Source organism: Cellulomonas sp. NPDC089187 (assembly GCF_040685135.1).
In the GTDB taxonomy this organism is placed as follows: domain Bacteria; phylum Actinomycetota; class Actinomycetes; order Actinomycetales; family Cellulomonadaceae; genus Cellulomonas.
The window spans coordinates 228,552-284,376 of sequence record NZ_JBFBHI010000004.1 but is presented as its reverse complement, the minus strand read 5'-3'; the positions used below and the strand labels follow the sequence as shown (position 1 = coordinate 284,376).

General features: G+C 70.2%; 53 protein-coding genes, 3 tRNA genes and 1 pseudogene (2 of these 57 only partly in view). 38 read left to right on the top strand and 19 right to left on the bottom strand.

Translation table 11 applies throughout. The features are described 5' to 3' along the window. Together AB0N78_RS12565 and AB0N78_RS12560 are read left to right on the top strand one after the other, a co-directional pair. Positions 1-1,081, top strand: the 3' portion of a protein-coding gene (locus tag AB0N78_RS12565; protein ID WP_363390596.1) for an alpha-hydroxy acid oxidase. 128 nt of this gene lie to the left of the window's left edge; only the last 1,081 of its 1,209 coding nucleotides appear in the window; the start codon falls outside the window, past its left edge; the stop codon is at positions 1,079-1,081. Beyond that, entirely contained in the window at positions 1,081-2,535 is a 1,455-nt protein-coding gene (locus tag AB0N78_RS12560; protein ID WP_363390593.1) for an FAD-linked oxidase C-terminal domain-containing protein, read from the top strand. Before AB0N78_RS12565 ends, AB0N78_RS12560 begins: the two co-directional genes overlap by 1 nt. A gap of 40 nt (positions 2,536-2,575) precedes the next feature. Here the strand turns inward: AB0N78_RS12560 and AB0N78_RS12555 are convergent, their stop codons facing one another. From AB0N78_RS12555 to AB0N78_RS12545, 3 genes are all read right to left on the bottom strand, one after another. After that, a complete protein-coding gene (locus AB0N78_RS12555) occupies positions 2,576-3,229 on the bottom strand; it encodes a methionine ABC transporter permease (protein ID WP_363390590.1) in 654 nt (217 codons plus the stop codon). Then, entirely contained in the window at positions 3,226-4,260 is a 1,035-nt protein-coding gene (locus AB0N78_RS12550; RefSeq protein ID WP_363391459.1) for an ATP-binding cassette domain-containing protein, read from the bottom strand. Before AB0N78_RS12550 ends, AB0N78_RS12555 begins: the two co-directional genes overlap by 4 nt. A 150-nt stretch (positions 4,261-4,410) precedes the next feature. Further along, positions 4,411-5,310, bottom strand: coding sequence for a MetQ/NlpA family ABC transporter substrate-binding protein (locus AB0N78_RS12545; RefSeq protein ID WP_363390587.1), 900 nt, complete (start codon positions 5,308-5,310; stop codon positions 4,411-4,413). A gap of 477 nt (positions 5,311-5,787) precedes the next feature. Here AB0N78_RS12545 and AB0N78_RS12540 point away from each other — a divergent pair, with 477 nt between their 5' ends. From AB0N78_RS12540 to AB0N78_RS12520, 5 genes are all read left to right on the top strand, one after another. After that, a complete protein-coding gene (locus AB0N78_RS12540) occupies positions 5,788-9,051 on the top strand; it encodes a DNA polymerase III subunit gamma and tau (RefSeq protein WP_363390584.1) in 3,264 nt (1,087 codons plus the stop codon). 239 nt (positions 9,052-9,290) lie between these two features. Then, complete coding sequence (locus AB0N78_RS12535; protein ID WP_363390581.1) at positions 9,291-9,563, top strand: hypothetical protein; 273 nt, start codon at positions 9,291-9,293, stop codon at positions 9,561-9,563. Then, on the top strand, positions 9,560-9,892 hold the full coding sequence (locus tag AB0N78_RS12530) for a ribbon-helix-helix domain-containing protein (protein WP_363390578.1): 333 nt from the start codon (positions 9,560-9,562) through the stop codon (positions 9,890-9,892). Before AB0N78_RS12535 ends, AB0N78_RS12530 begins: the two co-directional genes overlap by 4 nt. A 191-nt stretch (positions 9,893-10,083) precedes the next feature. Beyond that, positions 10,084-10,683, top strand: a complete 600-nt coding sequence (gene recR, locus AB0N78_RS12525) for a recombination mediator RecR (protein WP_363390575.1) — start codon at positions 10,084-10,086, stop codon at positions 10,681-10,683. Positions 10,684-10,792: 109 nt separating this feature from the next. Further along, positions 10,793-11,407 carry a DUF5063 domain-containing protein gene (locus AB0N78_RS12520; protein WP_363390572.1) on the top strand — a complete coding sequence of 205 codons (615 nt, stop codon included), beginning with the start codon at positions 10,793-10,795 and terminating at the stop codon, positions 11,405-11,407. Positions 11,408-11,410: 3 nt separating this feature from the next. Here AB0N78_RS12520 and AB0N78_RS12515 read toward each other — a convergent pair whose 3' ends face one another. Beyond that, positions 11,411-12,721 carry an SWIM zinc finger family protein gene (locus tag AB0N78_RS12515; protein ID WP_363390569.1) on the bottom strand — a complete coding sequence of 437 codons (1,311 nt, stop codon included), beginning with the start codon at positions 12,719-12,721 and terminating at the stop codon, positions 11,411-11,413. Between the two features lie 80 nt (positions 12,722-12,801). Further along, a complete protein-coding gene (locus AB0N78_RS12510) occupies positions 12,802-13,227 on the bottom strand; it encodes an organic hydroperoxide resistance protein (RefSeq protein ID WP_363390566.1) in 426 nt (141 codons plus the stop codon). 100 nt (positions 13,228-13,327) lie between these two features. On the opposite strand from AB0N78_RS12510, the gene AB0N78_RS12505 reads away from it, so the two are divergent. After that, positions 13,328-13,963, top strand: coding sequence for a TetR/AcrR family transcriptional regulator (locus tag AB0N78_RS12505; protein WP_363390563.1), 636 nt, complete (start codon positions 13,328-13,330; stop codon positions 13,961-13,963). 31 nt (positions 13,964-13,994) lie between these two features. Here AB0N78_RS12505 and AB0N78_RS12500 read toward each other — a convergent pair whose 3' ends face one another. After that, positions 13,995-17,276 carry a hypothetical protein gene (locus AB0N78_RS12500; RefSeq protein ID WP_363390560.1) on the bottom strand — a complete coding sequence of 1,094 codons (3,282 nt, stop codon included), beginning with the start codon at positions 17,274-17,276 and terminating at the stop codon, positions 13,995-13,997. 81 nt (positions 17,277-17,357) lie between these two features. Here AB0N78_RS12500 and AB0N78_RS12495 point away from each other — a divergent pair, with 81 nt between their 5' ends. The 4 genes from AB0N78_RS12495 (at position 17,358) to AB0N78_RS12480 (ending at position 21,737) form a co-directional block, all read left to right on the top strand. Next, on the top strand, positions 17,358-18,137 hold the full coding sequence (locus tag AB0N78_RS12495; protein WP_363390557.1) for a TSUP family transporter: 780 nt from the start codon (positions 17,358-17,360) through the stop codon (positions 18,135-18,137). Between the two features lie 95 nt (positions 18,138-18,232). Next, positions 18,233-19,501, top strand: coding sequence for an aspartate kinase (locus AB0N78_RS12490; protein WP_363390554.1), 1,269 nt, complete (start codon positions 18,233-18,235; stop codon positions 19,499-19,501). After that, the gene (locus tag AB0N78_RS12485; RefSeq protein WP_363390551.1) at positions 19,498-20,559 is read left to right on the top strand and encodes an aspartate-semialdehyde dehydrogenase; all 1,062 of its coding nucleotides are present in this window, start codon (positions 19,498-19,500) and stop codon (positions 20,557-20,559) included. Before AB0N78_RS12490 ends, AB0N78_RS12485 begins: the two co-directional genes overlap by 4 nt. A gap of 89 nt (positions 20,560-20,648) precedes the next feature. Then, positions 20,649-21,737, top strand: a complete 1,089-nt coding sequence (locus AB0N78_RS12480) for a GGDEF domain-containing protein (RefSeq protein ID WP_363390548.1) — start codon at positions 20,649-20,651, stop codon at positions 21,735-21,737. Between the two features lie 129 nt (positions 21,738-21,866). Here AB0N78_RS12480 and AB0N78_RS12475 read toward each other — a convergent pair. The 3 genes from AB0N78_RS12475 to AB0N78_RS12465 form a co-directional block, all read right to left on the bottom strand. After that, positions 21,867-21,940 (bottom strand) — tRNA-Pro (locus AB0N78_RS12475). Between the two features lie 94 nt (positions 21,941-22,034). After that, positions 22,035-23,012, bottom strand: coding sequence for a metallophosphoesterase (locus AB0N78_RS12470; protein WP_363390546.1), 978 nt, complete (start codon positions 23,010-23,012; stop codon positions 22,035-22,037). After that, on the bottom strand, positions 23,012-25,423 hold the full coding sequence (locus AB0N78_RS12465) for a penicillin-binding protein (protein WP_363390543.1): 2,412 nt from the start codon (positions 25,421-25,423) through the stop codon (positions 23,012-23,014). The genes AB0N78_RS12470 and AB0N78_RS12465 overlap by 1 nt, the downstream gene beginning before the upstream one ends. A 233-nt stretch (positions 25,424-25,656) precedes the next feature. Between AB0N78_RS12465 and AB0N78_RS12460 the strand changes: the two genes are divergently transcribed. Genes AB0N78_RS12460 through AB0N78_RS12450 form a run of 3 tightly spaced genes read left to right on the top strand, consistent with a single transcriptional unit; the run spans position 25,657 to position 26,616 of the window. Further along, positions 25,657-25,956 carry a WhiB family transcriptional regulator gene (locus AB0N78_RS12460; RefSeq protein ID WP_363390540.1) on the top strand — a complete coding sequence of 100 codons (300 nt, stop codon included), beginning with the start codon at positions 25,657-25,659 and terminating at the stop codon, positions 25,954-25,956. A 31-nt stretch (positions 25,957-25,987) separates the two neighbouring features. Beyond that, positions 25,988-26,149, top strand: coding sequence for a hypothetical protein (locus tag AB0N78_RS12455; RefSeq protein WP_168630258.1), 162 nt, complete (start codon positions 25,988-25,990; stop codon positions 26,147-26,149). Then, positions 26,146-26,616: a RidA family protein gene (locus tag AB0N78_RS12450; RefSeq protein ID WP_363390537.1), complete on the top strand. Its 471-nt coding sequence runs from the start codon at positions 26,146-26,148 to the stop codon at positions 26,614-26,616. Before AB0N78_RS12455 ends, AB0N78_RS12450 begins: the two co-directional genes overlap by 4 nt. Before the next feature lie 71 nt (positions 26,617-26,687). Here the strand turns inward: AB0N78_RS12450 and AB0N78_RS12445 are convergent, their stop codons facing one another. Further along, positions 26,688-27,365 (bottom strand): Crp/Fnr family transcriptional regulator, encoded by a 678-nt coding sequence (locus tag AB0N78_RS12445; RefSeq protein WP_363390534.1) that lies wholly within the window; start codon positions 27,363-27,365, stop codon positions 26,688-26,690. Positions 27,366-27,513: 148 nt separating this feature from the next. Between AB0N78_RS12445 and nth the strand changes: the two genes are divergently transcribed. Further along, a complete protein-coding gene (gene nth, locus AB0N78_RS12440) occupies positions 27,514-28,164 on the top strand; it encodes an endonuclease III (protein WP_363390531.1) in 651 nt (216 codons plus the stop codon). A 4-nt stretch (positions 28,165-28,168) separates the two neighbouring features. Here the strand turns inward: nth and AB0N78_RS12435 are convergent, their stop codons facing one another. From AB0N78_RS12435 to AB0N78_RS12425, 3 genes are all read right to left on the bottom strand, one after another. Beyond that, on the bottom strand, positions 28,169-29,092 hold the full coding sequence (locus AB0N78_RS12435; protein WP_363390528.1) for an alpha/beta hydrolase: 924 nt from the start codon (positions 29,090-29,092) through the stop codon (positions 28,169-28,171). A gap of 27 nt (positions 29,093-29,119) precedes the next feature. After that, complete coding sequence (gene nhaA / locus AB0N78_RS12430; RefSeq protein ID WP_363390525.1) at positions 29,120-30,349, bottom strand: Na+/H+ antiporter NhaA; 1,230 nt, start codon at positions 30,347-30,349, stop codon at positions 29,120-29,122. 67 nt (positions 30,350-30,416) lie between these two features. Continuing rightward, positions 30,417-31,136, bottom strand: a complete 720-nt coding sequence (locus tag AB0N78_RS12425; protein ID WP_363390523.1) for a response regulator transcription factor — start codon at positions 31,134-31,136, stop codon at positions 30,417-30,419. Positions 31,137-31,273: 137 nt separating this feature from the next. Between AB0N78_RS12425 and AB0N78_RS12420 the strand changes: the two genes are divergently transcribed. From AB0N78_RS12420 to dtd, 7 genes are all read left to right on the top strand, one after another. After that, entirely contained in the window at positions 31,274-32,050 is a 777-nt protein-coding gene (locus AB0N78_RS12420) for a hypothetical protein (protein WP_363390520.1), read from the top strand. A gap of 136 nt (positions 32,051-32,186) precedes the next feature. After that, positions 32,187-32,735 carry an FABP family protein gene (locus AB0N78_RS12415; protein WP_363390517.1) on the top strand — a complete coding sequence of 183 codons (549 nt, stop codon included), beginning with the start codon at positions 32,187-32,189 and terminating at the stop codon, positions 32,733-32,735. Beyond that, positions 32,735-33,868, top strand: a complete 1,134-nt coding sequence (locus AB0N78_RS12410) for a folate-binding protein (RefSeq protein WP_363390515.1) — start codon at positions 32,735-32,737, stop codon at positions 33,866-33,868. The genes AB0N78_RS12415 and AB0N78_RS12410 overlap by 1 nt, the downstream gene beginning before the upstream one ends. Continuing rightward, positions 33,865-34,974 carry an FUSC family protein gene (locus AB0N78_RS12405; protein ID WP_363390512.1) on the top strand — a complete coding sequence of 370 codons (1,110 nt, stop codon included), beginning with the start codon at positions 33,865-33,867 and terminating at the stop codon, positions 34,972-34,974. The genes AB0N78_RS12410 and AB0N78_RS12405 overlap by 4 nt, the downstream gene beginning before the upstream one ends. Positions 34,975-34,990: 16 nt before the next feature. Further along, complete coding sequence (locus tag AB0N78_RS12400; RefSeq protein ID WP_363390509.1) at positions 34,991-35,317, top strand: DUF2516 family protein; 327 nt, start codon at positions 34,991-34,993, stop codon at positions 35,315-35,317. Positions 35,318-35,319: 2 nt separating this feature from the next. Further along, a complete protein-coding gene (locus AB0N78_RS12395) occupies positions 35,320-36,417 on the top strand; it encodes an asparaginase (RefSeq protein WP_363390506.1) in 1,098 nt (365 codons plus the stop codon). Between the two features lie 30 nt (positions 36,418-36,447). Then, a complete protein-coding gene (gene dtd, locus AB0N78_RS12390) occupies positions 36,448-36,882 on the top strand; it encodes a D-aminoacyl-tRNA deacylase (RefSeq protein ID WP_363390503.1) in 435 nt (144 codons plus the stop codon). Here dtd and AB0N78_RS12385 read toward each other — a convergent pair. After that, positions 36,879-37,262: a YchJ family protein gene (locus tag AB0N78_RS12385; RefSeq protein ID WP_363390500.1), complete on the bottom strand. Its 384-nt coding sequence runs from the start codon at positions 37,260-37,262 to the stop codon at positions 36,879-36,881. The genes dtd and AB0N78_RS12385 overlap by 4 nt on opposite strands. 45 nt (positions 37,263-37,307) lie before the next feature. Here AB0N78_RS12385 and AB0N78_RS12380 point away from each other — a divergent pair, with 45 nt between their 5' ends. The 8 genes from AB0N78_RS12380 (at position 37,308) to AB0N78_RS12345 (ending at position 44,340) form a co-directional block, all read left to right on the top strand. Next, positions 37,308-38,141 carry a hypothetical protein gene (locus AB0N78_RS12380; RefSeq protein WP_363390497.1) on the top strand — a complete coding sequence of 278 codons (834 nt, stop codon included), beginning with the start codon at positions 37,308-37,310 and terminating at the stop codon, positions 38,139-38,141. Between the two features lie 109 nt (positions 38,142-38,250). Beyond that, positions 38,251-39,513, top strand: a complete 1,263-nt coding sequence (locus tag AB0N78_RS12375; RefSeq protein ID WP_363390494.1) for a threonine/serine exporter family protein — start codon at positions 38,251-38,253, stop codon at positions 39,511-39,513. A gap of 73 nt (positions 39,514-39,586) precedes the next feature. Further along, positions 39,587-39,675: transfer RNA gene (locus AB0N78_RS12370), tRNA-Ser, on the top strand. Positions 39,676-40,053: 378 nt separating this feature from the next. Then, complete coding sequence (locus AB0N78_RS12365; RefSeq protein ID WP_363390491.1) at positions 40,054-40,467, top strand: hypothetical protein; 414 nt, start codon at positions 40,054-40,056, stop codon at positions 40,465-40,467. An 80-nt stretch (positions 40,468-40,547) separates the two neighbouring features. Then, positions 40,548-40,620 (top strand) — tRNA-Arg (locus tag AB0N78_RS12360). Positions 40,621-40,730: 110 nt separating this feature from the next. Continuing rightward, a complete protein-coding gene (locus AB0N78_RS12355) occupies positions 40,731-41,807 on the top strand; it encodes a YihY/virulence factor BrkB family protein (protein ID WP_363390488.1) in 1,077 nt (358 codons plus the stop codon). Positions 41,808-42,132: 325 nt separating this feature from the next. Beyond that, positions 42,133-42,444, top strand: coding sequence for a hypothetical protein (locus AB0N78_RS12350; RefSeq protein ID WP_363391457.1), 312 nt, complete (start codon positions 42,133-42,135; stop codon positions 42,442-42,444). A 1,656-nt stretch (positions 42,445-44,100) separates the two neighbouring features. Next, positions 44,101-44,340 carry a helix-turn-helix transcriptional regulator gene (locus AB0N78_RS12345; RefSeq protein WP_363390485.1) on the top strand — a complete coding sequence of 80 codons (240 nt, stop codon included), beginning with the start codon at positions 44,101-44,103 and terminating at the stop codon, positions 44,338-44,340. A gap of 3 nt (positions 44,341-44,343) precedes the next feature. On the opposite strand, the gene AB0N78_RS12340 is transcribed toward AB0N78_RS12345, so the two are convergent. The 4 genes from AB0N78_RS12340 to AB0N78_RS12325 all read right to left on the bottom strand — a co-directional run bounded on the left by AB0N78_RS12340 (position 44,344) and on the right by AB0N78_RS12325 (position 48,144). Next, a complete protein-coding gene (locus AB0N78_RS12340; protein ID WP_363390482.1) occupies positions 44,344-44,670 on the bottom strand; it encodes a PGPGW domain-containing protein in 327 nt (108 codons plus the stop codon). A gap of 41 nt (positions 44,671-44,711) precedes the next feature. After that, entirely contained in the window at positions 44,712-45,314 is a 603-nt protein-coding gene (nrdG, locus tag AB0N78_RS12335) for an anaerobic ribonucleoside-triphosphate reductase activating protein (RefSeq protein WP_363390479.1), read from the bottom strand. Then, positions 45,311-47,521 (bottom strand): anaerobic ribonucleoside-triphosphate reductase, encoded by a 2,211-nt coding sequence (gene nrdD / locus AB0N78_RS12330; RefSeq protein WP_363390476.1) that lies wholly within the window; start codon positions 47,519-47,521, stop codon positions 45,311-45,313. Before nrdD ends, nrdG begins: the two co-directional genes overlap by 4 nt. Before the next feature lie 218 nt (positions 47,522-47,739). Continuing rightward, a complete protein-coding gene (locus tag AB0N78_RS12325) occupies positions 47,740-48,144 on the bottom strand; it encodes a nuclear transport factor 2 family protein (protein WP_363390473.1) in 405 nt (134 codons plus the stop codon). Between the two features lie 100 nt (positions 48,145-48,244). On the opposite strand from AB0N78_RS12325, the gene AB0N78_RS12320 reads away from it, so the two are divergent. Beyond that, positions 48,245-48,814, top strand: coding sequence for a TetR family transcriptional regulator (locus tag AB0N78_RS12320; protein WP_363390470.1), 570 nt, complete (start codon positions 48,245-48,247; stop codon positions 48,812-48,814). On the opposite strand, the gene AB0N78_RS12315 is transcribed toward AB0N78_RS12320, so the two are convergent. Continuing rightward, on the bottom strand, positions 48,815-49,204 hold the full coding sequence (locus tag AB0N78_RS12315; protein WP_363390467.1) for a PTS sugar transporter subunit IIA: 390 nt from the start codon (positions 49,202-49,204) through the stop codon (positions 48,815-48,817). Between the two features lie 16 nt (positions 49,205-49,220). Here AB0N78_RS12315 and AB0N78_RS12310 point away from each other — a divergent pair. The 6 genes and pseudogenes from AB0N78_RS12310 to AB0N78_RS12285 form a co-directional block, all read left to right on the top strand. Beyond that, positions 49,221-49,472 (top strand): annotated as a pseudogene (locus AB0N78_RS12310) (family 1 glycosylhydrolase); the annotation flags it as partial. A gap of 37 nt (positions 49,473-49,509) precedes the next feature. Then, a complete protein-coding gene (locus AB0N78_RS12305; protein ID WP_363390464.1) occupies positions 49,510-49,779 on the top strand; it encodes an HPr family phosphocarrier protein in 270 nt (89 codons plus the stop codon). 557 nt (positions 49,780-50,336) lie between these two features. Then, complete coding sequence (locus AB0N78_RS12300) at positions 50,337-50,630, top strand: hypothetical protein (protein ID WP_363390461.1); 294 nt, start codon at positions 50,337-50,339, stop codon at positions 50,628-50,630. A gap of 475 nt (positions 50,631-51,105) precedes the next feature. Continuing rightward, complete coding sequence (locus AB0N78_RS12295; RefSeq protein ID WP_363390458.1) at positions 51,106-51,378, top strand: hypothetical protein; 273 nt, start codon at positions 51,106-51,108, stop codon at positions 51,376-51,378. Positions 51,379-52,190: 812 nt separating this feature from the next. Beyond that, positions 52,191-54,773 (top strand): ATP-dependent Clp protease ATP-binding subunit, encoded by a 2,583-nt coding sequence (locus AB0N78_RS12290; protein WP_363390455.1) that lies wholly within the window; start codon positions 52,191-52,193, stop codon positions 54,771-54,773. Between the two features lie 445 nt (positions 54,774-55,218). Continuing rightward, positions 55,219-55,825 carry the 5' portion of a LacI family DNA-binding transcriptional regulator gene (locus AB0N78_RS12285; protein WP_363390453.1) on the top strand. The gene runs 440 nt beyond the window's last position, so 607 of the gene's 1,047 nt are visible here — the first part of the coding sequence; the start codon lies at positions 55,219-55,221; its stop codon lies off the right edge, out of view.

The window sequence follows — 55,825 nt, the reverse complement described above, 5'->3', positions numbered from 1 at the left end:
GGCGCGCACCCCGCGGTCGATCTTCGACTATGTGGACGGTGCCGCCGAGGCCGAGGTGTCGATCCGCAAAGCCCGTCGGGTGCTGCGCGAGGTGGAGTTCCAGCCCAGCGTGCTGCGCGACGTCGGCAGCGTGGACATCGGCACCGAGCTGCTCGGTCGCCGGGCCGAGGCCCCGTTCATCTACGCCCCGACCGGCTTCACCCGGATGATGCAGCACGAGGGCGAACCCGCCGTGGCCCGCTCCGCCGCCCGCACCGGGGTGCCGTACACGCTGTCCACGATGGGCACGACCTCCATCGAGGAGCTGACCGACGCCGCACCGGAGGGCCGCAACTGGTTCGGCCTGTACGTGTGGAAGGACCGGGCCGCCGCCGAGGAGCTGATGGACCGGGCTCGGACCGCCGGGTACGAGGCACTGGTGATCACCGTGGATGTGCCGGTGGGTGGAGCACGGCTGCGGGACAACCGCAACGGCTTCTCCATTCCACCGACCCTCACCGCCAAGACGATCCTGGACGGGGCGCTGCACCCGAGCTGGTGGATCAACTTTCTGACCACCGAGCCACTGCGCTTCGCCACCCTGGACTCCTGGCAGGGCACCATCGAGGAGTTGGCCGCGCACATGTTCGACCCCACCGTCGAGCTGGACGACCTGGCCTGGGTGCGCGAGCACTGGGATGGCCCCCTGGTGGTCAAGGGTGTGCAGACGGTCGCCGATGCCGAGCGGGTGGTCGGGGCCGGCGCGGACGCCGTGGTGCTGTCCAACCACGGCGGTCGGCAGTTGGACCGCGCGCCGGTACCGCTGACTCTGGTGCCCCAGACGGTGGCGGCGGTGGGCGACCGGGCCGAGGTCTACGTCGACACGGGGTTCAGCTCCGGGGCGGACATCGTCGCCGCGCTGGCCCTCGGTGCCAAGGCCGTCATGCTCGGCCGGGCCTACCTCTACGGCTTGATGGCCGGTGGTGAACGCGGCGTGGACCGGGTGGGGCAGATCCTCACCACCGAGATCGCCCGCACGCTGCGCCTGTTGGGTGTGCAGTCCGTCGACCAGCTGACCCCCGAGCACGTGAAGTTGCCCTGATGAGCCCGGACCCGCTGACCACCGCCCCGACCCCTGCCGACCGGGCAGCGACCCGTGACCTTGCTGGGCCCGCCGACTCGACCCGGGTGCTGGACGACCTGCGTGCCGCCTTGCCCGCGGACGCCCTGGTCACCGACTCCGAGCGCCTCACCGCCCGGGCGCAGGACGGCTCCGCCACCGCCCCCACCGGCCAGCCGCTCGCGCTGGTGCTGCCCGCGGACACTGCCCAGGTCTCCGCCGTGCTCCGGATCGCGCACACCCACCGCACACCGGTCGTCCCGCAGGGGCTGCGCTCCGGCCTGGCCGGGGGAGCGAATGCCGTGCCTGGCGCGATCCTGCTGTCCACGGAGCGGATGACCGCCGTCCACCGGATCGACCATGTTGACCAGGTCGCGGTGGTCCAGCCCGGTGTCGTCACCAAGGACCTGGTGGACGCGGTGGCAGCCGAGGGCCTGTTCTACCCGCCGGACCCCGCGTCCTTCGCGATCAGCACCATCGGCGGGAACATCGCCACCAACGCCGGAGGGATGCGCTGCGTGAAGTACGGGGTGACCCGGGACTTCGTGCGGGCGCTGGAGGTGGTGCTCGCCGACGGCACGGTCATCCGCACCGCGCCGGGCACCGTCAAGGCGGTGGCCGGTCTTGACCTGACTGGGCTGATGGTCGGCTCCGAGGGCACGCTGGGCGTGGTCACCGAGGCCACCCTCGGACTCCTGCCCGCACCGGGCCCGGACCGTGGCGTGGCGGCGACCTTCGACTCGATCACCGCTGCCCTTGAGGCCGCGAACGCGGTCATCGCCGGACCGCACCGGCCGTCGACGTTGGAGTTCGTCGACGGGGTGGTGCTGGACGCGCTGGCCGCCCACGACCCGGAGGCCGGACTGCCGGTCGGTGCGCAGGCGATGTTGATTGCGATCACCGATGTACCCGGTGACGCCGGTCTGGTCGATGTCGAGGCCTACCGGCAGATCGCCGAGCAGCACGGGGCGCTCGCGGTGGACGTCGCCCACGACCCGGAGCGGCTGCACCAGCTGATGCGGGCCCGTCGTGCCCTGAACCCGGCCATGCGTGCCATGCGTGGTGGTTCGATCAACGAGGACGTTGCCGTGCCCCGCACCCGGCTCCCCGAGCTGCTGGACCGGATCGCGGACATCGCGGCTCAGACCGGACTGCCCATCGGCACCGGCGGGCACGTCGGCGACGGCAACCTGCACCCGGTGATCGCCTTCGACCCGGCCGACCCGGCACAGGTCGACGCTGCCCATGACGCGCACACCCGCATCCTCGGCCTGGCGGTGGAGCTCGGCGGCACCGTCACCGGCGAGCACGGGATCGGGGTGGAAAAGCGCGGGGCGCTGCCCGGTGAGCTGAGCGCGCGGGTGCTGGACATCCAGCGCGGGATCAAGGATGTGCTGGACCCGCGGGGGATCCTGAACCCGGGCAAGAAGCTGTGAGCCGGTCCCGGCGCGTGGCTGCACGCGCCGGGACCTCGACTCACCGCCGCAGCACGCGCCGGGCCAGCCAGTTGCCGAGGAACTGCGCCAGCTGCACCAGGATCACGATCACCGCCACGGCGGTCCAGGTCACCGCGGGCTCGTACCGCTGGTAGCCGTACACCAGCGCGAAGTCACCCAGACCACCGGCGCCGATCGCCCCGGCCATCGCGGTCATGTCGATGATCGCGACAAAGAGGAAGGTGTAGCCCAGGATCAGCGGGCCGAGGGTCTCCGGGACGATCACGGTGGCGATGATCCGCAGCGGACCCGCACCCATCGCCCGGGCCGCCTCGATCACACCCGGGTCCATCGCGACCAGGTTCTGCTCCACGATCCGGCTGGTGCCGAAGGTGGTCATGATCGCCAGCGCCGGGATCGCCGCCCCGATCCCGATGGACACCCCCGTGATCGCGAGGGTCAGCGGCTGGATCGCGGTGATGAAGATGATGAACGGGATCGGCCGGACGATGTTGACCAGCACGTTCAACACGTAGAACACCGGGCGGTTGGACAGCAGGTTGCCCGGGCGAGTGACGTACAGCGCGATGCCGAGTAGCAGACCGGCGATGCCGCCAATCACCAGCGCGGCCACCGCCATCTGCAAGGTCTCGCCGATGGCGGTCCACAGCACCGGCCACAGTTCGGGGGTCATGCCGTCACCTCCGTGTGCTCGATGACCTCGGTGTGGGCCCGCAGGTCGGCGATCAGCGCATCGATCCGGGTGTCGTCGCCGGTGAGGGCGAACGTCAGCGACCCGAGCGGGCGGGAGCCGACCTCGGTGATGCCGCCGTAGACCACCGCACCGTCCACGTCATGGGCGCGCAGCCGCTCGGTGATGGAGATGCCAGGCTGGTCGGACTCGCGGATCGCCACGGTCACGATCCTGCCGGGGTGTCGCTGCCGGAGCCGTTCGACGATGTCCGGCCGTGGCCGGTCGTGCAGGGCCGCGCCGATGAACCGGCGGGTGACCGGCTGCACGGGGCGGGCGAAGACGTCGTAGACCGAGCCCTGCTCCACCACCTTCCCGGCCTCCATCACCGCGACCCGGTTGCACAGGTAGGAGACCACCGACATCTCGTGCGTGATCACCACGATGGTGACGCCCAGCTCCTGGTTCACCCGCCGCAGCAGATCGAGCACGTCCTTGGTGGTCTCCGGGTCCAGCGCGCTGGTCGCCTCATCGGCCAGCAGCAGCGCCGGGTTGGTGGCCAGCGCCCGCGCGATGCCGACCCGCTGCTTCTGCCCACCGGACAGCTGGTCCGGGTACTGCCGGGCCTTATCCGCCAGGCCGACGAACTCCAACAGCTCGGCCACCCGGGCGGCGCGCTTCTCCCGCGGCCACCCGGCGACCTTCAACGGGTAGGCGATGTTCCCGGCCACCGTGCGGGACCGCAGCAGGTTGAACTGCTGGAAGATGAAGCCGATCCCGGCGCGGGCAGGCCGCAGTCCACGCTCGGACAGCCCGGTCAGGTCCACACCGTCGACCACCACCCGCCCGGAGGTCGGCCGCTCCAGGGCGTTGATCAATCGGACCAGCGTGCTCTTGCCGGCACCGGAGTAGCCGATCACGCCGAAGACGTCACCGCGCTCGATCTCGAGGGAGACGCCGTCCACCGCGTGCACGGCGGCGGCTTTCGATGAGGTGGCGTCGAAGGTCTTCGACACCTCGTGCAGGGAGACCATGGCGGTCATCGGGGGTTCACCATCCAGGTGGTCGCAGGGTCGCGGACCAGAGTGCGGGGATCGGGGGCCACTGCGCGAGTCGGCGGCAGTGAGATCCTCGTGACCGGGCGGCTGCGGCTCCGCCCGGTCACGGTGCGGATCAGCTGCGGATCAGCTGGCGTCGCCGACCAGGTCCTGCAGCTCGCCCAGGCTGGTGGACAGCTCATCGGCGGTCAGGTCCTGCTCCACCGCGGTGCCCTTGTTGGACTCCAGCACCTGGTCGATCACCTCGGGCCGGTGGTAGATCTCGATCAGCGTGGCGAACAGCGGGTTGTCAGCGTCCTCGGCGCGGGCGGCGAAGACATTCACATACGGGCGTGCGGTATCGGTGTCCTCCAGGTCGGAGTAGATCGCCGTGGTCGGGTCGATCTGGGCGTCCGCCGCGAAGTTGTTGTTGATCACCGCGCCGTCCAGGCTGCGCAGCTGCACCGCGGTCTGGTTCGCGTCGACCGGCACGACCTGCACCCGGGAGTCCTCGGCGACGACCTCGGCCGGGGTGGACAGCGCATTGCCGCCGTCCTTGAGACTGATCAGGCCAGCGGACTGGAGCACCAGCAGCGCGCGGGCCTGGTTGGTCGGGTCGTTCGGGATGGCGATCTGCGCGCCGTCCGGGATGTCGTCCGGGGTGGCGTAGCCCTTCTCCGTGTAGAGGCCGAGCTGGTAGATCACCGTGCTACCGATGGCGACCAGGTCATCGTTGGAGTTCTCGTTGTAGTTGGCCAGGAACAGCAGGTGCTGGAACTGGTTCAGGTCGAGCTGCCCGTTGCTGAGCGCCGGGTTGGGCTGCTGGTAGTCGGTGAAGTTCTTCAGCTCGACGGTGATGCCCTCCTCCGCGGCCAACTCGGTGAAGGTGTCCCAGTAGTCCTTGTCGATGTCCGTCACGCCGATGGTCACGGTGACCGGGTCCTCGGTGCTCGCCTCGGTGGGGACGGCCTGCGGTGAGCCGGAGGAGCAGGCCGCGAGCACCGCGAGGGTGACGGCGGACAGAGCTGCGGTCAGAGTGCGCTTCATGGTGGAGCCTTCCAGGTGGAACCGGCGGCTGAGGGCACGGGCCGACGCCGGTGAGGTGCGGGGGATGCCGGGCGGCAACGGACAGCGGCCCGGGGGTGGCCCGCGACCGGAGTGCTCCACGTCCCGTTCAGGTCAGGACGAGTGCCGGGCGGCACAGAACGTGCGCCGGGCGGGAACCACCGGAGGAGGGCCCGAGTGCTGCGTGAGCAGCGTCAGCACATTCGCTGACAAGCGCCCATCTGGCACATGCAGGCACACATGGTCCCGGCCATGGCGCACATCGAGTGCGCGCGGCGCTGGGAAGCGGTGTGGCTGATCACGAGCCGGACTCCTGTCCCGTTCGGGGGCGGTCGGAAAAGGACGATAGCAGCGGTCTCGCCAGTCGGTCACCACGATCTCACCGGTTGGCTGGTTACCGTCTCGTATCGTTCGGCGTCCTGCCACCGGGTGTGGGTCCGGCCAACTAGAGTTCACGGGGTGACGACCGCCCTGTACCGCCGCTATCGGCCCGAGACCTTCGCCGAGGTCGTCGGGCAGGACCACGTCACCGGGCCGCTGCGCCAGGCACTGCGCAGTGGGCAGATCAACCACGCGTACCTGTTCTCCGGCCCGCGCGGCTGCGGCAAGACGACCAGCGCGCGCATCCTCGCCCGCTGCCTGAACTGCGCGGAGGGCCCCACCGACACCCCGTGCGGCGTGTGCGAATCCTGCGTCGAGCTGGCCCGCGGCGGCCCCGGCAGCCTGGACGTGGTGGAGATCGACGCCGCCAGCCACGGTGGGGTCGACGACGCCCGTGACCTGCGTGAACGCGCCACCTTCGCCCCCGCCCGGGACCGATACAAGGTGTTCATCCTGGACGAGGCGCACATGGTCTCGCCCCAGGGGTTCAACGCGCTGCTCAAGATCGTCGAGGAGCCGCCGGAGCACGTGAAGTTCATCTTCGCGACCACCGAGCCGGACAAGGTGATCGGCACCATCCGCTCCCGCACCCACCACTACCCGTTCCGCCTGGTGCCGCCGGAGATCATGACCGATTACCTCGGGCAGATCTGCGGCACCGAGGGAATCACGGTCGGATCGGGTGTGCTGCCGCTGGTCGTCCGCGCCGGTGGCGGGTCGGTGCGTGACTCGTTGTCCGTTCTCGACCAGCTGATCGCGGGCTCCGGTCCGCAGGGCCTGGTCTACGAGGACGCGGTGGCGCTGCTCGGCTATACCCACGCCTCCCTGCTGGATGACCTGATCGAGGCGATCGCCGCCCGCGACGGGGCCAGCGCGTTCCGAGTGGTCGAACGAGTCATCTCCACCGGGCATGAGCCCCGGCGCTTTGTCGAGGACCTGCTGGAGCGACTGCGCGACCTGATCGTCCTCCAGGCCTCCGGCGATGCAGCCGAGGCCGTGCTGCGCGACATTCCCGGGGATCAGCTCGCCCGGATGCGCACCCAGGCCCAACACCTCGGTGCCTCCGAACTGTCCCGCTCCGCCGACCTGGCCAATGCCGCCCTCACCGAGATGTCCGGCGCCACCTCCCCGCGGCTGCACCTCGAGCTGCTGATGGCCCGCCTGTTGCTGCCCGCGATGGACGACTCCTCCGCCGGGCTCGGTGCCCGAGTCGACCGGCTGGAACGCATCGGGGTGTCGGCCGCGCCCGCAAATGCTGTCAGCCCCGCGACCCCGGTGGAGCGGGTCACCGTGGTGACCGGGCCGGCCGAGTCAGCGGCGCCTGCCCGCCCGGAGACCGCGACCAGTGGAGCCGCGCTGGCTCGGGCGGCAATGACGGCGGGGAAGGCCGGGGGAGCATCCGACGGGTCGAGTGCCCCGGGCACCCGCGAAGCCTCGGCTGGACGGCCCGATTCCGCCGCTGCGCAGGACGCTGGCACCTCTGGCACCTCTGGCACTGCCGCACACGCCACCGCAACCCCAGGTGCCGGAGGGGCTGTCGAGGCTCCTGACGCCGCCCAGGCCGTCATGAGCCCGGGTGCCGGGCAAACCGCGATGACTCCGGCTGCCAAGCAGGCCGTCGAGACCCCGGTCGGTACCACGGGAGTCGCGGGCGCTGCTCCCGGCCTGAGCCCGCAGGACGCCACCGATGTGCCGTCTGGAGCTCGCCAGGAGCCCGCCGGGTGGGAGGACGTTCCGACTGCCACCTCCGCTGGCGCGTCGACCTCCACCGTTGCCCAGCCGGTCGAGTCGCTTTCCGCCCGGGCCGCTGCGCCGCAGGTCTCGTCGGCCGACACCCCGACCGAAGACCCGGACACGGCGAGCAGTTCGGTGCCCGCTGGCGGCGCACCCGCAGACCCCGGCACGGCGACCTCCGCGCAGACCGGCGCGGGCCAGGACACCGAGATGCTGCGCCGCCGCTGGCCCGAGGTGTTGGAGACGCTGGCCCGGTTGAAGAAGACCACCTGGGTGCTGATCAGCCAGAACGCGCAGGTCGTCACCCTGGATGCCACCACCCTCACGCTCGGCTTCACCGCGCCCGGCCTGGCGACGGCGTTCCGCGCGGGCCAGCACGCGGAGCTGGTGCACCAAGCGGTGCGCGAGACCCTGGGCTTCGACGTCCGGGTCGAGGGTGTGCTCGCCGGCGACACCCCCGCTGGGAACCGCCCCGCCCCGGCCGCCGAGTCGCGTCCGATCGAGTCGGACCGCACGGCGCAGCCGCGCCCGGTCGCCGCCTCGCGGGAACACGACTCCGCAGACTCTCCCGATGTCCTGCCCGCCGCTGACCACGACGCTCCGGCGGATCCCTGGGCGCAGGCCGTCCCGACCGCGACACCGGCTCCGACCGACGCGCCCGCATCGACCGATGCACCGGCAGAGCCAGCGGCACCGACCACCGAGCAGGCTGACCCGCCGAACCCGGTCAGCGGTCCTGCCCGCGGGAACGAGAAGGCAACTGCTCCGCAGGGCTCGACGGCTCCGGCTGCCGCCTCGACCGACTGGCCTGACGTCGCCCCCATCCCCGGCACCGCGACGGGGTCCGACGGGACCAGCGCCGCCCCGGCGGCGACGAGTGAGACTCCCGCTGACGCGGAGGGCACCGCCGACGTCGAGTGGCCCGCCGTCGCGGTGATCCCCGGGCCCGCGTCCGGGGAACGCCCCGCAGCCGAGCCCAGCGCGGCGACGACGCCGACATCCGACGCGCGCAGCGTTGACGGACCCGCCGATGCCGCGAGCCACGTTCGCTCGACGCCGGGTGCTCCGAGTGACGGGGGCTCGGCGACAGGAGACGCGACCTCGACTCCCGCACCGACCGCGCCAGTCCGCTCGACGACAACCGACGCTCGGCTCGGCACCACGCCCGCCGACGCGCATTCCCCTGCGGCGCGTCAGGCCGAACCACAACCGCCCGTGGCGGACGAGCCGCCACCGCCGTGGGACGAGCACCCGGACGACCCGGGTGCGGGGGAACCGCCCGAGGACCCCTGGGCGTCGCCCACGTCTCCCCGGACCGGTGCTTCCCAGTCGGCCAGCGCAGGCAGTTCCCGGAGCACCGCCACCCACTCGACGGCGCCCTCGTCGACCCCGGCCACCACGCTGTCCGGTGCTGACCGAGTGCGCGCCGCGATGGTCCGCGAGCCCGCACAGCGCGCCACCGCCACCCCCTCCGGGCCGAACTGGGCCGACGACGAGCCGTCGATGGACGACCCGGACATCGGATCCTCCGGCATGGCCGGCATTCCGCTGGTCGCGCAGGCGCTCGGCGGCGTGATCATCGAGGAGCAGATCGACGACCCGATGTGAGCGCGGACTGGCAGGCCCTACCAGGGATGAGCGTGAACGAGGAAGGCCTCGTCGGCTGGGGACGTGCGCCCTATGGAAGCTCCCGCACCCGGTGGTCCCCAAGCCGCACACTCGACCTTCCATCGAAGGATGCTGGTCGGCCTAGGGCAGCAATCTGGCGGAGTCAGCTCCTGGTACCTCTGCAACCCACGGCAGGTTTTAGTGGACAAAACCCAAGGGTTGTGTGCGACAATTCCGTGATGGCTGTGACATGGGCTGAGAGTGCGGAGAAGCGCGGGATCCCACGCGATGAAGTGCTCTACGCGATCGCGCACGCCCATGCCATGTACGAGGACTTCGGTGAGCCCAGGCCCCCTCATCAGCGGTCGCCACGGCTCTACATCGGACCGAGCAGGTACGGGACGTTGGAGATCCTGGTGGAGATCACTCCGCCCGCGGAGGTCCTGATCTTCCACGTCATGCCACTACGAGTCAGCACCAGCCAAGCCGTCGGATACCAGGAGGAACGATGAGCACTGATCAGCGCCAGGCCCTCACCGACTGGGCCGAGGCCGGAGACTTCCAGCCGCGCCGCGCCGTCACCGGCGACCACGCTGCCGCAGACGGCAGCGCACTACTCGCGGCTGCCGGCATCGACCTGAACGAGCTGGAACGCCGCGTAGGCGGCCGACCGCGCCTGGGCGGACACCCTGGGGTCAAAGGTGAGCGCTCACCGCGGGTGAACGTCGCCGTCGACGACCAGACGGACCTCGACATCGAGCGGGTCCGAGCTGCACGCGGCATGACTCGCAGTGCCTTGGTCCGTGCGGCCCTGCGCGACTACCTCGGCAAGGCGGGTTGACCTGCCCGGGTTCGGTCATGAACGGCGCGAGGCCATCCTCGAAGTGCCGCGACTCTTGTTCGTCCATGTGACGCAGCGCCGCGTGCTTGTCGGCTTCCGCGCCGGAGGCGTCCCGCAGGATCCAGCTGTGCAGCTTCCCGTTGCGGATCACCCGATGGCTGGTCGTGGGCGGCGGGCCGTAGGCTGTGCGGGTGTATGAAGGCGCGGTCCAGGACCTGATCGACGAGCTCGGCCGGTTGCCCGGTGTCGGGCCGAAGAGCGCGCAGCGGATCGCGTTCCACATCCTCGCCTTGGACGGTGAGGACGTGAAGCGGCTGGTCGATGCGCTCACCGAGGTGAAGGCCCGGGTCAAGTTCTGCACGGTCTGCGGCAATGTCGCCGAGGCGGACCTGTGCCGGATCTGCCAGGACCCGCGCCGGTCGCCCGCGGTGATCTGCGTGGTCGAGGAGCCCAAGGACGTGGTCGCCATCGAGCGGACCCGGGAGTTCCGGGGCAAGTACCACGTGCTCGGTGGGGCGATCAATCCGATCGCGGGTATCGGGCCGGACGACCTGCGGATCAAGGAGCTGATGACCCGCCTTGCCGATGGCACGGTCACCGAGGTCATCCTGGCCACCGACCCCAATGTCGAGGGTGAGGCCACCGCGACCTACCTGGCCCGGCTGCTGGTGCCGATGGGGCTGACGATCAGCCGCCTGGCCTCCGGGCTGCCAGTGGGCGGTGACCTGGAGTACGCCGATGAGGTCACGCTCGGCCGCGCATTCGAGGGGCGCCGCCGGATCTCGGCGTAGAGCGGTCACCGACTCGACGCAGGGCCTCACCACCGGATCTGCGGAGGGAAGGGCCTCACGGTCCGGCGCTGCCGCTGCGGTGCACAGGGACACGGTGCACCATGTCTCCATGGCCGGACCCGGTGACCCGCAACGCCCCGTCGACGAGCCCGACGTGGTGACCGCCGACGATGCCGCCGACCTGGTCGAGTTGGCCGACGCGGCGCAGTCCGAGGTGCGTCGATTCCTCAGCACGGTGACCGAGGTCGGTGCTGGGTCGAATCCGGAGGCGGCGATCCCGCTGCTGCTGCTCGCCGTCTCTGATCTGCTCGCGGTCGGTGCCCGGTTGGGGGCCATCGTGGACGTGGTGCCCGCGGAGCGCTTCGAGCCGGATGTCGGCCCGGACCCGGATGTCGAGCCGCTGCGCGCCGCGTTGGCGAATGCGTTGGAGGGCATCGACGAATACGCCGAGGTGGTCGACCCGCTGATGGGTCCGGAGTTGACCACCTCCACCATCTCCGGCGATCTGGTCGCCGTGGCGCAGGCGGTGGTGCAGGGCCTGCGGCACGCGGAGGCAGGTGCTGTGTTGGAGGCGCTGTGGTGGTGGCAGTTCTCCTACCTGTCGGTGTGGGGTGAGCGGGCCTCGAGCACCCTGCGCGCGTTGCAGAGCCTGCTCGGGCACTTGCGGTTGGACGTCGAGGACGATGTGGCCGCTGAGGCGGAGTACGACGCGCTGCAACCCTGAGGGTCAGCCGTCCTGACTCATCCGCACGGCCAGGACGTGGGCGCAGGGCCCGCGGCCGTTGCCGTGCCTGAGCCACCACGGGCAGGTGCAGCGTGAGTCCGGTTCCAGCTGCACGCGGTGTTCGACGGCTCCCCGGGAGCTGCCGACCAGCCACACTCCGTCGGCTGTGGAGTGGACCTTCCCGGCCTCGGCCAGTCGTCGGGCGGTGACCAGACGGGGGTTGTCCTTCTCCACCCGGTCCGGCTCATCCGGCAGCTCGCGGTGGAACCAGGCCCGGTCGTGTGCGTCCCAGCCGACCCGCCCGGAGACGGCCAGCACCGCCAACGCTTGGTGCACCGCGTCCTCATCCAGCGCGGCTTCCCGCGCCAGTCGGGGCACCTCGATCACGGGCTCGAAGGCCAGCAGCGCGCTGATCAGGTCAGCGTCAGCCAGCACCTCGGCACCCGCCAGGGCGGTCAGGAGGGCGCCCTCCCCGGAGTGCCCGCGCCAGGACTCCTCAGTCAGTCCGAGGGTCAGCCGGGCCTCGGGAAGGCCGAACTCGACCAGTACGGGGCCGGGCTCGTCGGTGCCGTAGACCCGGACGTCGCGCAGCTGGCTGAGCATCCGCTTGACCGCGCTGAGCCGGTGCAGCCCGGCGATATGCACCGCGCCGGGTGTCCGACGCGGTGTCAGCCGCACCCCGGTGCGGGTAGGGGCGAGCCAGCCGTCCCGTCCGGTGCCGGTCGCGGCGGGCAGTGCGGCGACGAACTGGCGGGCCGCCATCCCGGTCAGCGTGAAGGCCTCCGGCAGCCCGTGGTGCAGTTCGGCGGCGTTGCCCAGCGCGCGCACCCAGCGGTCGGGCATCTGCACCGGGCGTTCCACGGCGGTGTGCTCCGGGCTGGACACCGCGAGTCCGTCTGAGCCGACATCGAGGTGCAGCAACTGGTCACGCGCGACCTCGGTGAGCGCGGACCGCATCGTGGCCCCGATGTCGACGTTGGTGGTGCCACGGGCGATGTCGCCCCCGTCGAATCCGGTGCCGAGCAGGTCGAGCCGGGCGTAGACACCGTTGCAGGCGGAGAAGCACTCGGCGCGCAGCCGGTCGCCCTGGGCGGTGAGCACCGGATCGCGCTGGGCCGTGGGCGTGTACTGGAAGTACCGGGTGGCGGTGATGTCCGCCAGCGTGACCAGGCCACGGGCCACCACCTGCGGTCGGGTGGCGAAGCCGTGGAAGAAGCTCGGGCGGGCGACGATCCCGTCGGGGGTGAGCCCAGGGGCGAGGGCCAGGTCCAGACCGTCAACGGTGAGGGTCGAGGACTCGGCGAAGCTGCGCATGTCCCTGACGGTAGGGCCACGAGTGCCCGGGGGAGTGCGTCGCGGGGCCGTGATGAGTGCCGACCCCGCGACGACGAGTGTCAGGCGACCGTGGTCTCCAGCGTGACCTCGATGTTGCCCCGGGTGGCATTGGAGTACGGGCAGACCTGGTGGGCCTTGGCGACGAGCGCCTCCGCGGCAGCCTGATCGAGGCCACCGATCTCCACGTGCAGCGCGGCGGAGATAGTGAAGCCCTGCTCGCCGTGGGGCAGCAGGGTGATGTCGGCGACGACGGCGGAGTCCTGGAGCTGGATCTTCTCCGCCGCGGCCACGGACTTCATCGCGGAGTGGAAGCAGGCCGACCATCCGGCGGCGAACAGCTGCTCCGGGTTGGTGCCGCCACCCGCGCCGCCCATCTCGGTGGGGACCGCGAGGGTCAGGTCGAGCGCGCCGTCGCTGCTGACGACCTGCCCGCCGCGACGGCCCTCGCCGGTGGAGGTGGCGGTGGCGGTGTAGATGGCGCTCATAGCGACTCCTCAGGTAGACGAACTAGTACGTCTACTAGACCATGGGGTGGAACACCGTGCAAGACTTCCGGACCCGGCAACCGCATGGAGGAGCGTGGCGATGACCACCAGCGTCGACATCGACCCGTGGGCACCTCTGGCCACGCCGCCCGAGTCCGTGTTGCCTGCCTCGCCGGTCGGTGTGCGCATCCTGGCGGCGGCCAGCAGGCTGTTCTACGCCGAGGGCATCCGCGCGGTGTCGGCGGACCGGGTGATCGCCGCGGCGGGGGTCAGCAAAGTGACCTTCTACCGGCACTTCGGCACCAAGGACGACCTGGTGGTCGCCTACCTGCGTGCGCTCGCGGCCACTGAGCGCGCCGCCGTCGAGCAGAGCCGGACCGAGCACCCGGACGACCCGGTCGGTGTCCTGCGGCTGTACGCCGACTCCCTCGGTGACCAATCCTGCCGACCGGGGTTCCGCGGCTGCCCGTTCATCAACGCCGCCGCTGAGTACGCGGACCCGGAGCACCCGGTGCGCGCCGTGGTGGCCGAGCACCGGGAGTGGCTGACGCGGACCGCTGCGTCCTTGCTGGTCCAGGCTGGATCAACTGATCCGGAGCAGGCGGCGCTGGAGCTGGTGCTGGCCCGCGACGGGGCGATGGTCGCCGGGTATGCGGGTGCCGCCGATGCCGGTGCGGCGCTGCGACGACTCGGTCTGGCGGTGTTGAGCGCACACGGGGTGGACTCGCGCGCCTGAGCCGCCGATCAGTCCAGCAGACCCAGCACGGTTACCGTCCGGCGCCCGCGGGTGTGACCTGGTGTCGCTCGTCGAGCCCTAGCTCCTCCCGCAGATCCCGCGCCTTCCGCACCGCCGCTGTCGACCCGCCCCGCCCCGCGATCTCTGCCAGTCCGGGCCAGGTGGCGTCCTCCGCTGGGATTCGGCCTTCCGCTGCGGCCCAGCGCAGCAGCGGGGCGTGGTGCAGTGCGACGTCGAGCACGGTGTTGAGCCAACGCGGTGCGGTGCCGTCGAGGGTGGCGGCGTGCCGGATCGACTCGGTCAACACCGGCCACAGGGTCGGCAGCGCTGCCGCGTCGTCGGTGAGCGGACGGGTCAAGCGCGCCGGGATGATCGCCGGCTGATCGAGCAGCACCGGCAGCACTGCCCGGACCGAGGCCCAGCCGATCTGCCCGTTCGTGAACATGCGATGGATCGCGTACGCGGTGTCAGTGCCGTCGTGGCAGAGCCCGCACAGCACCACCGCGACCATCGAGGTGGTGAGCGGCCCCATGCGACCGGCTGTGTGCGGGGCATCGGTTCCTTTGGCCGGGTGACGGTGCTCACCGACCTCCAGTCGACCGTCGATCCACCGCAGCCAGACTGTCTTGCCCCGCCCCATCATCGGTGGGGTGTCCGCGGTCCAGGGATAGGCCTGGCACTGACCCTCGGACTCCAGGTCGTAGTACCAGCCCTTGGACACCCGAAAGCGTTCGCCCTCCGGCGATGTGAGATCGACGACGACCCGCTTGGACCGCTCCTCGGGGTCGTCCCACCCGGCAACGAGGCGGAGGTCGTCCACGACGGCGGGCGCGCTGCCCGCTGATTCAGGCCAAAGCGCGATCTGGTCCGGCGCCACCGTGGTCGGGGCCTCGGGGACCACCACAGTCGCCTCCGGCAGCTGGGCCACGACCGTCCGGGCCAGAGCGACCGCGCGGGATGATCCGCCCTTCCCCGCCAGTGCCCGCACACCGGGCAGTGCCAGCGCCGCGGGGTCGGTGACCTCGGGCAGGAAATCGTGCAGGACGGTGACCAGCTCGACGGTCCCGGCGGGCATGCGGGTCCGGGTCAGACCGTCCGCGATCAGGTCGTCCAGCACTGGCCAGACCACCGGCAGCAGACCGACCTCGGCCAGGTCGCGGCAGGTGGCGGCGAAACTCGCCAGATTCGACGGTGGAGAGGTGCGCCAATCCAAGTAGCGAATGTCGGCGACCCCGGGGCGCAGGAGCCCGCGTTCCCAGGCGAGCTGCGCGGCATCGGCGGTCTCGGCGGCCCGGTCCGGGTCGGCGTCCCGAACCGCGGTGAGGACCTGCAGCGTGCTGCCCGGACCGAAGGGTGCGCGGCGTCGAACCTGATGCCAGAGCGGGACGTGCCCGGCCCCGACTCCACGGTCCGGATCGATCCGGCAGGGCACGGTCAGGGAGTCCAGGCGTGCCCGGAACCGATCAGGGAACGCGGCGAGTGACGCCGGGACGGTCTCAGATTCGACGTGCCACCAGGGGCGACCGACGCTGGCCGTCAGCTGCGGTTCGATCAGCGGATCGTCCAGGTACGCCAGGACCGCCGGGCCCGCCGTGAGCTCCATCCGGCTGCCGTCCTGGCGCTGGATCGGCACGGTGAGGTCGGCCAAGGCGGCGCGCAGGTCCGGGGTCAGCAGGTCGCCGTCGGTCCGCAGCATCGCCAGCAACAGGTCGGCCTCCACCACCGGCACCCGGCGCAGGCGCTGGTACTGCCGCAGCCGGTCAACCAGGTCGGCGGGGTCGATCCGCAGGTCCACCCAGCTCGGAGCGGACAGCAGCACCGGGATCGCGCCCAGCCGATCGGCGACGCCGATGTTCCGGGCGGGCTCCGGGTCGGAAACGATCTTCCGCCCCTCAATCTCCAGGAACTCCGCGGTCCGTCGGTTCACCCAGGACGACAGGCCATGCAGCCACGGATCGATCCGGTGCCCGATCCCGGACAGCGCCTGTCGGGCTGCCTCCGGGTCCCGATGGGCCAGCTGGACGGTGAGGGTCAGCAGCTGCTCGAAGTCGACCGGGTCCGCGGTGCCGTGCGGTCCACCGACCCGCCCAAGGGTGTCGGTCACCCGCTCCGGCGTCGCCTCGCCCGCGTCGAATCGTGGCACCGTCCACAGTGGCGGAGTGGACTGCCAGAGCCCGCGGACCAGGGTCGGCTCGGGCTCCGGAGCCGTCACCGGCACGGACCAGGCGGCGGCCAGTGTGGTGGCTGCCTGTGCCAGAGCTGGTCTGGGGTCGGTGGTCAGCTCCGCCAGCGTCTCGACCAGCGGATCGTCCGGGGTGATCGCAGGGGCGGGTCGACGGGCGGCGGTGGTCAGCAGCAGTCGACGGGCCTTGGTGCTGGAGATCAAGAGCGTGGTGCCGAGCAGTTCCACCACCTGCTCATCCGTTCCGAACTGGATCAGCGCGGGGGCCAGCGCCTCGATCACCGGAGCATCGCCCTGCGCCAGGACCGGCAGCAGTGCGGTGGCTCGGGCGGCGATCTCCTCACCGGTGGCAGCGAGTGCCCCGGCGATCAACTGCGCCCAGGCCTTGCGGTCGCCGGGACGCTGCGCGGTGTCGAGCCCGGTGAACGCGAGGTCCAGCGCCTCCGCCCGGTCGATCCACCCACGCTCGGCGGCCGGGCCGAGGGTGGCGGCGAACGGTCCAGTGGCGGGCACTCCAGCGGCGACGGCGGCCCGGGCGTGCTCGGCGTACCGAGGTGCCAGGTCCTCCGCCGGGATCCACCCGCGGTCCTTCGGCACCAGTTCCCCGGCGGCACCGTCGGTGAGCGCGCCCGCCGCGTAGGTCGCCCAGTCCTTGAGGTAGTCCAGGTTCTCCGGCACCGACAGCCCGTGCCGGATCACCAATCGGACCGCCGATCCCGCGAAGGCCGTGGTGTCGTGGGTCCAGATCCGCCGGGTCGGGACACAGGCCTGGGCGATGAACTGCTCGGCGAAGACCGGCCCGCGCTGGGCCAGGACCTCGGTGGCCAGCTCGTCGTCCACCGCGTGCGCGCTCGGCATCACGGCGGCGGCCCGACGGGCATCCACACCAACCCGCACCGCGAACAGCCCGAGCATCGGGCGGTCCACATCGACGGACCAGACCACGCCCCAGCTGTTCTTCCCGGTCTGACCGGTCTCGACCCAGTCGCCGGACTTCAGCCCCCGCTTCGCCACGGCCTGCTGGTCCGGAGTACCCAGCGGGAGGTGGGGGGCGTCGGCGGGTGTGGCGGTGTCCCACCCCAGCTCACGGAACACCTCGATGGCGGCGAGCAACGACGTAGAGGCAGTCATGCGCTCGACCCTAGAAGGCGGTGAGTAGGCCAGAGTGGACTTCTGTGGTCGATTGAGTGGGCACCCGGTTGGATAGGCGCCATGACCGTCTCCGGCCTCGACCTCTCGGTCACCGCCGTGCTCCTGCTGGTGCTGGCCGGTTTCACCGCCGGGTGGGTGGATGCGGTGGTCGGCGGTGGCGGACTGATTCAGCTGCCCGCACTGCTGCTTATCCCCGGGATCAGTCCGGTCCAAGCGCTGGCCACCAACAAGCTGGCCGGGATCATGGGCACCTCGGTGAGCGCGGCGACGTTCTACCGCCGGGTGCACCCCGATCTGCACACGGCTGGGCCGATGGCATTATCCGCGTTGATCGGTGCCGGAGGTGGGGCTGCGTTGGCGTCCTCGTTGCCGGAGGACGTGTTCATCCCGGTGATCCTGATCGCGTTGGTGGCGGTGGCGGCATACACGGTGGCGCGGCCGACAGTGGGCCGTGCGACCGAACTGCGTTGGCAGGGCCGGACACACCTGCTGGTGGCGCTGGGGCTCGGCTTGGGGATCGGTGCCTATGACGGGTTGCTCGGTCCGGGCACCGGATCCTTCCTGGTGATCGCGCTGGTCGGGGTGCTCGGGTACGCGTTCCTGGAGGCGTCCGCGCAGGCCAAGATCGTCAATGCGGCGACCAACCTGGGGGCGCTGATCGTCTTCACCGTGCAGGGCGCGCCGCTGTGGATCCTCGGGTTGTTGGTCGGGGTGGCCAACATCGCCGGGGCGTACCTGGGGGCGCGAACGGCGGTGGCCCGGGGGAGTGGGTTCGTCCGGGTGGTGTTCCTGGTCGTGGTGGCGGTGTTGGTGGTGAAGCTCGGCGCGGACCTGCTGTGAGCGTGAGACGGACATCCCGCCCCGGGGGCCGCCGCCCTAGACTCTCCGCGGGCGTGTGCCGCGCGCCGATCCATCCGAGCCGAAAGTCCCCAGACGTGGCCCTCATCGTGCAGAAGTACGGCGGTTCGTCGGTTGCCGACGCCGACTCGATCAAGCGCGTCGCGAAGCGGATCGCGGAGGCCAAGCGCGCCGGGGACGACGTGGTTGTGGTGGTCTCCGCGATGGGTGACACCACCGATGAGCTGATCGACCTCGCCCAGCAGGTCACCCCGCTGCCGCCGTCGCGGGAGATGGACATCCTGCTCACCGCCGGGGAGCGCATCTCCATGTCGCTGTTGGCGATGGCGATCAGCAACCTGGGCGTCGAGGCGCAGTCCTTCACCGGGCAGCAGGCCGGGGTCATCACCGACGAGGTGCACGGCAAGGCCCGGATCATCGACGTCAGCCCGTCCCGGATTCGCACCGCCCTCGACGACGGCGCGGTGGCCATCGTCGCCGGGTTCCAGGGCGTCACCCAGCACACCAATGACGTGACCACCCTGGGCCGGGGCGGATCGGACACCACCGCGGTGGCGCTCGCGGCCGCGCTTGGTGCCGACGTCTGCGAGATCTACACCGATGTCGACGGGGTGTTCACCGCCGACCCGCGCATCGCGCCCTCCGCCCGCAAGATCGATCGGATCAGCTACGACGAGATGCTCGAGATGGCGGCCAGCGGAGCCAAGGTGCTCATGCTGCGCTGCGTCGAGTACGCCCGGCGCTACGGCGTGCCGGTGCATGTGCGCTCGTCGTTCTCCGCGCACACCGGCACCCTGGTCACTGACCCCGAAGGAGCAGCAATGATGGAGCAGCCGATCATCGCCGGCGTCGCGCACGACCGCAGCGAGGCCAAGATCACCATCGTCGACGTGCCTGATGTGCCCGGCAAGGCCGCCCGGATCTTCGAGGTGATCGCTGCCTCCGGTGCCAACCTGGACATGATCGTGCAGAACGTCTCGGTGGCGACCACCGGCCGCACCGACATCTCCTTCACGCTGCCCGCCGACGACGGCACCATCGCCATCGCCGCACTGACCGAGCACCAGCCGGACATCGGCTACAGCTCGCTGCAGTACGACGACACCATCGGCAAGCTCTCGCTGATCGGCGCGGGCATGAAGTCGCACCCCGGCGTCTCCGCCCGGCTGTTCGCGGCACTGTCGGATGCCGGGATCAACATCGAGATGATCTCCACCTCGGAGATCCGGATCTCGGTGGTGACCCGCGCCGACCAGTTGGATGAGGCAGTCCGCGTGGTGCACACCGCCTTCGATTTGGACAGTGACGAGGACCAGGCCGTGGTCTATGGAGGGACGGGACGATGAGTACGCCGACACGTGCCGGATTGCACGTCGGAGTCGTCGGTGCCACCGGCCAGGTCGGTGCCGTGATGCGTCGCCTGTTGGAGGAGCGGAACTTCCCGGTCGCCAGCATCCGGTTCTTCGCCTCCGCCCGCTCCGCCGGGAGCACCCTGCCCTGGCGCGGGGAGGACATCGTGGTGGAGGACGCCGCCACCGCCGATCCCACCGGTCTGGACATCGCGCTGTTCTCCGCCGGGGGTGCCACCAGCAAGGCCCAGGCACCGCGGTTCGCCGCTGCTGGGGTCACCGTGATCGACAACTCCTCGGCTTGGCGGATGGACCCGGAGGTCCCGCTGATCGTCTCCGAGGTGAACCCGGAGGACGTCGACTCCGCCGCCAAGGGCATCATCGCCAACCCGAACTGCACCACGATGGCTGCGATGGCCGCGCTGAAGGTGCTGGACGGCGAGGCCGGACTCAGCCGCCTGATCGTGTCGACCTACCAGGCCACCTCCGGCTCCGGTCTGGCCGGTGCGCAGGAGCTTGAGGACCAGGTCCGGGCCGCCGTCACCCAGAACACGCTGGCGCTGGTGCACGACGGCAGCGCGGTGACCTTCCCTGACCCGGTGAAGTACACCGCACCCATCGCCTTCAACGTGCTGCCCTTCGCCGGGAACCTGGTGGACGACGGTTCGCGGGAGACCGATGAGGAGCAGAAGCTCCGCAACGAGTCTCGCAAGATCCTGCACCTGCCCGACCTGCTGGTCGCCGGGACCTGTGTGCGGGTGCCGGTGTACACCGGGCACTCGTTGTCGATCCACGCCGAGTTCGACCGGCCGATCAGCCCCGAGCACGCCGAGCAGGTGCTGGCCGACGCCCCCGGGGTCCGACTGGTCGACGTGCCGACGCCGTTGCAGGCCGCAGGTGCGGACCCGGCGCTGGTCGGTCGAATCCGGCAGGACCGGTCGGTGCCGGACGGTCGGGGCCTGGTGCTGTTCATCTCCAACGACAACCTGCGCAAGGGAGCCGCGCTGAACGCGGTGCAGATCGCCGAGCTGATTGCGGCTCGCCGCGCTGCCTGATCCGGCTGTTCACGCCCGAAGCTCAGGACTGTGCGCGGATTGCGTGCAGTCGTGTTCAGTCGGGTCGCTCGGCCGCCGATCACACGGGTGTGCCTTCCCTCCGCGACTCCGGGCCGCGGACTGAGCAGTCCGTGCTGGCCGTCCCCACCGTCACCCGACTGCTGAACCACGTTCCGGCGTGGTTGCGCGTCGGGGGTTACGCCGTCGCCGGTGGACGCGTGCTGGTGACCTTCTGCGCTCTGGTCATCGTGGTGACGATGTCCCTGCTTGGGCTGAACGGGCGGGAGCTGGCCCTGGTCGCCGCCTGCGCCGGCGGACTGCTGGCAACCGCCGCGGTCAGTCTGCTGCTGCGCTGGTCGCGCCGTACCCCGGCGACGCTGATCTTCCCCGCCCTGACGCTGGTGGCGCTGTCCGTGATCGGGCTCGGCACCCGGGACGCCGCGGGTGCCTACCTCGGGCTGATCCCGCTGTGCTTCGTCTACCTCGGCTTGTTCCACCCTGGCCGGATCGCGCTCGGTATGGTGCCGGCCGCGCTGGTCGCCTACAGCGCGATGCTGCCGATCTTTGACTCCCGGGCCGGGGTGCGCCTGGCGATCTATGGCGTGATCTGGTGGGGCATCGCCCAGATCCTCGCCCTGACTGCCGCCTACCAGCGCGAGGTGCACACGCGCCTGCGCCGGGACGCGCGGACCGACGCTCTCACCGCACTGGGAAACCGTCGCGACCTGGAGGAGCGACTGGCCGCCGTGCAACCCGGCGACACAGTGGTGCTGCTGGACCTCGACCACTTCAAGCAGGTCAATGACTCCCTCGGTCACACCGCAGGTGATGCCGTGCTCAGCGGATTCGGGCACCTGCTCGACCAGCACCTGCGCCGGCGCGACTATGCGGCCCGATACGGCGGGGAGGAGTTCGTGCTGCTGCTGCCCCGCACCGACTCCGTCCAGGCGATGGCCATGCTTCGGGCGCTGCGCACGGAGTGGGCTGAGGTGCGCACCGATGTGACGTTCTCGGCCGGGATCGCGACCGTCTTCCCGGACACGCCGCCGGGTGCCGCCCTGGCCGCCGCGGATGTGGCGCTGTATCGGGCCAAGGCCGCGGGGCGTGACCGGTTCCGGGTCGCCGCCGAGCACCGCGGCCCGCAGCGCACTGCGGCTGACGTGACACACGGAGCCTGAGCGGGTCGGACCTGATCCAGCAATCGGAGCCCGGCGTCGCCCGATGCCCCGACCCGGCAGACCAGCGCGGACCCGCGGGGAAACGCACGAAGGGCCGGTACCTTGCGGTACCGGCCCTTCCGCATCACGTCGGGGTGGCGGGATTCGAACCCACGACCTCCTCGTCCCGAACGAGGCGCGCTACCAAGCTGCGCCACACCCCGTGGTGCCGAGTCAGCATACCGGACAACAGGTGATGCCCGTTAACCGACCTCCTGTCGGTTGCGCCACTCAGGGCCATCGTGCCCCGGGCTCGCGTCAGCTCGCGGGCACCAGCGTCAGCAGCGCCGCCTCCGGCCGGCAGGCGAACCTCACCGGTGCATAGGGCGATGTGCCCAGCCCGCCACACACGTGCAACCACGTCGAGTCGGTGCCGTGCGCGGCATCGGGGCGCGCGCCGGGCCACCCGTGCAGGCCCTTGGCCCGCCCCCGATCCAGATCGCAGTTGGTGACCAGCGCGCCGTACCCGGGGACCGCGAGCTGGCCGCCGTGGGTATGCCCGGCGAGGATCAGGTCCGCGTCGTCCTCCAGCATGGCGTTCAGCACCCGACGGTAGGGCGCATGTGTCACACCCAGGTGCAGGTCGACCAGCTCCCCGGAGACCCGGGCGGGGCCGGCGGGCTGGTCGCGGTGTGCGGTCGGTCGGATGTCGCCCTCCGGGCCGGGGAACCGGTCCAGGTCGAGGTGCGCGTCATTGGTGCCCACCAGGCTGATCCGCCGACCGTCGACGGTCAGCGCGTCCCGCCGGTTGTCCAGATCGATCCACCCGGCGGAGGTCAGGTGCCGTCCGAGTTCCCGCCAGGGCAGCTCGGTCGGGGCGGTATCCCGCTGCACTCGCGCGTCGGGCAGCAGATAACGCGCCGGGTTCTTGGGTGACGGTGCGAAGAAGTCGTTGGAGCCCCAGACGAATGCGCCGGGCGTGGCCAGGTGTGGTTCCAGCGCGTGCAGCAGGGCCGGCATCGCGTCGATGTGTGCCCAGTTGTCCCCGGTGTCGATCACCAGGTCCGGACGCAGCGAGGCCAGGTCGCGCACCCAGTCCACCTTGCGCTGCTGACCGGGGGTCAGGTGCAGGTCAGACAGGTGCAGGATGCGCAGCGGTGTGGAGCCGGGCGCGAGCACCGGGACGGTGAACTCGCGCAAGGTGTACCAGCGGGCCTCGACCAGGGTGCCCCAGGCGAGTGCCCCAGCACCGGCGACGGCTGCTGCGCCCAGTCCGCGAGCAAGGCGGGAGGACACTAGCCGTTGTTCCCGTTGCCCGGGCCCTGGTTCGGTCGGTTGGCCTCGGCGGGGTTCGGGTTTGCGGGGTCGGCGGGCTGCTGGGCGGCCGGGTCCGGGCCCTGGGACAGGATGACCGTGATCATTGACCCGGGGGTGGCGGAGCCGCTGGGGCTCTGGTCGAGCACGGTGTTCACCGGCAGCTCGGAGTACTGCGGCTCGCCGGTCTGCACGCCGAATCCGGCGGCCACCAACTGCTGCTGTGCGGTGTCGACATCCAGGCCGATCACCGAGGGCACCGCCACCGGGGCGCCGTAGATCTCATTCGTGTTGGCCTCGCCGAAGGCGGGGTTCGGGCTGCCGTCCAACAGGACGGAGTCCATCGCGGCCTTCCAGGTCTTCCCGGCGATCGTCGCGCCGTACACGCTGGGGTAGTACCTGCCGTTGATCGTGACCCGCTGCATCGGGGTCATCGAGTCCGGGTGGCCGACCCAGACCGCGGTGGCCAGGCGGGGGGTGTACCCCGCGAACCAGGTGTGCTCGTTGTGGCTGGTGGTGCCGGTCTTGCCGGCCGCCTCGTAGGCGGGGGTGCCGATGCCTTTACCCGTTCCGCTCCACACATTGCCCATCGCGTAGGCCATGGCGTTGGCCACCTCCGGGGAGATGGCCTGCTTGCAGCCCGCGGTCGGAACCGGAAGGTCGGCCCCCGAGGCGTCCTGGACCGCGGTGATCGCGATCGGAGAGCAGTAGACACCGCCAGAGGCGAAGGTGGCGTAGGCACCGGCCATTGCCAGCGGGGTGGTGGAGTCCGAGCCGAGCACGTTGGCCGGGAACGCCTGGAACGGCTCACCGTTACCCGCCTGCACCACACCCAGCTCGGCGGCACCGTTCATGATGTCGCACAGGTCCAGCTGCATCGCCATCGACAGGTAGGCCAGGTTCACCGAGTTCTGGGTGGCGTTGAGCACGCTCATCATGCCGCCGTTGCCCTCGGCGTTGCCCGCCTTGTAGGTGCTGTTCCCCAGCCGGGAACCACAGGCAGTGAACTGGTTGGTGTTCAGGGTCCGCACCGCGCCGTTGACCGTCTCGGTCAGTGCGTGTCCGTCCTTGAGCCACTGCAACAGCGTGAAGGCCTTGAAGGTCGACCCGGGCGGGAAGCCGGTCGAACCGCCGTACTCGTAGCTGGTGTTGTAGTTGACCGCGGTCTGACCCGCCTCGACCGTCTCCGCGTTGTTGAAGTCGCGGTTCTGGGCCATCGCCTTGATCTGCCCGGTGCCCGGCTCGACCACACTCATCGCCTGGCCGACCCCGGAGGGGTCGTTGACGGGGACGCTGCCCTTGACGGCGTCGTTCGCCGCGGTCTGCACCCGGATGTCCAGAGTGGTGGTGATGGTGAGTCCACCGCGCAGCAGCAGATCCTGACGCTCCTCCTTGGTCTCACCGAAGGCGGGGTCGTTCTTGATCACGTTGGTGACGTAGTCGCAGAAGTACCCGGCACCGGCCACGACGGCCTCGGCGGCGATACAGCCCGACTTGGGCTCGGAGATGTGCAGCGTGTCGCCCAGCGGGGTGGCCTTACCGGCCTCGTACTCCTCGTCGGTGATGTAGCCCTGATCGTGCATGAGGAACAGCACGGTGTTACGACGGCCCTCGGACTTGTCCGGGTTCTTGACCGGGTCGTAGAGGGTCGGGCTGTTGGTGATCCCGGCGATGGTGGCGGCCTCGAGGTAGTTCAGCTCCGCGGCGGGCTTGCTGAAGTACCGCTGGGCCGCGGCCTCGACGCCGTAGGTGGAGATGCCGAACTGCGCGATGTTCAGGTACGCGGTGAGGATCTCGTCCTTGGTCATGGTCTTCTCGAGCGCGATGGCCAGCTTCGCCTCGCGGAGCTTGCGGGCGTACCCCTCGGTGCCGTCCGCCTCCCGGGCCGCCTCCGCCGCCGCGAAGTCGCCCTCCCGGATCGCGCTCTCGATCAGCACGTTCTTCACGTACTGCTGGGTGAGCGTGGAACCACCCTGGGTGGAGCCACCGCTGAAGTTCGCCACTGCCGCGCGCAGCGTGCCGGTGGGGTCGATGCCGCCGTGCTGGTAGAACCGGCGGTCCTCGGTGGCGATCACGGCGTTCTGCATCTGCTCGGAGATCCGGTCCTGGGTGACCACCTCGCGGTTCTCGGCCCAGAACTCGGCCAGCTGCGTGCCGTCCGCGGCGAGCACGACGGACTTCTCCGACAGCGGCTTCTGCTCCAACTCGCTGGGCAGGTCCTCGAAGGCCTGGACGCCAAGGTCGGTGGCGCTGTTGGCCATCGCCACGGTGGGCAGTGCGAGCCCGGCGGCCAGGAGGCCACCGATGCCGGAGGCGAGCAGGAACGCCATGAACAGCGCCACCGCCTGGCCAGCGGTCATCTGCCGGCTGCGGGACGGCGAGGGAGAAGGCATGCTCGCCAGGGTACGGGAGCGCACCGACCCCACTCCACGACGTTCTGCGGCTTTCAAGCGACCTGCACCGGACCTGCACACCGGTCTGTGCGTGTTTGGTGAGCCACATGGGTGGTGACGTGGGACGACTCGGTTGGGTACCGTCGCCGGAGGCAGGGGGACACTGCCTGCTCCGGGCTGGCCGCACTCGGACCGGGCGTCCCCGTAGGGGAAGTGTGCATGAGGGGGATGGCATGTCCGTGGTGGACGGTCATTGGACGGCGTTCGCGGCCTGCGGGTCGGGTGCCGGTGTCGAACGGGTGGAGCCGGACGATCTGTTCGTCGAGGGCAAGGCGCAACGGGACGCCCGCGCGGTGTGCCAGGAGTGCCAGGTCCGGTTGGAGTGTCTGGCCGACGCGTTGGACTGTCGGGCGAACTTCGGCGTGTGGGGTGGGATGACCGAACGGGAGCGCCGCGCGCTGTTGCGCCGCCATCCCGAGGTCGAGTCCTGGAAGGTCGAGCTGCTGAGCAGCGCGGACGTTCTGTCCCTGTGACCCGATGCGTCGCCCGGCTAGGGTGACCGTCATGGCCACCACCACCTGGGAATACGCGACCGTCCCGCTCATCGTCCATGCCACCAAGGCGATCCTCGACCAGTGGGGATCGGACGGCTGGGAGCTGGTCACCGTGCTGCAGTCCGAGACCGGACTGGTCGCCTACCTCAAGCGTCCGACGGGGGAGAAGTGAGCGGCCGGGTCCTCGCGCGGCTCGCGGAGCTGGGGCTGGAGCTGCCCCAGGTGGCCGCGCCGGTCGCCGCGTATGTGCCCGCCCTGCGCACAGGGAACCTGATCCACACCTCGGGTCAGCTGCCCTTCGTCGGCGGTGAGCTGCCGGTCACCGGCAAGGTCGGCGCTGCCGTCTCCGCCGAGACCGCGCAGGAGCTCGCCGCGGCCTGTGCGCTGAACGCGGTCGCCGCGGTGGCCGCGCAGCTGGACGGGGATCTGGACCGGGTGGCGCGGGTGGTGAAGGTGGTCGGGTTCGTCGCGAGCGATCCGTCCTTCACCGGTCAGCCCGGAGTGATCAACGGTGCCAGCGAGCTGCTGGGGCAGATCTTCGGCGAGGCCGGGGTGCACGCCCGGTCCGCGGTGGGGGTCGCGGTGCTGCCGCTGGACTCCCCGGTCGAGGTGGAGATCGTCGTCGAGGTCACCGACTGACATCGCGCCTCCTGTCGACACACGAGAGCCCCGGTGCCAGCTGGCACCGGGGCTCTCGTGTGAAGCGGGGTTCAGCGGGCCCGGCGTTCCAGCCGGTCCATGTCGAGCAGGACGATCGCCCGGCCCTCCCGACGGACCCACTTGCGGGCGGCGAAGTCCGCCAGCGCCTTGTTGACCGTCTCACGGGAGGCCCCGACCAGCTGGGCCAGCTCCTCCTGGGTGAGGTCGTGCGCGACCCGGATGCCCTCGTCGGTCTGCTGACCGAAGCGGGTCGACAGGTCGAGCAGCGCCTTGGCCACGCGGCCGGGCACATCGGCGAACACCAGGTCGGCCAATGCCTCGTTGGTGCGGCGCAGGCGACGGCCCAGCGCGGCCAGCAGGTGCTTGGCCACACCGGGGTTCTGCTCCAGCCAGCCGACAAGCTCGGGGTGACCCAGCTCCATCACCACGGCGTCGGCCACGCCGGTGGCCGTGGCCGTGCGCGGGCCGAGGTCGAAGAGCGACAGCTCACCGAACATCTCACCGGGGCCGAGCACCGCGAGCAGGTTCTCCCGGCCATCGCTGGACCGGCGACCGAGCTTGATCTTGCCGGTGCGGATCACATACAGCCGGTCACCGGGCTCGCCCTCGTGGAACAGCACCTCACCCCGGGCGACATGCACGGGCTGCATGGAGGCGATCAGCGCGCGGGACGCCTCCTGGTCCATATTCACGAACAGGGGCGCCGAGAGTACGACGTCGTCCTCCACCTGCGGAACCTTTCTCACCGGGAACTGCGATGGCCTCAGTGTGCCCCATCCGGCCGCGTGGAGGTGACCGGGCGGTGAACCACATCCCGAGCGCCGGCACCGACCGGGGTGTGGGGACGGCAGCCGTTGCCCCCTCTACGCTGCCCGGATGAGCACTCCGCGCCCCGAGCTGGCCCTGGTCCGCCGCGCCCGCCGGGTGAACCGTGCGCTGGCCGAGCGTTACCCCGACGCCCGGTGCGAGCTGGACTTCCGTACGCCGCTGGAGCTGCTGGTGGCGACGGTGCTGTCCGCGCAGACCACCGACGTCCGGGTCAACTCGGTGACGCCGACGCTCTTCGCCCGCTACCCCGATGCCGCCGCCTATGCCGGTGCCGACCGCGAGGAGCTGGAGGAGATCCTGCGGCCACTGGGCTTCTACCGGGCCAAGGCGCGGTCAGTGCAGGGACTGGGTCAGGCCCTGGTGGAGCGCTACGCCGGTGAGGTGCCCGCGCGGTTGGATGACCTGGTCACGCTGCCCGGTGTGGGCCGCAAGACCGCCAATGTGGTGCTGGGCGACGCCTTCGGGATACCCGGGATCACAGTGGACACCCATGTCGGTCGGCTGGCGCGGCGACTGGGCTGGACGGTGCAGGAGGACCCGGTCCGGGTGGAGCAGGACATCGCCGCGCTGATCCCCCGTGCGGAGTGGACGCTGGTGAGCCATCGGCTGATCTTCCACGGGCGACGGTGCTGCCTGGCGCGCCGACCGGATTGCGCGAACTGCCCGATCACCCGCGACTGCCCGTCGTCACTGGTCTGACGGGTCAGCGCAGCCCGTCGAGCCAGTCGAGCAGCAGGGTGGTCACCCGTTCCGGCTGCTCCTCGGCCAGGAAGTGCCCGGCCCCACCGACCAGCTCGAACCGGTAGCCCGCGCCCAGTCGCCCGGCGACCCGACCGGTGGCCACCGCCCGGGACATCGCGTAGCAGCCGTCCTCGCCGCCGTGCAGTTGCAGGGTCGGCACACTCGGGGCCTCCCGCAGTGCGGTCGCATGCCGACGACCGTCCGCGCGGAACCATGACCGGTACAGCCACCGCACCTGTTCCATCGCCGAGTGCGCGGCGAAGGGGATCTGGGCGGCGCGGCGGTACACGGTCAGCGACTCCGAATCTGGCCAGCGCGAGCCGCCCCATTCGCGCAGCAGGGTGCCGACCAGATCCCGGTGCGCCAGCGACCGCTCCGGCAGCGCCGGCAGCTGGAACCCGGCGATGTGCCGCAGCGCCGAGGCGCGCAGTCCCCGTCGGGGGTCGCCGAGTCGTTGCAGCGGATGCGGGGAGCTGAGCGCGGCCACCGCGGTGGTGAGCTGCGGCTGGTAGGCGGGCATCGCCCAGGCCACGTCCCCGCCACCGACCCCCTGTCCGACGATCACCGCGCGTTCGCAGCCCAGCGAGCGGATCACCCCGGCCACGTCCTGGGTCAGCGTCGGCATGTCATAGCCGATCGGTGGCTTATCCGAGCCGCCGATGCCGCGCAGGTCCATCGCCGCCACCCGGTACCCGGCCTCGGCCAGGGCGGGGATCTGGTGGTGCCAGGCCCACCACAGCTGGGGCAGCCCGTGCAGCAGGAGCACCAGGGGGGCGTCCCGGTCCTCGGGTCCGGCGGTGGCGACATGGAAGCGTCCACCGTTGGCCGGGACGAACTGGTGTCGCCACGGGCCGTCCAGCAGCAGGGCGGAGGAGTCGACGGTCATCGCAGGCGAACCTACCCCCTCCCGGGGTCAGGCCGACTGGGACTCGGCGATCGCGCGGTGGTGCCGGTCACGCAGGGCTAGGGCGGTGCCACCGATCACCGCCGCGAGCAGCGAGCCGAACAAGATCGCGACCGTCAGGTGCTGGTCGTGTTCGCTGCCCTCACCGAAGGCCAACGCCCCGATCAACAGCGAGACGGTGAACCCCATCCCGGCCAGCGCACCCACTGCGGCGACATCGCGCCAGTACAGGTCTTCGGCCAACCGGGCCTTGGTGAAGGTCGCGACCAGCCAGGTCGCACCCAGGATGCCGAGCGGCTTGCCGACGACGAGGCCCAGCGCCACGCCCTGGGCGACCGGATCGGTCAGCGACGCGGAGATCACGTCACCGTTAATCCTCACGCCTGCCGCGAACAGCGCGAACACCGGCACTGCCAGCCCCGCCGACACCGGACGCCACCGGTGCTCCAACCGCTCGGCCATGCTGTGGGACTCCCCGGCCCGGGCGAGTGCCGGGGCGGTCATCCCCAGCGCAACCCCGGCGATGGTCGCGTGCACCCCGGAGGCGTGCATCAGGGCCCAGGCCACTACACCGAGCGCGATCAGCACCACCGAGCCCGCAGCGGTCGTGGCGAACCGCGTCCGCACGACGATGCCGAAGACCGCGATCACAGCGAAGGACGCGACCAGCCAGACCAGATCCAGCGAGTCGGTGTAGACGGTGGCGATCACGATGATGCCGAGCAGGTCGTCCACCACGGCCAGGGTGAGCAGGAATGCACGCAGCGAGGCGGGCAGGCTGCGCCCGACCACGGAGAGGACGGCCACCGCGAAGGCGATGTCGGTGGCGGTCGGCACCGCCCACCCCTGGGTGGCACCACCGGCGTTGACCGCCAGGTAGAGCAGTGCGGGCACGGCCATGCCGCCGATCGCCGCGACCACCGGGACGATGGCGGTCCGCACCCGGCGCAGCTCGCCGTCGACGATCTCCCGCTTGAGTTCCACCCCGACGACAAAGAAGAAGATCGCCAGCAGCCCGTCCTTCGCCCAGTCGGCGATCGACAGGTCCAAGTGCAGCGCGGACGGGCCGATCACGGTCTCGGAGACGGCGCGGTACGACTCGGCCCACGGGGAGTTCGCCCAGACCAGGGCGGCGACCGCCCCGATCAGCAGCAGGACGCCGCCGGTGCGCTCAGCGCGCAGCGTGTCGAGGAAGTTGCGCTCACCACCAGGGGTGAGGCGGCCGAAAAGAGTGGACATGCGGGGATTCTCCGATGGGTCGACGACGTGACCGCCGACCAGACTTCCCGGCACACCGCGGACGAGTCTAGGCGTCCGCGGGCACCTCGGTTGTGACCTCGGGTGCCCGCCGGTCCTTCGGCGGGTCGAAGCGGTAGCCGACGTTGCGGACGGTGCCGATCAGCTGCTCGTGCTCGGGTCCGAGCTTGGCCCGCAACCGGCGCACGTGCACGTCGACCGTGCGGGTGCCGCCGTAGTAGTCGTAGCCCCAGACCTCCTGGAGCAGCTGCGCCCGGGTGAACACCCGTCCGGGGTGCTGCACCAGGTACTTCAACAGCTCAAACTCCTTGTAAGTGAGGTCGAGCGGGCGTCCACGCAGCCGGGCGGTGTACCCCCCGGCGTCGATGGTCAGCTCCCCGGAGGAGATCTCCTGCGGGCCGTCGTCCGACTGGGCGGTGGCCGCGCGCTCCATCACCAACCGGAACCGGGTCTCCACCTCCGCGGGGGTGGCGGACTCCAGCACGATGTCATCGGCGCCCCACTCGGCGGTGACCACGGTCAGCCCGCCCTCGGTGAGGACCAGCACCAGGGGCACGGTGAGCCCAGTAGCGCGCAGCAGTCGACAGGTGGTGCGGGCGGTGACCAGATCGCGTCTGGCGTCCAACACCACGATGTCTGCGTCAGGAGCGTCCACCAGTGCGGAGGGTTCGACCGGCAGGACGCGGACCCGATGGGACAGCAGACCGAGCGCCGGAAGCACCTGGGACGACCCCCCGGACGCGGGCGTGAGCAGTAGCAGATCAGCCACTGGCGGCTCCCCTCCCTGTGCCGAAGTGGGGGACACGATAACCCCCGGTGTTTGCCTGGAGGTGACCGGGATGTCACGCGCCGGACACGGAGTTCCACCGGACGGCCTGCACGGGACCCACGGCCGAGTCTGTCAGGATGGCGGGCGTGCAGGCGTCGAATCGTGCCGTGACCTCGGCGGTGCTGGCGACCCTGGTAGCGGTCGCCGGCGTCGTGGGGAACCTCGAGCTGGCCGGACACACCGGTCCGGTGCTCGCCGGACTGCTGATCGTGTTGGGCGGGCTCTTCGCGCTGGGCTGGCCGCTGGTCGCCGGGCTGCCGGCCCGGTGGCACTCCGCGACGGTGATCGCCCTCGGCGGCACCGCGGCGGTGATCGCGGTCTGGCTGTCCCGCGAGCAGGCGATGCTCAACCAGGTGCCCGCGGTGTTCGCCGGGGTGGTGTTGGCCGCCTTCATCGCCGAGCTGGTCCGCCGGGACGGGCGCGAACGCCTGGTCGAGTCGGTGGCCGGGACCGTGGCCGGTGCGCTGGTCCCGGTGTGCTCGGTGGGCTGGCTGGCTGCGGAACGGACCGTGGCCGGGGACGCCGTGGTGGTCACCGGGGCGGTGGCGCTCGCGGTGGGTTCGGCGATCAGTGCGTTCCCGTTCGCCGGGTGGGTCCGGGTCGGTGCCGTGGTCGTCGGATCGACGGCGGCCGGTGCGGTGGTCGGCGTGTCCCTGGGCGAGGTCGGGCTGGTCTCCGGGGTGCTGCTCGGACTGGCGGTGGGCATCCTGGTCGCCGCGGCTACCGAACTGTTCCGGCGGCTGGATCACGAGGGGGAGAGCCCTGACCGGGCGGTGCTCGGTGCGGTGGCGGTGCTGCCGGTGGCGGTGACCGGCATCCTGGTCTACCTGGCCGGTCGCGTGCTGATCGGGTGAGGGCTTCCGCCCGTCGTTAGGATCGGGGCATGACGCCTCTGGAACTCGTCTTCATCGGCCTGCTGGTCGCCGCGTCGGTGGCGATCGCGTGGTTCGCCGGTTACGTGGTCTACCGCCTGTTCGCCGGTCAGCGCTGATGGCCTTCACCATCCCCGAGGGGCTCGCCCCGGAGTTGTACCCGCTGTCCTGGCTGGTCGGACGCTGGTCCGGCGAGGGTGTGCTCGGTTACCCCGGTGTGGAGGAGACCGCCTTCACCCAGGAGATCGAGGTCGACCACGACGGTGGCCTGTACCTGTCCTACCGTTCGGTGATCCGCCTGGTGGAGGCCCCGGACGATGTGTCGGCGCTCGAGGACGAGCAGCCCGCACCGGTCTGGTCCACCGAATCCGGCTACTGGCGGATTCCGCCGGAGCGCCCGGAGGGGATGGGCTCGGAGCTGTTCCCGGTGGAGCTGCTGCTGGCGGACCCGTCCGGCCACGTCGACGTCTACGTGGGTGCGACCGGCAACGGGCGGATCGACCTGGTCAGCGACCTGATCGCCCGCACCGCCACCGGCGCGGAGGTCACCGCGGGCAAGCGCCTGCTCGGGCTGGTCAATGGCGAGCTGATGTGGGCGCACGACCTGGCGGCCTTCGGCCAGCCGATGCAGTCCTACGCCTCGGCCCGTCTGACCCGGGCGCAGTGATGACCAGTCCGCTGCTGGCGCGGCACGGTGCGGTTCCCGCCACCGGGCCGGATGAGGGGGTGGCCTGGCACTACGGCGACCCCACCGCCGAGCAGCGGGCATTGACCCGGGGCGGCGCGGTGGTCGACCAGTCCCACCTGGGCGTGGTGCGGGTCACCGGCCCGGACCGGCTGAGCTGGCTGCACTCGATCACCTCCCAGCAACTCGAGGGCTTGCCCCCGCGCACCAGCACCGAGACGCTGGTGCTCAGCCCGAATGGGCACATCGAGCACGCGGCAGGTGTCGTCGACGACGGGGAGAGCACCTGGCTGTTCACCGAGACCGCCCCGGAGCTGGCGGCCTGGCTGGACCGGATGCGGTTCATGCTGCGGGTCGAGGTCGCGGATGTCACCGCCGACTGGGCGGCCCTGGCCGAGCCAGTAGCGGCTGAAGGGGCCGAGGGTGAGCCGATCACCTGGCGTGACCCGTGGCCGACCACCGCGCCCGGTGGCACCCGGTACGGCCCGGCGGACGACGCACACCCCGGCGCGGACCGCGTCTGGCGACTAGTGCTGGTGCCCCGTGAGCAGGTGGCCGAGGAGGTCGCCGCACGGGAGGCCGCGGGCTGGCCGCTGGTCGGCACCTGGGCCGCAGAGGCGATGCGGGTGGAGGCGCTGCGTCCACGCTTCAGCCACGAGGTCGATCACCGGACCATCCCGCACGAGTTGGACTGGCTGCGCACCGCAGTGCACCTGCACAAGGGCTGCTACCGCGGGCAGGAGACCATCGCCCGGGTGCACAACATGGGTCGTCCTCCGCGCCGGATCGTGCTGCTGCACCTGGACGGGTCGGGGCATCTGCTGCCCGAGGCGGGGGCGACGGTCCGCCTGGTCGGCGACCTGCCCACCGGCGGTGAAGCCGGGCGCGAGGTCGGTCGGGTGACCACTGTGGCCCGCCATCACGAGCTGGGGCCGGTGGCGTTGGCGGTGGTCAAACGCTCCACCCCGGTGGACGTGGAGCTGGTGGTGGACTGCGACGGCGGCGCGGTGTCCGCCGGGCAAGAAGAGATCGTGCCGGGTGAGGGCGTGTCCGTCGACCGCCCGGCGGCGCACGGACCGTTGACCCGCGGTCTGGGCGGCCACCCGATGCTGTGAGCATCGACCGTCAGAGCCGGGCCCGGATCGCGCTGGAGGCCCGGGTCCGTCAGGGCTGGTCCCGGGTGCGTTCCGCGTTCTGGCCGGTCATGCAGGCAGTGGTCGCCGCCGGGGTGGCGTACCTGATCGCCGGTGAGGTCCTGGGGCACGCGGCACCGTTCTTCGCGCCGGTGAGCGCCTGGGTTGCACTGGGATTCAGCGCGGACCGTGACCTGCGCCGGGTCGCCGAGCTCGCGGTCGGGGTGGCGCTCGGCGTGGCGCTGGGCGATGTGGTGGTGCACATCATCGGCACCGGGGCGTGGCAGGTGGCCGCGGTGCTGGCGGTGGCGGCGTTGATCGCCCGGTTCATCGACCGCGGCCCGATGCTCACCACCCAGGCCGGGGTGCAGGCCATCGTGATCGTCGGGCTGCCCACGGTGGCGGCCTCCGGTGGGCCGGTGGGGCGCTGGACGGATGCGGTGGTCGGCGGTCTGGTCGCGTTGGCGGTCGCGGCGCTGATCCCCCGGGACGTGCGCCGTCGACCTCGGGCGCAGGGTCGCACCGCAGTGGAGGAGCTGGCCGCGATGCTCGGTGTGCTGGCCCGCGGCATGCGCACGCACAAGGCCACCGACATCGAGGACGCTCTGATGCGCGGCCGAGCCACCGAACCCGCGCTCGCCGAATGGCAGGACGCCTGCGCCGCCGCCCGTGACCTGGCCCGGGTCTCCCCGGCAGCCCGTCGGCACCGGATCGAGTTGCAGTGGTTGAACCGCTCGGCGGTCCGGGTGGATCGCGCGGTCCGCAACGCCCGGGTGCTGGCCCGCCGCGGACTGGCCACCCTCGGCACCCCGGAGCACACCCACGACCTGGATGCGGTGGCGGACATCGTGCAGCGCACCGCCCTGGCCGCGGAGGATCTGGCCGCCGCCCTCGGCTCCGGCTCAGAGCCTGTCCGGTCCGCTACCCGATTGCTGGTGCTCGCCGAGGAGCTGGACCCGTTCCGGCTGGCCCCGGACGACTGGCAGGTGCAGTCCCTGGTGCTGCTGATCCGTTCCCTGGTGGTGGATCTGCTGGAGGCCAGCGGCGTCGACTCCGCGCAGGCTCACGAGGCGCTGCCGGAGATCTGACCCGTAGGCTCTACACGTGATCTTCGGCAGCGTGCAAGTAGCCCTCTTCGGCCTGTTCTACCTCGCGATCTTCGCGTTGTCCCTGTGGGCGTTGATCGACGCCGCGCGGCGACCGGCCGGCGCGTTCGTCGCGGCGGGCAAGCGCACCAAACAGCTCTGGTTGATCGTGCTCGGGGTGGCCACCGGGGTCTCCTTCATCGCGTTGCCTCCGCTCGGGGCGCTGCGGTTCCTGGCGTTGCTGGCCGCTGTCGCCGCGGCGGTCTACCTGGTGGACGTGAAGCCTGCGGTCAGCGGCTACTCCGGCGGCGGTCGTCGCGGCGGGTCGAGCCGGGGCGGGTGGTGACGATGCCGGGGATCCGTCCGGGCGGACCGCAGTTCGCCGAGCGCCTGCACGCCGCCGCAGCCGTGATCGGTTCCGAGGACGTGGCGACCAGGGCGGTGCCGTTGGCCCGGGTGGTCCGCGGTGACCTGGTGGAGTCCGTGCACTCCGGGCACCTGGTGGTGCTCGACCCCGACGGTCAGGTGCTGCTGGCCCTGGGTGACCCGCGGGTGACCCTGCTGGCCCGGTCCTCACTCAAACCGTTGCAGACGGTCGGGATGCTGCGCGCCGGACTGAGCAGCGTGCACCCCACCGGTGAGCAGCTCGCACTGGCGTGCGCCTCACACAACGGGGAGGACGAGCACCTGCGCATCGTCCGCGGCATGCTCGACGCCGCCGGGTTGACCGAGGACGACCTGGCGAACACTCCCGACATGCCGTTGGACCCTGACGCCGCCTTCGCCTGGCGCACCGCGGGGCACGGCGCGGCGTCGATCACCCAGAACTGTTCCGGCAAACATGCGGCGATGCTGATGACCACCGCCGCACACGACGACGAGTTCGGCTGGGACACCGATTCGTACTGGGAGCCCGAGCACCCGTTGCAGGTGGCGCTGATCGCCGCGGTGGAGGAGCTGACCGGGGTGCCGGTGGAGCACACCACCATCGACGGCTGCGGAGCCCCGCTGTTCTCCACCTCGTTGACCGGTCTGGCCAAGGCTTTCGGTCGGATCGCCCGTGCGGGTGCGGCCTTCTCCGCGCAGTCCGGCGTCGACGTGGCCGCGCTGCCCGAGGCCCAGGTCGCACTCGCGATGAGCGAGCACCCGGAGCTGGTCGGCGGCACCGGCCGGGATGTGACCCGGGCGATGCAGGCGGTGCCCGGTCTGGTCGCCAAGGACGGTGCGGACGGGGTCTACGCCGCTGGGTTGCCGAATGGTGCGTCCCTGGCGTTCAAGATCGTCGACGGCGGAGCGCGGCCGCGGCCAGCGGTGTTGGCGGCCGCACTCCGGGTTGCCGGGGCGCTGGACCTGCCCGGAGTGGACATCGCTGAGCTGGACGCGCTCGGCACGGTGCCGGTGCTCGGCCACGGCGAGCCGGTGGGGGCGGTCGTCCCGGCGTTCTGACCTGGCCGGTCGCGTCGTTAGCATCGACGGATGCGAGCGGTGATCCAGCGTGCGGCAGGTGCCTCGGTCAGTGTCGACGGTGCCGTGGTCGGTGCCTTCGAGGGGGAGGGGCTGGTCGTCCTGGTCGGGGTCACCCACGGCGACGGACCGGCGCAGGTCGAGCACATCGCCCGCAAGATCGCTGACCTGCGGCTGCTGCGCGGTGAGCGCTCGGTGACCGAGGCCCAGGCCCCAGTGCTGGTGATCAGCCAGTTCACCCTCTACGGCGACGCGCGGAAGGGTCGACGGCCGACCTGGAACGCCGCCGCACCCGGACCGGTGGCCGAGCCCCTGGTGGATGCGGTGGTGGCGGATCTCCGCAGCCGCGGTCTGCGGGTGGAGACCGGGGTGTTCGGCGCGGACATGGCAGTGTCGCTGGTCAATGACGGTCCGACCACACTGCTGATCGAGTCGGAGGCCGACTAGCCGACCTGCCCGTCCAGGTACAGCCAGCGCCCGTCCTCTCGGACGAACCGGCTGACCTCGTGCAGTGTCCCCGCGCCGGAGGGCCCACGGTGATAGGCGGTGAACTCCACCAGCCCCGCATCGTCGAAGGGCCCGCCGCGCTCGGTGGCGTGCACATCCAACCGATACCAACGATCCGCCGGGTCGAGCTCCAGCATTGCCGGGCGGGTGCGCGGATGCCAGGTCGCCAGCAGGTAATCGGCGTCGTTCACCGCGAAGGCGCTGAATCGCGAGCGCATCAGCTGCTCAGCGGTGGGGGCGGTGGCCTCCCCGCGGTGGAACCGGCCACAGCAGTCGTCATAGGGCTGGCCGCTCAGACAGGGGCAGCGGGTCACGGTCACGCCGGGATTATGACCGCTGGCGGGGCGGTCTGACATCCTGTTCGGATGTTCCCCCTGGTCATGCGTGTCCCCGGTCCGGTCCGTCGCTGGGACGGAGTCGTCCTCGCGGACACCACGATGCAGGACGAGCCCGAGTGGACCTCCACTGACGGGTGGGTCACCGAGGACAGTCCCATCCTGGCGGTTGCGGTGCCGCCCACCCCCGCGTTCCGGGTCGGGGCCGCGGTCCCGGCGGATGCCGCCCTGACGATCACGCTCGACACCCACCCACCCGCTGAGGGGACACGGGTGCACCAGACGGTGCTGCGGGTGGGCGGGCACGGCTGCCAGGTCCGCGCGGGGGCGATGCTGGCCCAGCTCTCGATACCTGCCGGTGACTACCCGGCCGAGGTATGGGTGGACGGGGAGTTCCCAGCCGGAACCCGCCAGGTGTGGATCGTGCTCGGTGACCGCACCGAACTCCGCACGGAGCCGAAGGAGGCGGGTGAACGGCGGTTCCTCGACCGTGACGAGTTGCACGGTGAGGGCGACGGCCCCGAGGGACTGCGTGGCTCAGTGGAGGCCTCCCTCGCCGAGTGGGTGCGCCTGAGCCGGGTGCAGCAGCTCTTCGCCCGCAGTGGGATGCCCTTCGGCGGCACACCCGCGCAGACCGCGGCGGCAGGCCAGGTGGTGACCGACCTCCAGCGCCTGGCACGCGAGTGCTCCGACCCCGCGGTCCGCACCGCAGTGACCTCGGCGCTGTCCGACTTTGTCCGGGTGGTGATCGCGCAGACCGGTCCGGAGGTCACCGACCTCGACCTCGGCGGGCCCGGTACGCAGCCAGCGCCGATCGAAGGCATGGTGCTAGCGGCGATGGATGCCGCCCTTCCGGCCGGTTGAGGCGAGCGCCGCCAGCACGCCGGTCGGGTGATCGAGACCACTGCCCAGTGCGGCGGTAGCCGGGCCCGGGGTCCCGGTGGTCGCTGATCCGGACCGTCATCATGGTGCGGTGCCCACTCAGCCCACCGATGACGAGCTTGAACTGATCCGTCAGTCCGGCGTCGCCCTGCGCGTCGGTCGCCTCAGCCTGTCCGCCGGCACCGGCTCCTACCGAGTGAAGTCCTCGATGGCCCGGGTGGCACGGGCGCTCGGTATCGACCGGCACCAGGCGCATGTCACCCTGACCGAGATCACCACCACCTCGCACCGGGGCAACTCCTTCCGCACCGAGGTCACCGAGGTCCGCAGCGTCGGGATCAACGCCGACCGGCTGTCCGAACTGGAACACCTGGCCGGATCGCTGGTCGGGCGACAGGCCACCGTGGACGAGGTCACCGCCGAGCTGGACCGGATCGAGTCCAAGCCACTGCTCTACCGCCCGGTGGTCAACGCACTGTGGGCAGCCATCGCCTGTGCGGCCTTCGCGTTCCTCAACAACGGCGGCCCGGTGGAGATGGGTGCGGTGTTCATCGGTGCCTGGCTCGGCCAGCTGGTGCGACGGTTGCTGCTGCATCGCGGGTTGAACCAGTTCGGCGTGACGATGGTCGCCGCCGCCGTGGCGTGCCTGGCCTACCTCGGTGTGGTCTCGCTGGTGCACGAGCTGGGTGCCACCGAGGCCCGGCACGCGGCCGGGTACATCTCCGCGGTGCTGTTCCTGATCCCCGGGTTCCCGCTGGTCACCGGCGGGTTGGACCTGGCCAAACTCGACTTCTCCGCGGGGGTGGCCCGGCTGTCCTACGCGCTGGTGGTGCTGACCTCGGCGGCGCTCGCGGTGTGGGGCGTGTCGATGGTGGCGGGGCTGTCCCCGGAGCCCGCGGTGGCACCGACCTTTGACCCCGCGGTGATGACTGCGCTGCGCCTGGTGGCGAGTTTTGTCGGGGTGCTCGGCTTCGCGCTGATGTTCAACAGCCCCGGCCGGATGGCACTGGCCGCCGCCGTGGTAGGGATGGTCGCCAACACCGGACGACTGCTGTTGGTCGACGCCGATGTGCCGGTTCAAGCCGCCGCCGCAGGTGCCGCCCTCCTGGTCGGGGTGCTCGCCGCGCTGATCGCGCCCCGGATGGGCGTCCCCCGAATCACGGTCTCCGTCCCCGCGGTGGTCATCATGGTCCCGGGTGCGGCCGCCTACCGGGCGATCTTCTTCCTCTCCAACGGCGACACCACCTCCGCGCTGGCCTACGGAGTGCAGGCCGGCTTGGTGGTGATCGCGCTCTGCATCGGGCTCGCGGTGGCCCGGATGGTCAGCGACCGGGAGTGGGCCTTCGAACGCTGAGTAGTGCCCGCCGTCCGGGGGGGTGCGCGCGCTTTGCCGGTGAGTGCGGGCGCCAGGTACGCTGGGCCAGCTTGGAGACGTCGCATAGTCAGGTCTAGTGCGCGACCCTGCTAAGGTCGTGAAGGGGCAACCCTTCCGTGGGTTCAAATCCCACCGTCTCCGCTTCCGAGGGTCTCACCCTCGTCGAACCCCGCTCCGGGATGTCCTGGGGCGGGGTTTCGTGTCGACGGGCATGACCGTCGCGCGGGTGGCTCCGGACATCCACCGCGTGGTGGCCGGGCCGTCATCCTCCAAACGGGGCACTCCGTGGCCGGAGAAGTCCTCCCCGAGGACGACCCCAGAACGATCCTCCAGGCTGATCCGCCACGCACCCATTCCGGGACAGACTCGATCCCATCGACGCCACCCGGGCGTCTCAGGGAATCGGAGCAGCGCATGAAGAAGCTGGTGACCGCCGTCGCCGTGACCGGACTGGTGGCCGTCGTGGCGCGCAAGCTGTGGCGCGACTACCAGGCCGCCGCCTGAGGTCGAGTAGCCCTCATGTCCGCTGCCGCCGTCGTCGTGCCGCTGCCATCCGCCCCCGCGCGGATGGACACCGAGCGTCCCCACCGGGCGATCGAACTCGCTGCCGGCCCCCGCGCCGCCGCGGCAGGCCGCCAGTGGGTCGACCGGTGCCTGGCGCTTGCGGGTATCCCGGCCGAGCAGCGGCCCCGGGTGCGACTGGTGGCCACCGAGCTGATCCGCGAGGCGGTGGCCTGCACCCACGCCGACGACCGGCTGCTCCTGGAACTCGACCTGCGTGCGGAGGGTGCGCTGGTCGGCGTCCGGGACCCCAGTCGCATGCGGCAGATCAGCCACCGCACCGAACTCGCCGCACGGCTGGGCGGCGAGTGGGGCATCGAGTGGCCGCCCACTGGCGGTCGCCGAGTCTGGTGTCGAGTGGGCCTCGGGTGAGTGTGACCCGTCTGACGTGGTGACCGGTTTGGGTTGGAGGGCGTGAACCGGTAGTCTCATCCGCGGCCCCTCGGGGTGGCGCGCCTGTAGCTCAATGGATAGAGCATCTGACTACGGATCAGAAGGTTGGGGGTTCGAGTCCCTCCAGGCGCACAGCAGACAAGGCCCGGGATCATCACGATCCCGGGCCTTCGTCGTTCATGTGGCGGGGCCGACGCCGCCGGTTCACGCTGGCTGTCGGACCCGACCGCGCAGGAGGCGTCATGGCACCGGACGATCAGACCAGCACCGAGCGGGCCAGCTCCGCTCCCGCACCGGACGACCCGCGCAAGCCCGACTCGCCGGACGACCTGACCACGCGATCGTGGGCCTACGTGCTGCGCACCACGGTGCGGGAGTTCGGCCACGACCAGTGCACGGACCTGGCTGCGGCGTTGACGTACTACACGGTGCTGGCGATGGCGCCCGGGCTGTTGGCGGTGGTGTCGATCCTGGGGCTGGTCGGTGACGGTCAGCGGCTGGTCGAGGACCTGGTGTCGACCGCGTCGGGCATCGTCGGGCAGGACTCCGCCCAGGACACGCTCAAACCGATCTTGGAGAACCTCACCAACTCGCCGGGTGCCGGGCTGACCTTCGTGATCTCCCTGGTGGTGGCGCTCTGGTCTGCCTCCGGGTACGTCGCCGCGTTCAGCCGGGGCATGAACCGGGTGTACGAGATCGACGAAGGTCGGCCGATCTGGAAGCTGCGTCCGGTGCTGCTGGTCGTGACGCTGGTGCTGGTGCTGTTCGCGGTGGTGATCGTGGTCGCGGTGGTGCTCTCCGGCGGGATCGCGGAGCAGGTGGGGGAGGCGATCGGGCTCAGCGCGGTGGCGGTCACGGTGTGGAACATCGCCAAGTGGCCGGTGGTGCTGGCATTGGTGATCCTCGCGGTGGCGATCCTGTACTACGCCACCCCGAACGTCCGTCAGCCGAAGTTCCGCTGGATGAGCGTCGGGGCGCTGGTCGCGGTGGTGGTCTGGATCCTGGCGTCGCTCGGCTTCGGGATCTATGTGGCGAACTTTGGGTCGTACGGCAGCACCTACGGGTCGCTCGCCGGGGTGATCATCATGCTGCTCTGGCTGTGGATCACGAACGTGGCGCTGCTGTTCGGTGCGGAGCTGGACGCGGAGATCGAGCGGGGTCGGGAGCTTCAGGGCGGCATCGCGGCGGAGCAGACCATTCAGCTTCCGCCGCGGGACACGCGGGCCAGCGACAAGAAGCAGGCGAAGCGGGAAGAGGATGTGCGCCGCGGGCGGGCGCTCCGCGAGGCCGGTCGGCGCGAGAACGACGGGTCACGCTGAGGGCTGTCGGACACCGACCAGGAACGATGAGGCGCCCCCGTCCGGTGTGGACGGGGGCGCCTCATCGTCGGGCTCAGATCAGTGCGTCTTCCGACGCCCGATCAGCAGGGCCGCCGCACCGGCGATCAGGAGACCGCCGCCGGTCAGGAGGAGCGGCCAGGTGGTGGTACCGGTCGTGGCGAGCGGATCGGTGTCCACCGGGGCGGCCGGGGGCTCCGGGTGGTGAGGGGTCTCGCCAGTGGTCGGACCCGGGGTCGGCTCCGTGGGCTGCGCGGTCGGCGTCGGGTCCGTGGTCGGGGCGACCGTGGGCTCAACAGTCGGCTCGATGGTCGGCTCCGTGGTGGGCTCGGTCGTCGGTTCCGGCGTGGGCTCCGTGGTGGGCTCGGTCGTCGGCTCCGGCGTCGGCTCGGTCGTGGGCTCCGTTGTCGGCTCGGGGGTCGGTTCCGGCTCCGTGGTGGGCTCCGGCGTCGGCTCCGGCGTGGGCTCCGGCGTGGGCTCCGTGGTGGGCTCGGTCGTCGGCTCCGAGGTCGGCTCCGAGGTCGGCTCGGTGGTGGGTTCCGGCGTCGGCTCGGTCGTCGGCTCCGTGGTGGGCTCCGGGGTCGGCTCGGGCTCCACCGGGGCGGCGACCACCGGGTAGCTGGCCGACACGGTGTTGTTGCGCACATTGCGGTCGAGCGTGCTGGTCGTCGTGGAGGCCGACAGGGTCAGCTGGTCGACGTCGGCCACGGTCACATCGACGGTCCCGGTCAGCTGTGCGCCGGGCTCCATGTCATCGAGCGCGCAGGTGATGACGGTGCCAGTCACCTCGCAGCCGGCCAGCGTCGTGCTGATGTCGGTCGCGCCGGAGACCTCGATCCGGGCGGTGACACCCTGGGCACCGAGGGTGTCGTCCAGGACGTTGATGCTAATCGGCAGGCTCACGGTCTCTCCGACGACGACGTCATCGGTGAGGGCACTGTGGGAGATCGCCAAGTCCGTGGTGGGCTCCTCGTACACGACGGTGAGGGTGTACGGCGTGGAGATCGGGCTCGCCGTCCAGCGGTCGGTGAGCACGCCGAGAGCGTTCGGGGACTCGTGGGGGCTGGTGACCTCAAGGGAGAAGTCGTCGGCGTCGATGACGATCTTGGTGCCCACCGGCAGTCCGGGGTCGACGCGCACGCCGAACACCTGCGTGGTCGTGGAGTACGCACCGATGTACGGCCACTGGCAGGTCACGGTCGACCCGGACGCCGAGCAGTTCTCCGGCATGGTCGTCGCGGTCAACCCGGCGGGCAGCTCCAGGGTGGAGACCCCGTTGGCGATGCTGGTAGAGCCCTGGTTGTTCAGCACCCAGTGCAGCTCCTTGTCCTGGGGGCTGTTCACGGTGTAGTTCCCGAGGCCGGGGACAATCGTGGTCGGGTTGCTGCCCGGATTCATCAGGCGCAGACCGGTCTGCATGTAGATGTCGCTGTACAGTGCGAAGCTCCACGTCACCTCGGGCGTGCTGGTGAAACTGGCCGCCTCGGAGGAGATCTGTGCGGTCAAATCCTCGTTCACCCGGCCGTGCTCGAGCAGGAACTCGCTGCCCGATGCGACGCCCATCTCGAAGGAGTAGGTGTCGTTGGCCGGGACGGTGAACGGTCCGCAGAGGATCGTGGTGCCGTTGCCGCCGGGCTGGGTGCAGTCCGGGTTGTACCAGCTCGGCTGGGCCTCGGTGGCGACCCGCATCCCGACGTCACCGGTGGCCGATTCCCAAGAGACGTAGACGTCCTCGTAGGTGGTGTCGGTGTGGTTGACCAGTCGGAACTCGCTCGTCGTGATCAGGTTGGCCCAGTGGCGGTCGCTGGACCAGCGGCCCGTCTCGATGGTGAGCGGATCGCCCTCGGCAGCGGCGGCCGGGGGGACCACCCACCAGGCGGTCAGCGCGGCGATGATCAGGGCGATGAGACCGCCCGTGCGCAGGGCGGACGCAGACGTCCTCGGCATATGTCTCTACTTCCCGAATTTGAGGGATGCGCCCCTCCGTCGGGGCGACCTCATGTCAGGGTGCAGTGGGAGTTGAGTCAGATCCGTGGATCTGAGTGAGAACACGGTGGCGAATGAGTGCCACGAGGCACGAGTGGCGTGACCGCGGCCACGGTTTGGCGGAGGTGGCGCGGTCGGGCGTGGCGGCCCGGATCGTCGGCCGCGCGCTCATCCGGTGAGGCGCGACGGGTAGCCCGGCTGGGTGATGCGCCCATCCGCCCAGGGGCGTGGTCCGAACCTCTGACACGGCACGACGCCGTCACGCATCGATCACCCGTACGGAGGAACCATGACCGCCCTCGACCTCGACATCGCCCGCTGCGAGGCGACCCACGGCGACCCGCTGAGCGTCCGCGAGCGGGTAGTGCTCGCCGAGTTGAGTGAGGCGATCACGCTGGAGGACATCGGCCGACGACTCTTCGTCAGCCGGAACACGGTGAAGACCCAGGTGCGGTCGATCTACCGGAAGATCGGCGTGTCCAGCCGCGCCGAGGCGGTGGCCTGGGCGAAGGCGGCTGGGCTGCACTGAGCGCTACGCCCGACGCGCCCGCCAGCGACGCCAGACCCGCAGCACCCGCGCCTTGAACCGGTCGGTCATCCGCCGGATCGCGGGGAACTCGGTGCCGAGCACCCCCAGCCCCAGGAAGATCATCAGCCAGCCCGGCCCCGGCAGCACCAAGAGCAGCACACCCACCGCGACCAGCGTGACCCCGACGGCGGTGACCAGCGCGCGGTAGAGCAGCCGGGTCGCCCGGCGGCGGTGCAGCCTCGCCCGCAGCGCGGACATCCGGTGCAGCAGCGGGGAACGCTCGGCGGCGTCGAGTTCGCCGGCGAGGCCGTCGGGGGCGGGCTGGGTCATGCGGGCTGAACGAGCGGGAGTGGTGAGGGGTTCCGGTGGGGTCAGATCATCACCCGTCGGTCGATCTGCTCCGCCTCCTGTGCCACTCGCAACCCACCCGACCACTCCACTGCGTGCCCCGCGGCCAGTGAGGCGGGCACGTCCAGCACCCGCTGGTTGCGGCTGCCCCGGAACGCCAGGGTCAGGTCGCGCTGCGCCAGCTCGAACCGTCCGTCGACCAGCACGTCGACGTCGGCCAGCAGCTCTGCCTTGTCGCCGCCCTCGGCCAGCAGTTCCTCCAGGGTGTAGCCGGTCCAGCACCACACGTCCTTGTTCCGGCCGTGTTCCGCGCGGAGTCGACCGACCACGTCCAGGCAGACCTGGGTGTTGAGGAACGGTTCACCGCCGAGCAGGGAGAGCCCCTGGACCGCGGAGTGCCGCAGGTCGGTGGCGATCCGGTCGGCGAGCTCGTCGTCGTAGGGAGTGCCGTAGCGGAAGCTCCATGCCGCCTCGTTGAAGCAGCCGTCGCAGGCGAAGGGGCAACCGCTCACGTACAGCGAGCAGCGCACTCCCTCGCCGTCCACCATCACGAAGGGTTTGTAGTCGGCGACCCGGCGCTGGCTGAGCCGGGCAGCGGTCCAGTCCGGGCGCGGGTCGCGGGTCATGAGGCGTCGGGGACCGAGCCGGTGCTGCCCGCCATGTGCTTGACCCGGGAGGAGATCTCCACGTGGCGACCGTGCACCATCGGACGCTGCTGCGGGTTGCCCAGGTAGCCACAGGTCCGCTTCACCACGTCGCAGGTGCGCGGGTCGGTGTTGCCGCAGGACGGGCAGGCGAATCCGCGCTCGGTGGGGGTGAAGTCGCCGGAGAAGTCGCACTCCAGGCAGTGGTCGATGGGGGTGTTGGTGCCGAGGTAGCCGACCCGGTCGTAGGCGTAGTCCCAGACCGCTTCCAGTGCCTTGGGGTTCTGCTGCAGCACGGGGTACTCGCAGTAGTGGATGAACCCGCCGGAGGCGTAGGCCGGGTACTCCGCCTCAAAGTCCAACTTCTCGAACGGGGTCGGGGCCTTGCGCACGTCGTAGTGGAAGGAGTTGGTGTAGTAGTCCTTGTCGGTGATGTCCGGCACCGAGCCGAATTTCTTGGTGTCCAGGCGGCAGAACCGGTCGGTCAGCGACTCGGACGGGGTGGAGTAGACGCTGAACTGGTAGCCGTGCTGCGCGGTCCACTCCTTGGCGCGGGCGTTCAGCGTGCGCAGGATCCGCAGGGTGAACTCCTTGGCCTGCGGGTCGCCCTCCCACTCACCGCCGAAGAACGCCGCCGCAGCCTCGTACAGCCCGATGTAGCCGAGGGAGACGGTGGCCCGGCCGCCCCGGAACAGGGCGTCCACGTCGTCGTCCGGTGCCAGTCGCTGGCCGAAGGCGCCGTGCACGTACAGGATCGGAGCATTCGCCGGGACGGCCTCCTTGCAGCGTTCCACCCGGAACAGCAGGGCGTCGTGCACCGTCTCCAACCGCTGCTCCAGCAGGGTCCAGAACGCGTCCATGTCGCCGCGGGTCTCCAGGGCGATCCTCGGGATGTTCAGGGTGACCACCCCGAGGTTCATCCGGCCCTCGACCACGTCCTGGCCGTCCTCGTCGGTCCAGCCCTGGAGGAAGGAGCGGCAGCCCATCGGCACCTTGAACGAGCCGGTGATCTCGACGATCTTGTCGTAGCTGAGGATGTCCGGGTACATCCGCTTGGTGGCGCACTCGACGGCGAGCTGCTTGATGTCGTAGTTCGGGTCGGTGGAGTCGAGGTTCACGCCCCGGCGCAGGGTGAAGATCAGCTTCGGGAAGATCGCGGTGCGCCGCTCCTTGCCCAGTCCGAGGATCCGGATCTGGAGGATCGCGCGCTGGATCTCCCGCTCGAACCACCCGGTCCCCAGCCCGAAGCCCACCGAGGTGAACGGGGTCTGCCCGTTCGAGGTGAACAGGGTGTTGATCTCGTACTCCAACGACTGCATCGCGTCGTAGATGTCTTTGCTGGTCTTCTCTCGCGCGTACTCCTCACGCCGGGCCCCGTCGTCGATCCAGCGCTCGGCGTCGGCCAGGTGCTTCGCGAAGTTCCGCTCCGCGTAGGGGGCGAGCAGCTCGTCGATTCGGTTCACCGAGCAACCGCCGTACTGGCTGGACGACACATTCGCGATGATCTGCGAGATCTGCGCAGTCGCGGTCTGGATCGAGCGGGGCGGGTCGACCTGCGCGTTCCCGATCCGGAAGCCGTCGGCCAGCATCGTCCGGAAGTCGATCAGGCAGCAGTTCGTCATCGGCGCGTAGGGGTGGTAATCGAGGTCGTGGTAGTGGATGTCGCCCTTGGCGTGCGCATTCGCCACGTGCGGGGGCAGCATCCGCAGACCGATCGCCTTACCCACCGCACCCGCGGTCAGGTCACGCTGAGTGTTGAAGACGTCGCTGTCCTTGTTGGCGTTCTCGTTGACGACCGTCTGGTCCTTGCCGATCAGCTGACCGACCGAGTGGTTGACGTCCAGGGCGCGACTGCGAGCGAGGTCGCGCTGCACCCGGTAGTCGATGTACGCCTGCGCCACCGCGTACTCGTGCGACTCCAACAGGATGTGCTCGACCACGTTCTGGATCTCGTAGATCTTCACCTCGCCGGTGAAGCGGGTGGCCAGCTCAGTGCGGGCCTGCTCGACCAGATCGGTGAGCATCAGCTCGTGCAGCGGGGAGACCTCACCATGCACCTCGATGAACGCCTTACGCAGCGCGGCGGCGATCCGGCTGTCGTCATAGGGCAGGGACCGACCATCGCGCTTGCGCACCGTCAGGCTGGCCTGCTCGAGGGTCTGCATGCGGTCGGTCTCCACGGCGGTCATCCCCGGTCATCCCTCTCCTGCGGGTCCGACGCCCGCCCACTAGATGTTGTGCCCGGAGAAGATTCGCAACACAACATGGGGGGTTGACGGGGACCTTCGTCCCGCTGACCGATGATCGTGCGGGTGCGGGTCGTGGAATCGAACCGGGGTGTCCGGCGTGTCGGGGCGCAGGTGGCGATCGTCGCGTCGGGACGACCGCCACCCGCGCGCCATGCGGCTCAGCGGTCGAAGGCCTCGGCGATCGCGTAGCTCTCCTCGTGCATGTGATAGCGCACGACCTTGCCGTCCTGCACGGTGACGTGGATCGCGAACGGGTTGTCGAAGGATCGTCCGGTGCTGGTGACGCGGAACCGGCTGCGGCCGAGGACGACCGCCTGGTCTCCGTCCACCACGATGTGGTGCACGTCGAAGGCCTCCGGCTCGGTCAGGCCTCCGTTGATCAGCAGGTCGAAGAACGCACGGGCACCGGCCTTGTCACTGCGGGCTCCGGTCCACGGCACGTGCGGTGCGCCAGGAACGTCCAGGTCGACGGTGTCGGCGAACAGGTCCATCAGGGCGTCGAGCTCCCCGGCACCATAGTGCTGGAGCAGGGCGCCGGTGGCCTCGGCGGTGGTCATGGTCATGGTGCACTCCTGGGTTCGTGTCAGAGTCGATCTCCAACCGGTTGGTTGTACTCTCACACCGATTCGCGCAATATCCAAACGAGTAGTTGGAGTTTGTCGTATGGCATGGGACACAGAGCGCACCCGAGCACGCCTGTTGGACGCGGCAGTCACCGAGTTCGCTGAGCATGGACCCGCAGGCGCTCGCATCGACCGCGTCGCCGCCGCGGCCGGGGTGAACAAGGAGCGGATCTACTCGTACTTCGGCAACAAGCACAAGCTGTTCGACGCGGTGCTGGCGCACGAGCTCGACCGTCTGGCCCAATCCGTCCCGCTGACCCCCGAGCTCGCCGAGGACCTCGGGGCCTACGCGGGGGCGGTGTACGACTACCACCACGGGCACCCCCACCTGCTCCGACTGATGGCCTGGGAAGGACTCGCCGATGACGGACAGCTGCTGCCTGACCAGCGACTGGGTGCCTATCAGGACAAGGTGACGGCCATCGCCACCGCCGGGCATGACACGTTGGATGCGCAGGTCGTGCTCACCGCCGTGCTCGCGCTGTCCTCCTGGTGGTTCACCGCGCCACAAATGGTCCGGTTGGTCACCGGGCGGACCGAGCGGGATGCCGAAGCCGAGCGGGCGGCGCTGGTGGAGTTGGTTCGGCGGGTCACGCAGCCGACGCCCTGATCAGCCGTCCAGCAGCTCCGACAACGCCTGGACGAAGCCCGGATGGGAGTCTGCCCGGTCCACCAGAGTCTGCACCGCGGCCGGGTCGCTGAGTACTCCGATCAGCTGGTCCAGTGCGTCCCGGAACAGTGTGCGCTGGGCGGAGCTGACCGCGACCAGGAGGACGAGTCGGACTCCGCGTTCTCCCCAGGGGATCGCCTCGTCCGTGACTAGCACCGCGATGCCGGTGCGCGCGGCATCCATGTACAGCGAGTGCGGGACGGCGAACTGCTCCCCGAAGGCCGTCGACGAGCGCTGCTCCCACAACTCGTTGACGTAGCCGTGTGCGGTCATCCGCTGGCACAACCGAGACACCGCGGCCTCCGGACTCGGCACCGATGACTGATGCACGAACAGCGACGACTACCGGATCGACTACCTGCGCGAGCACATCCGGGCCACCCGTGACGCCATCCGCGACGGCGTCGAGATGATCGGCTTCTTCCCCTGGGGGCCCATCGACATCGTCAGCTGCTCTTCCAGCGAGACGGGTAAGCGCTACGGGTTCGTCTACGTCGACCTGGACGATTACGGCAACGGCACCGGCAAGCGGCTGATCAAGGACAGCTACCACTGGTACCGGCGCGTCGTGACCTCCAACGGCGAGCAACTCGACTGACACTCGAACCCCCATACCCGCTTCGGAAGGAACACCCATGGCCACTCGTCAGGTCGCCGTCGCCTCCTCGGTCGGACTCCACGCCCGCCCCGCCTCCCTCTTTACCCGCGCGGTGCAGGGGCACGGGATTCCGGTCACCATCGCGAAGGAGGGCGGCAACCCGGTCAACGCCACCAGCCTGCTGATGGTGATGGGGCTCGGGGTGAAGCACGGGGAGACTGTCGAGCTGGCGTCTGATGCGGAGGGGGCGGAGGCGGTGCTGGACGAGTTGGTGGCGATGCTGTCGCGGGATCTGGACGCGGACTGAGGCCTGCAACGGCTGCGGCCCGGCGCCCGGTGGGGTGTCGGGCCGCAGGTGTGTGGGCGGGAGTGTGCGGATACCTCGCGCGGGGGGATCCATGTCAGCTCGACGGGGGGGCTGGTGGTCCGGGGATGGCCGAGGCGAGGCCACTTAGGAGCCGGGACTCACCCCCGCACGCGGGAAACGGACCACGGACTCCTGCACTCCGGCCAAGCCGCTCACTTTCCTGCGCTGCCGGGTTCTGATCCGTCCGCGAGACCCGCGCGTACCCAATCTTCACCGTCAGCCACCGCTCGTCCCCGAAAACGCTACCGGCACGGATCCGGATTCGGGACAGGGTTGCGGGACGGTGGATCTCGGCGTGTCGGGCTGGTCACGTGCCCCGCCGCGGAGCGACCCGGAAACGATCAGTTCCGGACCGTTGTAGGTTGCCACAAGCACGTTCGCTGAACCCGAGGTGCCGCGACCTGGGGTGCTTGCTCTAGGGGTCTGAGCGGGAGGCCTACCATCGGCCCGGGCGGACGCTCGATCCCGATCCCATGGCTAGATGTGGAGGTATCGACTTGCCAGCCTTGTCCGAGTACTCGAATGTCGAGGCGTCCGCGATCGAAGTTCTGCGCCGGAAGGGGTTTCAGGTGTGGCGGGACGCTCAGCGCGAGTGCTATGGCGCTGAGCGTGACGGATGGGACTTCTTGGCGGACTCGCCGACCGCGCTTCTAGGGCTGGTGGGGCTCTTTGAGTACATCGGACCCGACGTCCATTCTGAGTACTGGTGGCGAGTCGCCCGCGACGACAGCGACCTGCCCAACAGGCCGCATCCGTACACGTCCGTGATCCACCGCCGTTCCAACGCCTGACTCGCCAGGATCTGATCAAAGCCGGGACGGTGTGGGCTGGCGACGTCGACCTTCGGATTGGATGCTCCGCTCTGTTGCTGGCCAGGTCTGCCCGATACCGGAGCGAGGTCCGGAACCGGTGCGCTGCGGGGGGCCCCAGAAACCTCGACCGATTCACAACCAGTTTCGAACCGGTCAACGTGTCTGGCCTGTCACGTCGCGCCGCCGAACTGAGGGGACCGAATCGGATCGTTACTGGACCGTGCTCGCAGCGCGCCGGTCCGCACACCCCGTGGAGGTCGCCGGGCCTGCACCGCTTGGACGTCGGAACGTGTTCGGAATGCCGTGGGTGCATGAGCAACACAACGTAAGCACTCGGCGCAGGTCTTCGCTGAGGCCGAGGAGCGCCCGGTGACGGTCACTCGGCGCGACGGGGGAGTCGCTGGTGCTCATGTCACGGCGTGAGCCCGAAAGCCGTGCCCGCCTGCTGAACCTCGTGGCTCAGCTGATCACGGTCACGACCCAGGACGCCGGCACCCTGGCCTCACGGATGTCAAAGACCTTCCCGTGGATGCTCGCCCTGTCGGAGACGCATCGGGCGCGCTGCGCTCAGGACCTCGTGGATGCTGCACGAGCATCGTTCGCGGTCGACCAGCCGCACCTGGCTCTCGCGGAGCTGATGTCGTGGAAGCAGACCGCTACGGCCTTAGCTGCGGGCCTGGGGTCGACCGACCTCGAATGGCTCGATGAGCCGGTTGAGCGCCCGTAACCGTGGCCGCCGCGAAAAAGGGCGAGCTGGTTCCCCGCCCGCCGAAGAAGATCGAGTACGAGATTCGATTCGGGACCACCCAGGCAAGGTCGGGAGGGCGCGACCTGATGGGCAGACACACGAGCGGTGGCGGCACAGCCCACGGCCCAGGGCGCTATCGATGTCGCGATATTGCCGGTCGTGACGTCCGGAACCATGTCGGTCGCGCCCGAGCTCCCCCCACAGGGTCGTCCAGCCACGTGCCCGGTAGGCCGCGGGACTCGTGTCGCACGGCCAGTGCTTGATCTAGAGTGTTTCTCAGCGTTACTTCGACGTATCCGATGTCGGTCAGCAGGGCACCGGCGACCTGGGTGTTCCAGATGTCGAGCTCGGTCGCGCGATCCTCGAGGTAGTGCGCCAAGCGTGCAGCGCTGAAGCGCGCGCTCAGCAGGTCGAACTCGTCACGGTCGTTGACATCGACTGCCATGCCTGCCCTCATACCCTGATGACAACACCCCGGAACCGTCCCTGTAACTCCTGATGGAGTCGATCAAACGGGCGGGGTTTTTGTGCGTCGGATGAGCGGCTTCACCTTGTGCTGATGAGCACTGTGCCACAGGCAGTCACGAGGGGATCGGCCAGTTCGATCCCACGTACTCCTTACTGCGGGTTCTGACGGAGGGCGGACGGCAGCGGCTGACCCGCATCACGCCAGCGGCGAACACGGGACGCCCAGCCCCACCCCCGCCGTTAGCATCGAACAACGCCAGCCCTCGGTGTGTCCGGCCAGCACCTGTCCGGCCCTCCGGGGACGCCGCTCGTGAGGAGTGCACATGTTCGAGAGATTCACCGACCGTGCCCGTCGGGTGGTCGTCCTCGCCCAGGAAGAGGCGCGGATGCTCAACCACAACTACATCGGGACCGAGCACATCCTCCTGGGCCTGATCCACGAGGGGGAGGGTGTCGCCGCCAAGGCGCTCGAGTCCCTGAACATCTCGCTGGACGCTGTGCGCGCGCAGGTGCAGGAGATCATCGGGGAGGGCCAGCAGGCTCCGAGCGGGCACATCCCGTTCACCCCCCGCGCCAAAAAGGTCCTGGAGCTGTCGCTGCGCGAGGCCTTGCAGCTCGGCCACAACTACATCGGCACCGAGCACATCCTGCTCGGCCTGATCCGTGAGGGCGAGGGTGTCGCCGCCCAGGTGCTGACCAAGCTCGGTGCCGACCTGAACCGGGTGCGCCAGCAGGTCATCCAGTTGCTGTCCGGTTACCAGGGCAAGGAGCCGGTCGCTGCCGGCGGCCCGCAGGAGGGTCAGCCCTCCGGTTCCGCGGTGCTCGACCAGTTTGGTCGCAACCTGACCCAGGCCGCCCGTGAGGGCAAGCTCGACCCGGTCATCGGGCGCGAGAAGGAGATCGAGCGGGTCATGCAGGTGCTGTCCCGCCGCACCAAGAACAACCCGGTGCTGATCGGTGAGCCCGGCGTCGGTAAGACCGCGGTCGTCGAGGGCCTCGCCCAGGACATCGTCCGTGGTGACGTGCCGGAGACGCTGAAGGACAAGCAGCTGTACACGCTGGACCTCGGTGCGCTGGTCGCCGGTTCCCGGTACCGCGGTGACTTTGAGGAGCGCCTGAAGAAGGTGCTCAAGGAGATCCGCACCCGCGGCGACATCATCCTGTTCATCGACGAGATCCACACCCTGGTGGGTGCGGGTGCCGCCGAGGGCGCGATCGACGCCGCCAGCATCCTCAAGCCGATGCTGGCCCGCGGTGAACTCCAGACCATCGGTGCGACCACCCTCGACGAGTACCGCAAGTACATCGAGAAGGACGCCGCACTGGAGCGCCGGTTCCAGCCGATCCAGGTCGCTGAGCCGTCGCTGGCGCACGCCATCGAGATCCTCAAGGGCCTGCGCGACCGCTACGAGGCGCACCACCGGGTGTCCATCACCGACGGTGCCCTGGTCGCCGCCGCCACCCTGGCGGACCGCTACGTCAACGACCGGTTCCTGCCGGACAAGGCCATCGACCTGGTGGACGAGGCCGGTGCTCGACTGCGTATCCGCCGGATGACCGCACCGCCGGAGCTCAAGGAGTTGGACGAGCAGATCGCCGATACCCGTCGCGACAAGGAGTCGGCGATCGACGAGCAGGACTTCGAGAAGGCCGCGCGTCTGCGCGACGAGGAGAAGCAGCTCGGGCTCAAGCGCCAGGAAAAGGAGAAGGCCTGGAAGTCCGGTGACCTGGACGCCGTGGCCGAGGTCGACGAGGAGCTGATTGCCGAGGTCCTGGCGCTGGCCACCGGCATCCCGGTGTTCAAGCTGACCGAGGAGGAGTCCAGCCGTCTGCTCAAGATGGAGGACGAGCTGCACAAGCGTGTGGTCGGGCAGGACGCCGCGATCAAGGCGCTGTCGCAGGCGATCCGCCGGACCCGTGCGGGCCTGAAGGACCCGAAGCGCCCGGGTGGTTCGTTCATCTTCGCCGGGCCGACCGGTGTTGGGAAGACCGAGCTGGCCAAGGCGCTCGCCGAGTTCCTGTTCGGGGACGAGGACGCGCTGATCCAGCTCGACATGTCCGAGTTCTCCGAGAAGCACACCGTGTCGCGGCTGTTCGGTTCGCCCCCCGGCTACGTCGGCTACGACGAGGGCGGTCAGCTCACCGAGAAGGTGCGTCGTCGGCCGTTCTCGGTGGTCCTGTTCGACGAGGTCGAGAAGGCTCACCCGGACATCTTCAACTCGCTGCTGCAGATCCTCGAGGACGGTCGCCTGACCGACTCGCAGGGTCGGGTGGTCGACTTCAAGAACACCGTCATCATCATGACCACCAACCTCGGCACCCGGGACATCGCCAAGGGCGTGCAGACCGGATTCCAGGCCGGTGGCGACCTGTCCACCTCCTACGAGCGGATGAAGGCGAAGGTGAACGACGAGCTGAAGACCCACTTCCGCCCGGAGTTCCTCAACCGCGTCGACGACGTGGTCGTCTTCCCGCAGCTCTCGCAGCCGGAGATCTTCCAGATCGTCGATCTCATGGTCGCCAAGCTGGACGCCCGCCTGCGCGACAAGGACATGGGCATCGAGCTGACCGAGGCCGCCAAGACCCTGCTGAGCGAGAAGGGCTACGACCCGGTGCTCGGCGCCCGGCCGCTGCGCCGCGCACTCCAGCGGGAGATCGAGGACGTCCTGTCCGAGAAGATCCTGTTCGGCGAGCTGCACTCCGGCCAGCAGGTCATCGTGGACGCCGAAGGCGAAGGCCTGCTCGGCGAGTTCACCTTCCGCGGCGAGGACCGTGGCCCCCGGGCCAAGGAGCCGGTCTCCGTGGGCGCGACCTCGTCCAGCAACCCGGCCTCCGGCACCGACGTGCCGCCGGCACCGCCCATCGCGTCCTCGGGTGACGGGGGCACGGGGCTCATGCCTGCGTGACGATTCGACGCTGAGGGCCGGAACTCCATGCGGAGTTCCGGCCCTCAGTTTGTGGACAGGCGGTGGGTATCGTTCGGCGGGTCTGACGAGACTCCTCGCGCTGTCGGGCGGTGTTGCAGGACAGGCCGGGTGCCCCGCACGCGGGGGGCGGCCTCCACCCTCCTGCCGCGAGGTCAGCTCGCTCGGGGCTCACCCCCGACGCGGGGAACGGACGCCGTTTCCGAGCGGATCGGCGCGGGCTGGTCCGGCTCCCTTGGGGCTCATCCCCGCACGCGGGGAACGGACACTTCCTGACCAGCAACAATACCCGCCCCCCACCCGATTTTCCTTCACTTCTCGCCACCCATCACCCCACCCCGCTACTCATGTGACTGGCGACTCATCCGGGTGCAACCACCCCGATCTGCGCTGTCTCTCCGCTGGGAATGGGCCTACCGTCGGTGTCATGCCACGCCCTGTGACGCTCAGCGATGTTGCACGCGAGGCCGGTGTCTCCCTCGCCACCGCCTCTCGTGCGCTCAATGGCAGCGCGACCCGCACGGTGGGGCCGGAGTTGGCGCGCCGGGTGCGGGCTGCGGCGGACAAGCTCCGGTATGCGCCGGACGGGGTGGCTCAGGCGATGGCGCGGGGCCGGACGAACGCGATCGGCTTGGTGGTGGCGGATGTGTCGGACCCGTTGTTCGGGGCGATCACGTCGGGGGTGAGTGCTGCCGCGGATGAGGCTGGGTTGAGTGTGACGCTGGCCAGTACGCGGGAGGTGCCGGGCCGGGAGGCGACGGTGATCGACGCGCTGGCGCGGCAGCGGGTGCGCGCGATGGTGCTGGTGGGGGCTGCCACGGGCAACCAGGAGGCGGACATGGCCTCGTTGCGGGCGTTGGAGTCGTATCTGGCGGCTGGGGGTTCGGCGGCGTTGATCGGGGCGAGTATGCCGGGGACGAGTGGGGTGGATGTCGCCGACCATCGCAGTGCGTCCCGGTTGGCGTTGGAGCTGCACGCGTTGGGGTATCGGCGGTTCGTGGTGTTGGCGGGGCCGGAGCGTCCGGGTCGGGGTG

Bases quoted from the DNA above. Each gene is read 5' to 3' on its own strand.
- AB0N78_RS12560 (WP_363390593.1), top strand. From the start codon at position 1,081: ATGAGCCCGGACCCGCTGACCACCGCCCCGACCCCTGCCGACCGGGCA.
- AB0N78_RS12555 (WP_363390590.1), bottom strand. From the start codon at position 3,229: ATGACCCCCGAACTGTGGCCGGTGCTGTGGACCGCCATCGGCGAGACC.
- AB0N78_RS12550 (WP_363391459.1), bottom strand. From the start codon at position 4,260: ATGGTCTCCCTGCACGAGGTGTCGAAGACCTTCGACGCCACCTCATCG.
- AB0N78_RS12545 (WP_363390587.1), bottom strand. From the start codon at position 5,310: ATGAAGCGCACTCTGACCGCAGCTCTGTCCGCCGTCACCCTCGCGGTG.
- AB0N78_RS12535 (WP_363390581.1), top strand. From the start codon at position 9,291: ATGGCTGTGACATGGGCTGAGAGTGCGGAGAAGCGCGGGATCCCACGC.
- AB0N78_RS12530 (WP_363390578.1), top strand. From the start codon at position 9,560: ATGAGCACTGATCAGCGCCAGGCCCTCACCGACTGGGCCGAGGCCGGA.
- AB0N78_RS12520 (WP_363390572.1), top strand. From the start codon at position 10,793: ATGGCCGGACCCGGTGACCCGCAACGCCCCGTCGACGAGCCCGACGTG.
- AB0N78_RS12515 (WP_363390569.1), bottom strand. From the start codon at position 12,721: ATGCGCAGCTTCGCCGAGTCCTCGACCCTCACCGTTGACGGTCTGGAC.
- AB0N78_RS12510 (WP_363390566.1), bottom strand. From the start codon at position 13,227: ATGAGCGCCATCTACACCGCCACCGCCACCTCCACCGGCGAGGGCCGT.
- AB0N78_RS12505 (WP_363390563.1), top strand. From the start codon at position 13,328: ATGACCACCAGCGTCGACATCGACCCGTGGGCACCTCTGGCCACGCCG.
- AB0N78_RS12500 (WP_363390560.1), bottom strand. From the start codon at position 17,276: ATGACTGCCTCTACGTCGTTGCTCGCCGCCATCGAGGTGTTCCGTGAG.
- AB0N78_RS12495 (WP_363390557.1), top strand. From the start codon at position 17,358: ATGACCGTCTCCGGCCTCGACCTCTCGGTCACCGCCGTGCTCCTGCTG.
- AB0N78_RS12485 (WP_363390551.1), top strand. From the start codon at position 19,498: ATGAGTACGCCGACACGTGCCGGATTGCACGTCGGAGTCGTCGGTGCC.
- AB0N78_RS12465 (WP_363390543.1), bottom strand. From the start codon at position 25,423: ATGCCTTCTCCCTCGCCGTCCCGCAGCCGGCAGATGACCGCTGGCCAG.
- AB0N78_RS12460 (WP_363390540.1), top strand. From the start codon at position 25,657: ATGTCCGTGGTGGACGGTCATTGGACGGCGTTCGCGGCCTGCGGGTCG.
- AB0N78_RS12455 (WP_168630258.1), top strand. From the start codon at position 25,988: ATGGCCACCACCACCTGGGAATACGCGACCGTCCCGCTCATCGTCCAT.
- nth (WP_363390531.1), top strand. From the start codon at position 27,514: ATGAGCACTCCGCGCCCCGAGCTGGCCCTGGTCCGCCGCGCCCGCCGG.
- AB0N78_RS12435 (WP_363390528.1), bottom strand. From the start codon at position 29,092: ATGACCGTCGACTCCTCCGCCCTGCTGCTGGACGGCCCGTGGCGACAC.
- nhaA (WP_363390525.1), bottom strand. From the start codon at position 30,349: ATGTCCACTCTTTTCGGCCGCCTCACCCCTGGTGGTGAGCGCAACTTC.
- AB0N78_RS12420 (WP_363390520.1), top strand. From the start codon at position 31,274: ATGGCGGGCGTGCAGGCGTCGAATCGTGCCGTGACCTCGGCGGTGCTG.
- AB0N78_RS12415 (WP_363390517.1), top strand. From the start codon at position 32,187: ATGGCCTTCACCATCCCCGAGGGGCTCGCCCCGGAGTTGTACCCGCTG.
- AB0N78_RS12410 (WP_363390515.1), top strand. From the start codon at position 32,735: ATGACCAGTCCGCTGCTGGCGCGGCACGGTGCGGTTCCCGCCACCGGG.
- AB0N78_RS12395 (WP_363390506.1), top strand. From the start codon at position 35,320: ATGCCGGGGATCCGTCCGGGCGGACCGCAGTTCGCCGAGCGCCTGCAC.
- dtd (WP_363390503.1), top strand. From the start codon at position 36,448: ATGCGAGCGGTGATCCAGCGTGCGGCAGGTGCCTCGGTCAGTGTCGAC.
- AB0N78_RS12380 (WP_363390497.1), top strand. From the start codon at position 37,308: ATGTTCCCCCTGGTCATGCGTGTCCCCGGTCCGGTCCGTCGCTGGGAC.
- AB0N78_RS12365 (WP_363390491.1), top strand. From the start codon at position 40,054: ATGTCCGCTGCCGCCGTCGTCGTGCCGCTGCCATCCGCCCCCGCGCGG.
- AB0N78_RS12355 (WP_363390488.1), top strand. From the start codon at position 40,731: ATGGCACCGGACGATCAGACCAGCACCGAGCGGGCCAGCTCCGCTCCC.
- AB0N78_RS12350 (WP_363391457.1), top strand. From the start codon at position 42,133: ATGGTCGGCTCCGTGGTGGGCTCGGTCGTCGGTTCCGGCGTGGGCTCC.
- AB0N78_RS12345 (WP_363390485.1), top strand. From the start codon at position 44,101: ATGACCGCCCTCGACCTCGACATCGCCCGCTGCGAGGCGACCCACGGC.
- AB0N78_RS12340 (WP_363390482.1), bottom strand. From the start codon at position 44,670: ATGACCCAGCCCGCCCCCGACGGCCTCGCCGGCGAACTCGACGCCGCC.
- nrdG (WP_363390479.1), bottom strand. From the start codon at position 45,314: ATGACCCGCGACCCGCGCCCGGACTGGACCGCTGCCCGGCTCAGCCAG.
- nrdD (WP_363390476.1), bottom strand. From the start codon at position 47,521: ATGACCGCCGTGGAGACCGACCGCATGCAGACCCTCGAGCAGGCCAGC.
- AB0N78_RS12325 (WP_363390473.1), bottom strand. From the start codon at position 48,144: ATGACCATGACCACCGCCGAGGCCACCGGCGCCCTGCTCCAGCACTAT.
- AB0N78_RS12320 (WP_363390470.1), top strand. From the start codon at position 48,245: ATGGCATGGGACACAGAGCGCACCCGAGCACGCCTGTTGGACGCGGCA.
- AB0N78_RS12305 (WP_363390464.1), top strand. From the start codon at position 49,510: ATGGCCACTCGTCAGGTCGCCGTCGCCTCCTCGGTCGGACTCCACGCC.
- AB0N78_RS12290 (WP_363390455.1), top strand. From the start codon at position 52,191: ATGTTCGAGAGATTCACCGACCGTGCCCGTCGGGTGGTCGTCCTCGCC.